Here is a 57,671-nt window from a genome sequence, read left to right as displayed (position 1 = left end):
CCAGTTGTGCTTCTCCCTGTCCGTGGCCTCGCGCATGGTGGTGCACAGCTACCGCCCGGTCCTGGAGCCGCTGGGGCTGACCCATCCGCAGTACCTGGTGATGCTGGCCCTGTGGGACCGCCACCCGCGCACGGTCAAGGACCTCGGCGAGGACCTCATGCAGGACTCGGCCACTCTCTCCCCGCTGCTCAAGCGCCTGGAGGCCCGGGGGCTCATCACCCGGGAGCGGGACCCGGGCAACGAGCGCGCCCTGGCCGTGACCGTCACACCCGAGGGGGCGGCGCTGAGGGAGCGGGCCGTGCAGGTCCCGGAGGAGATGATGCAGCGGCTGCGGGTCACCGCGGAGCAGGTGCAGCGGCTCAACGAGGAGATGCACCTGTTGATCGTCACCTCGAAGGAGAACGCGCAGGACGGCACCCGTGCCTGAGGTCCTCACCCGTGAGGAGTGGACCCGCAGGGAACGGGCCCACCGGCACCGGGTCTCCCGCTGGACCGAACCGTTCCTGGACCGCCGTTCCCGCGGGGAGAAGCACCCCGTGGAGGACTTCCTCTTCACCTACTACACGCTCTCCCCCGCGCAGTTCACCCGCTGGCACCCGGGCCCCGGGGTCGTCCTGCTGGACGCCCCCGAGCGTGCTGACTGGAAGTTCTACCGCCCCGCGACCGCCGCAGAGCCCACGGCGCCGGGCGCGCGGGAGGGCGCGAGCGGCGTCGTCGTGGATGCGCGCGCGTTCCTGGCCAAGCGGGAGACGGCCGTGAGGTTCACGCGCGAGATCCTGGCGAACACCGCGGCGAAGCCCGGCACGTTCGACTGCTTCGGGCTGCACGAGTGGGCCATGGCGTACCGCGCGGAGGAGAACGGCGTGCGCCACGAGAACGCGGCGCTGCGCCTGGGCGCGAGCGGCACGGACGCCGTGGTGCAGAGCCACCGGATCCGCTGCTCGCACTTCGACGCGTACCGCTTCTTCCAGCCGCAGGCCGTGGAGCGCAACGAGCTGCGGCCCACGCGCGTGACCCAGCGCACCATGGAGCAGCCCGGGTGCCTGCACGCGAGCATGGACCTCTACAAGTGGGCGTACAAGCTGCTGCCCGCGGTGGACTCGGAGCTGCTCGCGGACTGCTTCGAGCTCGCGTGGGACGTGCGCGTCACGGACATGGAGGCCTCCCCGTACGACCTCGCGGACCGGGGCTACGAGCCCGTGCGGATCGAGACGCCCGAGGGCAAGGCCGAGTACGTGCGGCGCCAGCGCGCGTTCGCCGCGCGCGGCACGCAGCTGCGGCAGCGTCTGGTCGCCGCCACGGACCGCATCCTGGAGGCCGCCGCGTGAGCTGGCAGCAGGTTCCCGGCGCCGCCGCGGTGGCCCGCGCGCTCGCGGCACCGTCCAGCGCGGCCCCGGTGTGGGTCGGGGACACCGCCCTGGTGCTCACCCGGGACGCCGCCGGGACCGTGCGGGCCCTGCGCAATGCGTGCCCGCACCAGGGCGCCACGGTGTGCCGGGCCGCGGAGCACGGGGCGGATGTGCTGGAGTGTCCCAACCACTACTGGGTCTTCGACCTCGCGGGGACGTTCCAGGGCTCGCGACTGGCCCTGGACCTGGGACGCACCGCACCGCCCGACCCCGCCAAGAACCTGCCGGAGCTCCCGTGCCGGGAGGTGGCCGGACTTCTCGAGGTGGACGTGTGAGTCCCGGCCAGGCTCAGTCCCGCGCCACGTAGCGGTGCTCCGGGCGGCCCCGGCTGCCGTAGCGCAGCTCGAGCTGCACCGCGCCCCGCTGCACCATCTGGGAGAGGTAGCGCTGGGCGGTGGCCCGGGAGATCCCCACCGCGCGGGCCACGTCCATCACGGTGACCTCGCCGCCGTCCGCAACGGCATCCGCCACCGCGGACTCGGTGGCCGAGGCCGCGGTGCCCGCCGGGGCGTCGTCGGAACCCGTCATGGCACGACGGGCGCGGTCGATCGCGGACTGGCTCAGGGGCCCGGGGGCGTCCAGCTGGCGCCGGTAGCGCGCGTAGGCCCGCAGCTTGGCCTTGAGCACCTCGGGCTCGAAGGGCTTGAGCAGGTACGCGAGCGCCCCGCGCCGGGACGCCGCCGCCACGGTCGCGCGCTCCGAAGCGGCCGAGAGCACGAAAGCATCCACGTCCACGGCGCGCAGCACGTCCAGCCCGGAGCCCTGGGGGAAGTAGACGTCCACGAGCATGAGGTCCGGGCGGTGCTCCTCGACGGCGGCCGCCACCGCGCGCAGGTCGTGCACCGGGGGCAGCGCCTCGAAGCCGGGCACGGCGTTCACGTAGCCCACGTGGAGGGCAGCCACGTGGAAGTCGTCGTCGATGATCAGGACTCTGAGGTCGCTCACGGGCTCTCCTCCGGGAAGTGGGGTGCGGTGTCAGCGGTGATGAGGACCCCGGGCAGGCGTGCCGCGAAGACCGCCCCGAGCCCGTCCTCCGCGCCGCCGGGGTCCGCGAGCCACACGTCCCCGCCCATGGTGCGGGCGAGCCTGCGGGACAGGCTGAGCCCCACGCCGTGGCCGTGCACCCCGGACTCGGCGCCCGCGCGGGTGCTCACGCCGGAGGCGAAGATGTCCAGGCCGGGGGCCACCCCGGCGCCGGAGTCCGCCACGGCGAGGTGCAGCGTGGAGCCCTCGCTGAGCAGGTCCACCTCCACCCACCGCTCGTCCTGCCGGGCGGGGGCGGAGTCGATGACCGCGGCCACCGCGTTGTCCACGAGGTTGCCGAGGATCGCGGTGACGTCCTGCGCCTCCACGAGCTGGCCCTCCAGCGCCGTCTCCAGACCCACCCGCAGCTGCACGCCGCGCTCGTGGGCCTGCACGCCCTTGGCGCCGATGAACGCGCGCAGGAACGGCTCCTCGACCGCGGTGACGTTCTCCACCGGGTCCCGCACGGGCCCCGAGGCCATGATCTCCGCGACGTACTGCCGGGCGCGCTCGTGCTCTCCGTTGCCCAGCAGCCCGGAGAAGGTGTGCAGCCGGTTGGCGAACTCGTGGCGCTGGGCGCGCAGGGCATCGGTGATGGCCTGCATGGCGCTGAGCCGGCTGCGCAGGTCCTCCAGGGCCGTGAGGTCCCGCAGCATGACCACCTGCCCCAGGTCCACGCCGTCCCGGTGCACGCTCTGCACCTGCGCGCGGATCGTGCGGTGGGAGGTGTCCAGGCGCACCACGGACTCCTCCGGGGCGCCCCCGCTGCGCTGGCGGGTGATCGCGTCCGTCAGGGCGGGGTCGAAGCCCACCTCGGTGTACGGGCGGCCGACGACGTCCGCGGCCTCGGTGCGCCGCGGCAGCTCGAGCAGCACGCGGGCGGCCTTGTTGCGGATGCTGATCCGCCCGTCCGGGCCGATGCCGATCACCCCGTCCTCCACGCCGTAGAGCACGGCCTCCTGGTCCCGCACCAGCTGCGCCATCTCCTCGGGCTCCAGCCCCAGGGTGGTGCGGCGCAGCCACCGGACCAGCAGGGCCGCGGCCCCCGCGGCGAGCGCCATGGCCAGTGCCGCGATGATGAGGATGGACACGACCGCCTGCTGCAGCTGCCCGGTGACGGTGGCCACGGGCACGCCCACGCTGACCTCGCCGACCACGCGCTCGCCCTGGCGCACGGGGACCTTCGCCCGCACGGACTCCCCCAGGGTCCCGGCGTCGCGGGACACGGACTCGCGCCCGCCGAGGGCGTCCGGGGCAGTGCTGACCGGCTGCCCGAGGGAGCCGGGGTTGGGGTGGGACATCCTGATGCCCTGGTCGTTGGTGACCACCACGAACAGTGCACCGGTACCCTGGCGCACAGCCTCCCCGCGCTGCTGCACCGACCCCTTCACGAGGGTCCCGGCGTCCAGGTGCTGGGCGCCGGACTCGCGCGCCACCGCGCTCACGAGCACCGGGTCCGCGGCGAGGGTGCGTCCGATGCCCAGGGCCTCCTGCTCCGACTGGTCGTACACGCGCTCGACCGTGAGCACGAGCACCGCCGCGAGGCACAGCACCACGATCCCGGCCACGATGCCGAGCAGCACCACCATCATGCGGGTGGTGAACGTCCCCGCAGGGGTGCGCGCCGTGCTCATGCGCTCATCCTAGGGTGCGCCACACCACTGAGCAGAATGAGCACAAACGTGTCAATGAGCACAACCCCCGGCAATGAGCACAACGGGGACGTGACCGGGCTCTCACTCGTACGGTGTGATCAGCCGCACGTTCGCCGTGCACCCATCCCACCCACAGACCCCAGGAGAGACTCATGCTGGTCGTACTCGGGTTCCTGATGATCGCCACGTTCATGGGCCTCATCATGACCAAGCGGCTCACACCGCTGCTCGCCCTCATCATCGTGCCCACCGTGTTCGGCCTCTTCGCGGGCGCCGGGCTGGGCATCGGGGACATGGTCATGGACTCCGTCAAGGACATGTCCTCCACCGCCGCGCTGCTGATGTTCGCGATCATCTACTTCGGCCTGATGATCGACGTGGGCCTGTTCGACAAGCTCGTGAACCTCATCGTGCGCGCCACCGGCCACGATCCCGCCAAGGTGGTGGTGGGCACCATGATCCTCACCGCCCTGGTCTCCCTGGACGGGGACGGCTCCACCACGTACATCGTGGTCACCGCGGCCATGCTGCCCGTGTACCAGCGCCTGGGCCTGAGCCCCGTGGTGCTCACGTGCATCGCCGGTCTGACCAACGGTGCCCTGAACATCGTCCCGTGGGGCGGACCCACCGCCCGCGCCGCCGCCGCGCTGCACGTGGAGGCCACGGACATCTTCCTGCCCATGCTGCCCTCCCTGGCCGCGGGCCTGGTGGTCATCTTCGTCTTCGCCGTGCTGCTGGGCCGCTCCGAACGACGCCGCCTGGCCACTGCCGATCCCGCCCGCTGGGGCCGCGGCGCGGCCGTGGGCGCCGGTGCCCCCGGCACGGGCACGTCCCGCTCGAACACCCCGCTGCTGACCGGCGAGGGCCTCACCGACACCGCCCTGGACCCCAACCGCGAGTCCCTGCGCCCCCGCCTGTTCTGGTTCAACCTGGCCATGACCGTGGCCGTGATGGTGCTGCTCGTGGCGGACGTGGCGCCCCTGCCGTACCTGTTCATGGTGGCCAGCGCGATCGCCCTGGTGGTGAACTTCCCCAAGATGTCGGACCAGGGCAAGATGCTCGCGTCCCACTCCTCCTCCGTGATCGCGGTGGTGTCCATGGTGATGGCCGCGGCCGTGCTCACCGGCATCCTCTCCGGCACGGGCATGGTGGAGGCCATGTCCAAGTGGCTCGTGGAGGTCATCCCCTCCTCGATGGGCCCGTACATGGCGGTGCTGACCGGGCTGATCAGCATCCCGGCCACGTTCTTCATGAGCAACGACGCCTTCTACTTCGGCATCCTGCCGGTGCTCACCGAGACCGGCGCGCACTACGGGATCCCCGCGGTGGACATGGCCCGCGCGTCCATCACGGGCCAGCCGGTGCACATGCAGTCCCCGCTGGTGCCGGCCATCCTGCTGCTCGTGTCCCTCGCCGGGGTGCAGCTGGGCGACCACCACAAGAAGGTGCTGTGGCGCGCCCTGGTGGTCTCGCTCGTCATGCTGGTCGTGGCCGTGGTGGTGGGTGCGGTGACCATCGGCTGAGCGCGCCTCCCCCACCGCTTCGAGCGGGTCCACCTCCGGGTGGGCCCGCTCGTCCCGTGCGTACAGTGGCCCCATGAACCCTGCGGCCCGCCGTCCGTCACACCGCCCACCCCGCACGTCACCGGGTGACGACGCCGCGGAGCCCCGGCTCGCACCGTGCCGGCCCCGCGCGGTGGAGGTCTTCTCCGGGGACGTCCGCGCGGAGGACGCGCTGGAGGGCCTCACGGTCGACGACGCCGCATGGGCCGGTCTGGACCTGCACGGCCTCACGCTGCTGGACTGCGACGTGCGCGGCGCGGACCTGGACGGCACGGTGCTGCAGGGCGCACGGCTGCGCGACACCGCGGTGCAGGTCGCCCATGCCCCCACCCTGGACGCCCCGGACTCCTCCTGGTCCACGGTCACGCTGCACGACAGCCGTGCGGGCGCGGCCGTGCTGCACGGCAGCACCTGGTCCTCCGTGCTGGTGGTCGGGTGCCGGATCGACTTCCTCAACCTGCGCGACGCCTCCCTCCAGGACGTCGTCTTCGAACGGTGCACGTTCCGGGACGTGGACCTGGTCAGCGCCCGGGCGCAGCGTGTGGCCTTCCGCGAGTGCAGCGCGCAGTCCCTCGACGTCCGATCGGCGCAGCTGCAGGCAGTGGACCTGCGCGGCCTGGAGTTCCACCAGCTGGACGGCCTGGAGTCCCTGCGGGGGAGCGTCGTCCACGAGGCCCAGCTGCAGGTTCTCGCTCCCCTGCTCGCACGGCACCTGGGGATCACGGTCCGCTGATGCCGGGGCGGGGCGCGGGCACCCACTAGAGTGGGGTGCGCAAGCTCGCGGAGCGTCGTCGTCGCCCGGGGATCCGCCCCGGATGCGCCCGGCGTGAGACGGCACCGGCTCCGCGCGGCGCACACCCCACCGCAGCAAGGAGCGTTCCATGGCCCGAATCGTCGTCGACGTCATGCCCAAGCCGGAGATCCTCGACCCGCAGGGCAAGGCGATTGCCAACGAGCTGCCCCGGATCGGGCTCAGCGGCTTCACCGAGGTCCGCCAGGGCCGCCGCTTCGAGCTCACCGTGGACGGCGAGGCCACGGAGCAGGTGCTCGCGCAGGCCCGCGAGGCTGCGGAGAAGCTGCTCTCCAACCCGGTGATCGAGGACGTGGTCAACGTCAGCGCACTGCCCGAGGAGCACTGAGCGTGGCCCAGGACCTGAGCCCCGAGCAGACGCCCCTGGTGGCGGACCTCTCCCAGCCCGCCCCGGACTCCCGCCTCGCGGACGTGCGCGTAGGCGTGGTGACCTTCCCCGGCACCCTGGACGACCGCGACGCCGCCCGCGCCGTGGAGATCGCCGGCGGCACCGCCGTGCCACTGTGGTACGCGGACGAGGACCTGCAGGGCGTGGACGCCGTGGTCCTGCCCGGCGGCTTCTCCTACGGCGACTACCTCCGGGCGGGTGCGATCGCACGCTTCGCCCCGCTCATGGACCGGATCGTGGACGCCGCGAGCGCGGACGGCGCCATGCCCGTGCTCGGGATCTGCAACGGCTTCCAGGTGCTCACCGAGGCGCACCTGCTGCCCGGGTCCATGATCAAGAACGAGCAGCTGAAGTTCATCTGCCGGGACCAGCGCCTGCGCGTGGAGACCACGGACACCGCCTGGACCGGGCGCTTCACCCCGGGCCAGGAGATCGTGGTGCCGCTGAAGAACCAGGACGGGCAGTACGTGGCGGACCAGCGCACCCTGGACGAGCTCGAGGCCGAGCACCGGGTGGCGTTCCGCTACACGGGCGGCAACCCCAACGGCTCCCGCAACGACATCGCCGGGATCACCAACGCGCGGGGCAACGTGGTGGGGCTCATGCCGCACCCCGAGCACGCCGTGGAACCCGGTTTCGGCGCGGACCTCTCCGGCGCCGGGACCGTGGGCATGCGCGAGGGCACGGACGGGCTGGACGTGTTCCTCTCCGTCCTGGAGCACCTGACCCGCTGAGGCGCCGCGCCGCGCGGGAGGCCCCGTGCGGCGTCGTCCGCTCCGGCTCGCACGCGCAGCCCCGCCACGCTCCCGCCCGCCGGGCACCGGCGCGACCGCACCACACCTCCCACCCCGTTCACGTAAGGGACCCGCAGACGTCATGAGTGAAACGCACTTCAACCTGGACACCGTCGAGCACGCCGCCGCCACCCCGGACACCGAGCTGCCCTGGGCGGAACTGGGGCTCAGCGAGTCCGAGTTCGAGCGGATCCAGGAGATCCTGGGCCGCCGCCCCACCGCCGCCGAGCTCGCCATGTACTCCGTGATGTGGTCCGAGCACTGCTCCTACAAGTCCTCCAAGGTGCACCTGAAGCAGTTCGGGGACAAGGTGACGGAGGAGATGCGCCGGAACCTCATGGTGGGCATCGGGGAGAACGCCGGTGTCACGGACATCGGGGACGGCTGGGCCGTGACGTTCAAGATCGAGTCCCACAACCACCCCTCCTACGTGGAGCCGTACCAGGGTGCGGCCACGGGCGTGGGCGGGATCGTGCGGGACATCATCTCCATGGGCGCCCGCCCCGTGGCCGTGATGGACCCGCTGCGCTTCGGCGCGATCGACCACCCGGACACCCAGCGCGTGGTGCACGGGATCGTGGCCGGCGTGGGCGGCTACGGCAACTCGCTGGGGCTGCCGAACATCGGAGGCGAGGTGGAGTTCGACCCCTGCTACCAGGGCAACCCGCTGGTCAACGCGCTGGCCGTGGGCGTGATGCGCCACGAGGACATCCGCCTGGCCAACGCCTCCGGCACGGGCAACAGGGTGGTGCTCTTCGGGGCGCGCACCGGCGGTGACGGCATCGGCGGTGCGTCCGTGCTGGCCTCCGAGTCCTTCGACGACTCCAAGCCCTCCAAGCGCCCCGCGGTGCAGGTGGGTGACCCGTTCGCGGAGAAGGTGCTCATCGAGTGCTGCCTGGAGCTGTTCGCCAACTCCCTGGTGGAGGGCATCCAGGACCTCGGGGCGGCGGGGATCTCCTGCGCCACCTCCGAGCTGGCCTCCAACGGGGACGGCGGGATGCGGGTGAACCTGGACGAGGTGCTGCTGCGGGACCCCTCGCTGACCCCGGGTGAAATCCTCATGTCCGAGTCCCAGGAGCGGATGATGGCCGTGGTCACCCCGGAGAAGGTCGAGGCCTTCGAGGCGGTCATGGCCAAGTGGGACGTGGAGTACTCGTGGATCGGCGAGGTCACGGACACCGGCAGGCTGGTGATCGACTACCGGGGCGAGGTGATCGTGGACGTGGATCCGCGCACCGTGGCCCACGACGGCCCCGTCTACGAGCGTCCCTACGCCCGCCCGGAGTCCCAGGACGCGCTGCAGTCGGCCCACTTCACGGGGTCCCCGGAGGACGCCGTGCGCCCCTCCGGGGCGGAGCTCGGCCCGGCGCTGCTCGAGCTGATGGCCTCCCCCAACCTGTGCTCCAAGGAGTGGGTCACCAGCCAGTACGACCGCTACGTGCAGGGCAACACGGCCATGGCCATGCCCGACGACGCCGGCGTGGTCCGCGTGGACGAGCGCAGCAACCTGGGCGTGGCCCTGTCCACCGATTCCAACGGGCGCTACACCCGCCTGGACCCGTACCACGGCGCGCAGCTCGCGCTCGCCCAGGCGTACCGCAACGTGGCCACCGCGGGCGCCCGCCCCGTGGCGGTCTCCGACTGCCTGAACTTCGGCTCCCCCGAGGACCCGGACGTGATGTGGCAGTTCGCGGAGGCCGTGCGCGGTCTCGCGGACGGCTGCCAGGCCATCGGTGTGCCCGTCACGGGCGGCAACGTGTCCCTCTACAACCAGACCGGCGGCGTGGCCATCAACCCCACCCCGGTGGTGGCCATGATGGGCGTGTTCGACGACGTCACGCGCCGCACCCCCTCGGGCTGGCGCGAGGACGGCCAGGCGATCTACCTCATGGGCGAGACCGCGGACGAGCTGGACGGCTCCGAGTGGGCGCGCATCCGCGGCCACCTGGGCGGCACACCCCCGCGCGTGGACCTGGAGCGTGAGCGCGTGCTCGCGGACATGCTGATCAACATGTCCCGGGACGGCATGATCGACGCCGCGCACGACGTCGCCGAGGGCGGGCTCGCCGCCACGCTCGCCGAGATGGCCCTGCGCTTCGGCGTGGGTGCCCGGATCGGCCTCGGCGAGGTGGCCGAGCGGGACGGCCTGGACCTGTTCACGCTGCTGTTCTCGGAGACCCAGGCGCGCGCCGTCGTGGCCGTGCCACGCTCCGAGGAGGTGCGCTTCCGGGACATGTGCACCGTGCGCAACTACCCGTTCGCGAGGATCGGCGTGGTGGACACCGAGAGCGGCTCCCTGGACTTCCAGGGCGAGTTCGCGGTGGGCCTGAAGGAGCTGCGCAGCGCCCACGAGTCCACGCTGCCTCGCCACTTCGGCTGAGGACAGGGAGACCACCGCAAGACGACAGGACGAGAGACCACGGAAGGGCCGCACCATGCCGGAGCCACTGTCGCAACCGAAACCCCCGCAGCCGTTGCACGCCGATCACCTGGAGCTGCGTCCGTTCACGCGTGACGAGCTGGAGACAGCCGCGGACGCCCCCACCATGACCCACTTCGCGTGGGGCTTCTCCTCCGCGGAGAACACGGTCTGGGCGCGCAGTGCGATCGAGGCCGGGGAGCGCTTCGTCACGGAGTCCGAGCACACGCGCCTGGCCGTGGTGGAGCGCGCCTCGGGGCAGGCGGCGGGCACCGCCGGCTTCACGGGCCCCGTCATGGACGGGGAGTTCGAGATGGAGAGTTCCCTGGTGCCGGGGACGCACCGCCGGGGCCCGGCCGGTGAGGCGTTGGACGCCCTCGTGGAGCGGGCCTTCGAAGTCCCGGGCGTCCGGGCCGTGCGCGCCGCCGTGCCCGAGGACATGGCACCCGCCCACCGGCTGCTGGTGGGCCGCGGCTTCGTGCGGCGCCACTGCGCGGATTCTGAGATCTCGTACCGTCTGCCCCGCCCCTGACGAGACGCTGCCATGAATCCCTGGATACCCTTCGACCTGCTCCCGGCGGACACCGCCCCGGAGTGGATCCGGCTGGCGCTGGTCGCACTGGACCTGCTGCTGAAGCTCGTGGCGCTGGGTTGGATCCCCCACCAGAGGCGGCCCTCCGTGGCGCTCGCGTGGCTGCTGGGCATCTTCCTGGTGCCGTACGCGGGCATCGTGCTGTTCGTGGTGATCGGCTCCAGCCGCCTGCCCCGGGCCCGGATGGCCAAGCAGGCCCGGATGAACCACGTGATCCAGGAGAACACCCCCGAGGGCGTGACCCCGGGCCCAGAGTTCGACCGGTACCCGGAGTGGGTGCGCACCACCGCGGAGCTCAACCAGAACCTCGGGGCGCTTCCCATGGTGGGCGGCAACGACTTCGAGATCCTCCCGGACAACCACCTCGCCATGGCCCGGATGGCCGCGGAGGTGGACGCCGCCACGGACTACGTGCACTTCGAGTTCTACATCGTGGCCGTGGACCACGTCTCCCGGGACCTGCTCAACGCCCTGATCCGTGCCCACGAGCGCGGTGTGCGGGTGCGCATCCTCATCGACCACGTGGGGTCCCTGGGCTACCCCGGCTACGCGGAGCTGGTGCGCGAGTTCGACCGCTCCGGGGTGCCGTGGCGGCGGATGCTCCCCGTCCGGCCGTGGCGCGGTGAGTGGCAGCGCCCGGACCTGCGCAACCACCGCAAGATCCTGGTGGTGGACGGGCAGGTGGCCTACACCGGGTCGCAGAACATCATCCACCGCTCGTACAACAAGGCGAAGAACGTGCGGAAGGGCCGGCAGTGGAAGGACCTCATGATCCGGGGCACCGGCGCCGTGGTCACGGAGCTCAACGCGGTGTTCGTCTCGGACTGGTACTCGGAGACCGACGACCTGCTGCTGGACGAGTCCCCCGCCGCCCTCGAGCAGGCCTCCGGGCCCATGTTCGCGCAGGTGGTGCCCTCCGGGCCCGGGTTCGAGACCGAGAACAACCTGCGGCTGTTCAACCACCTGATCTACAACGCCAACCACCGCGTGGTGATCTCCAGCCCGTACTTCGTGCCGGACGAGTCCCTGCTGCACGCGCTCACCACGGAGGCCCAGGCGGGGGTGCGGATCCAACTGTTCGTGGGTGAGACCTCGGACCAGTTCCTCGCGCAGCACGCCCAGAACTCCTACTACTCGGAGCTCGCGCGCGCCGGGGTGGAGATCCACCGCTACAGCTCCCCCACGGTGCTGCACGCCAAGTTCGTGCTGGTGGACGACATCGTCTCGGTGATCGGCTCCTCCAACATGGACGAGCGCTCGTTCGCCCTGGACCTCGAGGTCTCCGTGATGATCGTGGACCACGGGTTCCGCGAGCGGATGGAGCGGATCGTGGAGCAGTTCACCGCGCACTCCACGCGCCTGGACCTCGACGCCTGGGAGAAGCGGTCCCTGGGACGCAAGTTCGTGGAGAACGTCTGCCGCCTCACTTCCGGCCTGCTCTGAGCGCTTCCGACGACGACGCCGCACGGCCGGGTGGGCACCGTCCGTCCCCTCGGCGTCGCCCGACTCCGTGCTGTCCACACGGAGTCGGGCGGCCCGGGTGCGGCATGGGGGGCGGGCCGCGCTGGGGGTGTGCCCGCGTGCGCGTTGTGCGCCCGGGTGCACGAACGCCGTCGCCGGCCCGTGAGATCGGGGCGGCGACGGCGTCGTCGTGCGCGGTGGGTCCAGGACCCGGTGCGGGGTCAGTCCGCCACGAGCACCGCGCGGCCGTTGAGCGTGCGGTTGCGCAGGCCGTCCAGGGACGCGTTGACCTGCTCGGCGCTGAGCGGGACCTCCATGATGGGCGGCCGGGGCAGCTCCACGTCCTGGGCGAGCTTCACGAGCTCTTTGAGCTCCGGGAGGCTGCCCACGAAGTTGCCGCGGATGTTCAGCAGGTTGAACGCCGCGAGCGCGGTGGGGAACGAGTACTGACCACCGAACAGCCCCACGCTCACCAGGGTGCCGCCGTTGGCCATGGCGAACAGCGCGGCGCTGGAGGTGTCCCCGTTGTTGACCAGGTCAATTGCCGCGGCGATCTTCTCCCCGCCGGCCGCGACGATGTCCTTGACCAGGTTCTCCCCGCCCACGGTGACGGTCGCGGAGGCGCCCACCGCGGTGGCGTTGCGCAGCGCGGCCTCGCTCATGTCCACGGCCACGATGTTCTCGTGGCCCAGGGCCTTGAGGACGGCGATGGTCATGAGTCCCACGCCGCCGGCGCCGATCACGGCCACGGGCTTGTCCGCGGGAACCGGCATGATCTTCTGCACCGCGGAGTACGAGGTCAGCCCGGAGCACGCGAGCGTGGCACCGAAGGACGGGTCGATGTCGCCCAGCGGGATCAGGTAGCGCTCTCCCGGGACGTGAACCTCCTCGGCGTAGCCGCCGTCCAGCTGCACCGAGAGGTTGCGCTTCTTCCCGCTGCAGTAGTTCTCCCGGTCCTCCTGGCACGCCTGGCACTCGCCGCACCCGATCCACGGGTAGACGATGTACTTGGTGTCACCGGGTTGCACGGTGGCGTCCGGACCGGTGGCCACCACCTCCCCCACGATCTCGTGGCCGAGCACCACGGGGTACTGGGCCCCCGCGGCGGTGAGCTCGTGGCGTCCGGCGTCGCCGAGGTCGAAGTACCCGTCCTGGCAGTGGACGTCCGAGTGGCACACTCCCGAGTTCGTGACCCGGACCAGGACGTCCGTGCCCTCCAGCGCGGGACGCTCGATGTCCATCTCCTCCGCCGGGGCACCGGGCTCTGCGTGACCGAAGACCTTCATGGCTGACTCCTTTGCAGCGTGTTCGGATGTGCACTTCACATGTGGGCTGCACTGTCACTGTAGGCCGCGTCACACCGGGAGAACACCGGCTCGCGGGACCATTTCAACTCGGGAGTAACATCTGCGCCCGGCGGCCCAGACCCCGCCCCTGCGCACCGCGACGCCGCGGGGCTGGCGCGGCCGACGAGACGGACGGGACCCGGCGGCGGCGTCCGCCGGTGTGGCGCACGGGGGTCGGGTGCCGCGAGACCTAGTGTGAGCCGCATGACATCACTCACCATGGACGAGCACGGCCGCCCGGAACCGCCCCAGCACGGGGACGAGACCACCACCCTGTTCGGGTTCCTGGACTTCCTGCGCGCGACGATCCGCTGGAAGACGGAGGGACTGAGCACGGAACAGCTGCACAGCACTCCGCTGCCCACCACCATGACGCTGGGCGGGATGGTCAAACACCTCGCCTACGTGGAGGACCACTGGTTCTGCCACGTGCTCAGCGGGGGTGAACCGTGCTCACCGTGGGATGCCGTGGAGTGGCAGCAGGACCCCGACTGGGACTGGAACTCGGCCCCCGACGACGACGCGACGCAGCTGCGGGCCCTCTGGGCCTCCGCCGTGGAGACGTCCCGGCAGCGGTGGGTCCTCTTCGCCGCGGAGCACGCCAACCCGCTGGACGCCCCGGTGGAACGGCCCGTCGGCGGAGGCACGAGCGCGCGCTGGGTGATCACCCACATGATCGAGGAGTACGCCCGCCACTGCGGCCACGCGGACCTGTTGCGCGAGGCGCTCGACGGGGTCACGGGGGAATGAGGGGAAGCATCCCTGCCCCTGGTGCCGACGGGAACGTCTAGGGGGACGCCGCCTGCCGTGCCGCCCGCACATCCCGGCGGATGTTCACGCCGATCTGCAGGAGGGCGACGAGGAACACGAGCCCGCCCAGCCGCGGCGAGTGAGAGACGTTGACCGGCCCGATGCCCAGGTCGCTGCCCGTCAGGCTGATCCCTAGAAGGAGGATGGCAACCCAGCCGACACAGGTTTGGGCGCGGTCCCACTTCCGGGCAGTGCTCCGCTTCGTGATGTTCTCCCGTCGGGGCGCTCGCGATGTTGCTATGACTCGCCTCTGGTGGCCGGGGTCCGCTGTCTGGAGATCGAAGCCATCACGGCCCCGCGCTCAGCCGTCCCGCTCCAGCAATCCCTGGTACCGCTCGGTCACAAGCTTGGAGAACAACAGCACCAGCAGTGCCGAGACGACGCTGACCAGCACGAGCCCCACGGACCACGGCACCCACACGGAGAAGAGCGCGGCAATCACCAGCACGAACACGACGGCGGAGCAGATCTGGGTGGCCACCCGGCTCCGGGTCAGGGCCAGGAACGCGGCGTCCACGAGCGTGTCCACCATCATGAGCACCACTAGGACCACGCACGTGGCCAGGAACTGCGCCAGCAGGGTGAGCGGCCCGGTGGCCTGGTGCTCCCCGAAGACCTGCCACAGCACGTGGGGAGCCATTACCGCCAGCGGGGCTCCCGCCAGCACCAGGCACAGCTCCGCCAGCGCGCCCCATTCCTTGGCCTTGCTGCTCATGATGCACTCCTGAGCTTGGTGGGGAACGCGCGCTCGTACTCCGCCGCGAGGTGGTCGTATACGGGCTGCATGGCCTCCACGCTCACACACCACGGCCGGCACCTCAAGGGACGCACGGCGCAACCGCCCCGACCACGACGCACGGGGACGTGAGCCCGGGACGCGCCGCAGCGGCGTCGTGCGGCCCCGGCGTGGCTGCCGCACCCAGCGCGCAACGGGGAATGACCGCGTGTGACTTCCGGAACTGCCCCCACCCGCCCGAACTCCTAGGATTGGCAGGTGATGACTCCCACCACGCCTCCCCAGCGAGACCGCGCGGCCGCGCCCGGCTCCGCCGGCTCCCCGCGCGCTACAACCGCCCCCACCGCACCGCACGGGGTCGACGACGCCGCCCCGGCACCCGCAGGTGCGTGGGCACCCACCCTGGGAGCGGCGTCGAACCCGGACCTGAAACTCGCGATGGCCGCCTCCGGGACCGTGCTGAGTGTGTTCACCGTGGGGCACATGGCCGGGAACATGCAGGTCTACCTGGGCCGGGAGCGGTACAACCGGTACGCGCTGCTGCTGCGCCACGCGGGCGCGCCGGTCCTGCCCACGAACACGCTGCTGTGGGCGGCGCGCATCGGGCTGCTCACGAGCGCCGGCGTGCACGTTCTCGCGGGAACCGAGCTCACGCTGCGCAGCATGCGCCGGGAGGGTCGCACCGTGGCGAGCACCGTCCGGCAGGTCACCCGGCAGATCGCCACGGGGGTGGACCGGCGCCCCCACCTCGCGCTGCCCGGGCGACCCGGGGGCGTGCCCGAGCAGTCAGCCGGAATGCCGACGAGCAGACCGCAGGTCTACCGCCGCGCGCCGCTCGACGGCGCCTTCCTCCCGGGCCGCTTCGAGGCCGACGCACCCCGTCGTCGCCCCCGGGGACGACGCCGCTCGGTCCCCCGGGTCATCGCCCGCTCCATGCGCTCCACGGGTGCGGTGCTCGGCCTGTTCGTGACCTACCACGTGCTGGACCTGACCACGGGCACCCGCCCGGCGGCGGCGCGCTCCTTCGAGCACGGGGACGCCTACGGGAACCTGGTGGGCAGCCTCTCCCGGCCCGTGGTGGCGGTGTTCTACACGGCCTCCATGGCCGCGCTGGCCGGGCACATGGTCCACGGGCTCCGCACGGCCGCGCTGGACACCGGGCTGTCGGGGACCGCGGAACGCGTGCGCCAGGTGGACGTGGCCGCGAAGGCCGCGGGCGCCGTCGTTGCCGTGGGCAACGCAAGTATTCCCCTGGCCGTATTCTTAAAGGTGGTGCGCTGATGCTGCTGACCGTTCATGTGTGGCGCCAGCCGGACGCCGACACCCCCGGGGGCTTCGAGACCGTCCACCCCGTCCAGGCGCGCGAGGACATGAGCGTCCTCGAGCTGCTGGACTCCGTCAACGAGACGCTTGAGCGCCAGGGTGAAGAGCCGGTGAGCTTCGACGACGGCTGTCGCGAGGGCATCTGCGGCAAGTGCGGCGTGACCGTGGACGGTGTCCCGCACGGCCCGGACCGCAACAGGGCCTCGTGCATGCAGTCCCTGAACGCATACCGGGACGGGGACGAGATCTTCGTCGAGCCCATGCGCGCGGGGGCGCTGCCGGTCAAGAAGGACCTGGCCGTGGACAAGAAGTCCCTGCGTCGGGTGTCCAAGGAGGCCAAGTTCCCGCTGGCCATGAAGGCCCTGAACACAGCAGGTTGCATCAGCTGCGGGGCGTGCATCGCCGCGTGCCCCAACGGCTCCGGGCAGCTGTTCGTGGGGACCATGCTCAAGCACCTGCCGCCGCTGGCCAAGACCCCCGAGGAGCGCGACGAGCGCGCCGCCAAGGTGCTCGACGCCGCGGACCAGGAGTTCGGGCCGTGCTCCCTGCTGGGCGACTGCACGGAGGTGTGCCCGGCGGGGCTGCCGCTGGAGAACCTCACGTCGGTGGCCCGGGAGAACCTGCACCGTAGCTTCCCGGACCGGTACCCGGCGCCCGGGGACCCGCAGGACTGACGCGGCACTCCGGGGCACCCGGGCATGCCGCACGCGTGCGTTGCTGGTGCGGCTTGCTCCGGCGCGCGCTGGTGGTAACGCCCGCTCAGGCCCGCTGTGGTGGTGCCACCCGCTCAGGAGAGCCGCAGCACCGCGGCCGCGCGCCGCCACCCCTGGGGCTCACGCCCGGGAACGTCCTCCTCGGGCACCACGGTGTAGAGCCGCTGCGCGTCCGCCAGGAACGCCTCGTTGGCCATCGCGGACACCAGCGGGTCCACCACCTCCGCGGGGTCCCGGTCCTCGGCGGTGCCCGCGACCAGCGGCCCCATGAACGCCACGTCCCCCTGCACGGAGAGGGTCGAGTGCGCCACGGGGCAGCCCCACTCGTCCACCTCGAAGCGCAGGTGGTCCCCCATGGGGGCGTCGAACATCCCGGCGTCCCCGGGCAAGTCCAGCCCGCGGTCCAGCTCCTGGACGTCACCGCTCAGCAGCACCTCGGTGGCGAGCACCTCCCGGCCCGCCGCCCGTGCCGCAGCCCGGACCCCCTCCGCCTGCCCGGGGCCGCACACGAGCACCGCACCGTGACCGCGCCCACCGGGCAGGGCGCCGTCCCACGCCCGCACCTCGCGCGGCGAAGCGTCCTGCGCGACCGCGTTCCACCCCGCCGCCCAGGCCTCCAGATCCGACTGCCACTGCTGCACCACGGCCACTCCCTCCACTCGTCGTCCGCCCTCGAGTATCCCACCGCCGCGGGGCCCGGGCGATCCGGCTCCGGCGCACTCTCTATGCTTGGCCCGACAGGTTGTCACGCCGCGGCGTGCGCGCCACGACATTCACCCACCCCTCGAGGAGATGCTCTCGTGTCCGCCAAGAAAACCCTCCAAGTCGCCCTGGCCTTCATCGGCCTCATGGTGGGCGCCGGCTTCGCCACGGGCCAGGAAGTCATCCAGTACTTCGTCTCGTTCGGCCTCTGGGGGCTCGCGGGAGCCGTCATGGCGGGCATCCTGATGATCACGGCGGGAGCGGTGATCATCAACATCGGCAGCTACTTCCTGGCCGACGAGCACCTGAGGGTGTTCCGCTCCGTCTCCGCCCCCGTGGTCTCCCGCTTCCTGGACATCTCCGTGTCCCTCACCCTGCTGGCCATGGGCATCGTGATGCTCGCCGGCGCGGGCTCCACCCTGGAGCAGCAGTTCGGGCTCCCGGCGTGGATCGGCTCCGCGATCATGGTGGCCATCGTGATGCTCACCGGTCTGCTGGACGTCAACAAGGTCACCAACATCATCTCCGGCGTGACCCCGGTGATCTTCGTGGCCGTGATCGTGGCGTTCGTCTACACCCTCATGCAGCTGCCCGTGGACCTCAACGCCATGAGCAATCTGGCCGTGCAGGCCGACTCCCCCGTGAGCCCGTGGTGGCTCTCCGCGATCAACTACACCTGCATGGCGCTGATGCTGGGCGTGTCCATGTCCCTGATGATCGGCGGCAACACCCTGGACCCGCGCGACGCCGGGCGCGGCGGCCTGCTGGGCGGCGTGGTCTACACGATCCTGCTGGTGATGAACGCGTTCGCGCTGCTCGTGAACTTCAACGCCGTGGGGGACGCGGACGTCCCCATGCTCAAGCTCTTCGAGAGCATGCACCCGGTGGCCTCCCTGGCCATGGTGCTCGTGACCTTCCTGATGATCTACAACACCACCATCAGCATGTTCTACGCGCTGGGCCGCCGCATGACAGTCAACCACCGCAAGCGCTACGTCCCCGTGTTCCTGGGCATCTGCGCCCTGGGCTACGTGATCAGCCTGGTGGGCTTCGGCACGCTGATGAGCGTGGTCTACCCGGTGATCGGCTACGTGGGCATGATCCTGGTGGTCGTCATGTTCGTGTGGTGGTTCCGCAACCGCAAGGCCATCGGTGTCGAGGCCGGGCGCCGTACCCGCATCCGCGCCCTCATGACCAAGCGCGGTGACGAGAGCAAGGAGTTCACCGAGTACAACGAGAACCAGCTGCGCGACGCCACCGAGGAGTCCCCCGCGGACAACGAGGCCCTCACCGGCGCCATGGAGGTCCAGGTCAAGCGCGAGCTCGGCGAGGACAAGTCCTCCTCCTGACGACGCCGCCGGGTCGCCCCGGCAGGCCACCCCGCCCGCGCTGCCGGGCAGGGTACGAGGAAACCCCCGGCAGCGGCCGGGGGTTTCCTCGTGAACGGGAGCGGGCGGCGTCGTGATCCGGTGCGGAAGGATCCGCCGCGCACCCGCGGGAGGGCTCAGCCGCGGGCGGCGTTCTTCTCCTGCGTGCGCTGCTCCCAGAAGATCGGCAGGGTCACGGTGTCCGTGCCGTCCCACGCGGACAGGCCGTGGAGGCCGGGGACGTCGCCCGCCTTGAACACGGGCTCCACGCCGGCCTTGCGCTGGTCCATGTAGTTCTGCAGCACCTTGGCCGCGACCCCCGCGAGCATGACCAGCGCAATCAGGTTCAGCGTGGCCATGAACGCCATGAACAGGTCCGCGAGCGACCACACGAGGTCCAGGGCCAGCACCGCGCCCATGAACACGCACACCAGCACGGCGAAGCGGTAGACGCCCATGGTCACGCGGGAGCGCGTCATGAAGCGGATGTTGGACTCGCCGTAGTAGTAGTTGCCGATCACCGAGGACCAGCCGAAGAGGAAGATCGCCACGGTCAGGAAGTGCACGGCCCAGTCGCCGAGCTGCATGCCCAGCGCGGTCTGCGTGAGGGACGCGCCCTGGCGCTGGTCACCGTAGGTGGGGTTGGACAGCAGCACGATGAACGCGGTGATGGAGCACACCAGCATGGTGTCGAAGAAGACGCCCAGGGACTGCACGAAGCCCTGCTTGGCCGGGTGGGAGATGGACGCGGTGGCGCCGGCGTTCGGGGCGGAGCCCATGCCGGCCTCGTTGGAGAACAGTCCGCGCTTCATGCCCTGGATGATCACGCCGATCAGACCGCCCGTGATGAACTCGCGGATGCCGAAGGCCCCCTGAATGATCATGCCGAACATGGCGGGGATCTCGGTGATGTTCAGGACCACCACGAGCAGCCCCAGCACCAGGTACAGCACGGCCATCACGGGCACGAGGATCTGGGTCACCGCGGAGATGGAGCGGATGCCGCCGAAGATCACCAGGGCGGTGATGACCACCAGCGCCAGGCCCAGCACCACGCGCAGCCACATGTTCTGGCCCTCGGTGACGTCCACGCTGAAGGAGCCGGCCACGGCGTCCACGATCGAGTTGGACTGCACGGAGTTGAACACGAAGCCGTAGGTCACGGTGATGATGACCGCGAAGAGCACGCCCATCCAGCGCTTGTTGAGCCCGCGCTCCATGTAGTACGCCGGGCCGCCCACGTAGCCGTCCGACGTCTTGACCTTGTAGAGCTGGCCCAGCAGGGACTCCACGAACGCGCTGGCCGCGCCGATCGCGGCGATGATCCACATCCAGAACACCGCACCCGGGCCGCCCAGAGTGATGGCGATGGCCACACCGGCGATGTTGCCCGTGCCCACGCGGGCCGCGGCGGAGACCGTGAACGCACGGAACGAGGAGATGCCCTTGCGCCCGTCCTCCTCACCGGCCGGATCGGTGAGCACCCGGAACATCTCGGGGATGCCGCGCAGCTGGATGGCCTTGGTGCGGACGGTCAGGTACAGGCCCACGCCGATGAGGACGGCGAAGACGACGTACCAGACGTACTCGCCCACCGTTCCGACGAGTTCGGTCAGTGCTTCCATGGAAAACTCCGGGATCTTCGGGGATGCCCGGGCCGTGGGACTGTTCCAGTCGCGCGAGGGCCCGGGTAGGAAAAGAATGTGTGCTGCCACACCAATTCAGCACAGATTATCCGATTCCCACCCGGGCCGAGACCATCCGGGGTCGCTGCGAGGGGTCAGTCCTCCACGACGCGCACGGCGCCCTTGTCGGCGCTCGTGACCATGGAGGCGTACGCCTTCAGCGCCTTGGACACCCTGCGCTCACGCGGCTTGGTGGGCTTCCACGGGGCGTCCCCCTTTTCCTGGCGACGGCGCGCGAGCTCGGCGTCGTCCACGTTGACGCGCAGCACGCGGTTCTCCACGTCGATCTCGATCTCGTCACCGTGCTCGATGAGACCCACGGCACCACCGGCCGCTGCCTCCGGGGAGATGTGGCCGATCGAGAGCCCGGACGTGCCACCGGAGAAGCGGCCGTCCGTGATCAGCGCGCACTTCTTGCCCAGTCCCAGGCCCTTGAGGTAGCTGGTGGGGTAGAGCATCTCCTGCATGCCGGGGCCGCCCTTGGGGCCCTCGTACGCAATGACGACGATGTCCCCCTCCTTCACGTTCTTGGAGAGGATCTCGTGCACGGCCTCGTCCTGGGACTCCACCACGAACGCCCGGCCCGTGAAGTGGAACAGCTCCGGGTCGATGCCCGCCGTCTTGATGACGGCGCCGTCCTCGGCGATGTTGCCGAAGAGCACGCACAGCCCGCCCTCCTTCGTGTAGGCGTGCTCCACGGAGCGGATGCAGCCCTCGGCGGCGTCCACGTCGTGGTCCTCGTACTCGTTGGCCTGCGAGAACGCCTGGGTGGTGCGCACGCCGCCCGGTGCCGCCAGGAAGAACTCCTTGGCGGCGTCGGATGCCTTGCCCGAGCGGATGTCCCACTCGTCCAGCCACTCGCCCATGGTCTGCGAGTGCACGGTGTGGACGTCTTCGTTCAGCAGCCCGCCGCGGCGCAGCTCCCCCAGGATCGCGGGGATGCCGCCGGCGCGGTGCACGTGCTCGATGTGGAACGTCGTGGAGTTCGGCGCCACCTTGGCCAGGCACGGGACCTGGCGGGAGAGTGCGTCGATGTCCGAGAGGTTGAAGTCCACCTCCGCCTCCTGCGCGGCGGCGAGGATGTGCAGCACGGTGTTGGTGGAGCCGCCCATCGCGATGTCCAGAGCCATGGCGTTCTCGAACGCGGCCTTCGTGGCGATGTTGCGCGGCAGCACGGACTCGTCGTCCTGCTCGTAGTACTTCTTGGCGGACTCCACCGCACGGCGGCCGGCCTCCAGAAACAGCCGCTTGCGGTTGACATGGGTGGCCAGCGTGGTGCCGTTGCCGGGCAGGGAGAGTCCCAGTGCCTCGGTGAGGCAGTTCATGGAGTTGGCGGTGAACATCCCGGAGCACGAGCCGCACGTGGGGCACGCGTTCTCCTCGATCTGCGCGAGCTGCGCGTCCGTGACGGACTCGTCCACGGCCAGGGACATGGCATCCACCAGGTCCACGCGGTGCTCCACCACGCCCTCCACACCCTCCCCGGACTCCATGGGCCCACCGGAGACGAACACCACGGGGATGTTCAGCCGCAGTGCGGCCATGAGCATGCCCGGGGTGATCTTGTCACAGTTGGAGATGCACACCAGGGCGTCCGCGCAGTGGGCGTTGACCATGTACTCCACGGAGTCGGCGATGATGTCCCGGGAGGGCAGGGAGTACAGCATGCCGTCGTGGCCCATGGCGATGCCGTCGTCCACGGCGATGGTGTTGAACTCCTTGGCCACGCCTCCGGCCTCCTGGACCGCGGACGCCACCAGCTCACCCATGTTCTTGAGGTGCACGTGGCCCGGGACGAACTGCGTGAACGAGTTCGCGATCGCCACGATCGGCTTTCCGAAGTCCTCGCTCCCCATGCCGGTGGCACGCCAGAGGGCACGCGCTCCCGCCATGTTGCGGCCGGTGGTGGACGTTGCTGAACGCAGCTGCGGCACTGTGGTTCCTTCCCGAAAGACAGTGCCGGGACGGGGCGTCACTCTAGACCCCGCCCCGGCACACGTGTTGCGTACCAGCCTACGCGCGGCCCCGCAGCGGGTTTCACATCTCGGGCACGCATCTCACATAGCGGACTCAATACAAGGAGGCTACGAAGGCGCCGCGCCTGCGGAAGCGTCAGAGCGGCGTCGTACCCCCCCGGACCCTGCCGACGTCGCCCGGGGCGGGTCGTGCGGGTCGTGCGGGTCGTGCGGGTCGTGCGGGTCGTGCGGGTCGTGCGGGTCGACGGAACCTACACCCCAACCGGCAACCGCGCCATCACCGTCCACCCGACCTGCTCCGGCACACATCACGAGCAGTGCCTCAACACCCAGGTCGCCGCCACGCTGAACGGACCCTCTTTGCTTTCTCGATGCCGGTCCCGGTGCTCGGCACGCCTCTGGACCCCCTCGGCCCGGGCAGCTGGACCCAGATCGCCAAAGACGTCGGGTGGATTGCCGACACCGGTTACATCGCGTACGCCGCGACCACCCCGACGAGGAAGGCCCGAGGCGCTGTGCTGGGTGGGGGAACGTCATTCTGTACGAAATTGCTTGTCTGACCGGGAAGAATGGGACTTGCCCAAGATTCCGTTCCACCGCGATGAGAAGGCATCTCGCAGATGCCACTTTCCCTCCCCCGCTCTGCCTTGTCAGCTTCCTTGGATGAGCCCCCCTCTCGTGGGTTCCGCGGGGCTGGCGCCGGTGATGAAACTTGCGGCCGAGGCGGGCCTGCATTCACTGGCCGGTCGGCAGCTGACGGTGCCCACGAACAAGGCCGCCAACGCCGGTGCGAAAGCCGCTGCCCTGGTGGCCGGCAGGTGCGCCGACGCCGACAGCTTCCACAACATGGCCATCTCACGCCGGGCGGCGATGAGGCGGCTCTCCAACGCCTGTCATGCGCCCTCGACGCTGGGCTGATTCCTGCGCTTCTTCACCGTAGACCTGGTCTCAAAACCTGATCGATCGTTGCCCACCTGCCTGGGAACGGTTCACAGTGCCTGCAGGACGACGCGGACGCAGTCGCGGATGGTCGATGACCGTCTGTGGGAGCTGATCGCTCCGCTGATCCCTCCCCAGCCACCGCCTCGAGGGCCCGGTGGTAGCCCCAGGATCGAGGACCGGGCGGCCCTGGAGGGGATCCTGTTCGTACTCCACACCGGGTGCCGTTGACGGGACCTGCCCGTGGAACTGGGGTGCAGATCCGGTCACACCGCCTGGCGCCGGCTGCGCGCGTGGCAGGAGGCCGGGGTGTGGGAGAAGCTGCACCGGGCCGTGCTCGAGGAGCTCTCCAAGCAGGAGATCCTCGCCTGGTCCCGGGCCAGCATCGACGCGGTGTCCGTACGGGCCAAGGGGGGCGAGCTAACCGGCCCGAACCCCACCGACCGAGGGAAGCCGGGGACGAAGTACCACCTGCTCACCAACGCGACCGGCCTCCCCCTGCACGTACTGGCCTCAGCAGCCAACACGCACCACAGCAAGCTCTTTGAGCCGCTGCTGGAGACCAATCCGGCAGTGCGCGTTCGCCGTGGTCGCCCAGGGCAGCCTCGCCGCCGGCCGGAGAAGCTGCACGCGGACAAGGGTTACGACTACCCGAGGTGCCGCCGCTACCTGCATCGGCGGGGCATCAAGGTTCGGATCGCCCGGCGCGGCACCGAGGCCAAGACCCATCCGGGCCGGCACGCTGGGTCGTGGAGCGCACCATTTCTTGGGTGCTGCGGTTCAAGCGCCTCGGGCTTCGCTACGACCGCACCGAGGCAACTTTGCTCCCGCTGCCCCCTGCTCGCCGTCACGCTCATCACCCTCCGCCGACCGCGCCAGGCGACCGAGTTACGAGACCAACTCTTAATGCGCATCCGCCAGCTCGACGCGGTCGCCTCCCGCTTCCTGGCCGGGCTGACTCAGCGGGCCCCACTGCTGAGTGACTCGACCGATACCGGCCCGGCTCCACGATTCGTGTTCGTTGACGTGGACGACGCCATCATCGAGGTCCACGGTTACCAGAAGCAGGGCTCGGGTCACGGGCACTCTGGGGTGCCCGGCCTGAACGCACTGTTGACCACCGCCAGCACCACTGACACGGCACCGGTGATCCCAGGCCAACGCCAATCTGAGGGACAGTGCCTGGGTCCACCTGCCTTCTGGGCATGTCGGATCCAGCTTCGCTCGGCCGGCCTGTGCGGTGATGGCTTACAACCTCATCCGCACCGCGAGAATCCTTGCCGCTGGCCCGTTCACACGAGCCCGCACCAGCACCGCGCAACCTGAGGCACCCCAGTGGATCATGACCGGCAGCGAGGCGGACTAGCCGCTTCCACCCAAAACCGGTTCAATGCCCCTTCAGGAATCAGGTCCCCGACTACATCGCCCTCCGGTGGACCACAGCTGAGACCACGTGCTTCCCGGAACGCATCGTAGGCTCCTCACCCACTGCCAGTGGGCGAGGAGCCTACGATGCGTCCTCTCCCTCGGAGACACTTGATCTTCTCCATGGGAGGTAGCTTCCGGGCAGGAAGACGGTGGCAGGCCGGGGTCAGGTGCGGACCGAGACATCCTTCTTGGTCTTGACGATCTCCAGGGCGCGTTTGAGGTATCTGCCGAACACGGGGTAGTTCTCGCTCATCGGGAAATGGCCGATCTCCTTCATCTCGATGAACTCCGCGTTGCGGATCTGCGAGGCCGTCCGCTCACCGTCTTCGGGAGTGGTGAGGTAGTCGTACTCTCCGGTCATCAGCACCACCGCGCACTGATCGGTGTCGATTTCCCCGAGCTTGCCGCGCAGGTCGTGGTCGGCCGAGTAGAAGTGCAAATCCCCCTTGAAAGACTCCGACCCCTGGGAGTAGTAGAACCAGGTCTTCCACCGGTCCTCATCCGGGGACTGCGGAGCCATCAGGTCCCAGGTACCGGAGGCACAGACCTGGGCGGCATTGGCGTGCGGGTGCTGCCACCAGTCCAGGTAGAAGCCCGGGGAGTAGTCCGCCCCCTCGACCGGGATGACCGCATCGAAGCGGTCCGGGCGCCGGTAGGCCAGCTGCAGGGCGATGTTGCCGCCGAAGGAGGAGCCCATGAAGATCGGCTTCTCCAGTTCCAGGGCATCACACAGGGCGATGATGAAGTTGGCGAAATGATCGGCGGTGAGCTTGTACTCCTCGGTCCACCAGGCGGTGTTCTCCGGCGGGTCGGACTTCCCGTGCCGGGGGAGGTCGTAGGCGATGACCCGGTAGTTGGCGGTGATCTCTTCGTCCTCGAGTAGATCCCGCCACTGGTGGTTGTGGCAGCCGGCGGTGTGCTGGCAGACCAGCGGCTGGCCGGTGCCGTTTTCGAGGTAGAAGACCTTGTACTCCAACCCGTCGACCTCCACGGTGACGTAGTGGCCGGTGACAGGTGAGATTACAGCCATGAGAGTTCTCCTTTTTCCAGGCGGGGCAGAGGGATCAGACGGGGACGCCGACGGTGCGCAGCAGTTCGATCTGGCGGGTGAGGCAGCGCAGGTTCTGCATCAGCACCAGCACATCGCCTTCCAGGGACATGTCGCGCTGGAAGGACGCCGCCCAAATTCCGTGGAACATCGGGGCCGGCATCTCGGTGCCGAACTCCCGCCACGTGCCCGCACTGGCGCGGATGGCGAACTGGTACGGTGCGTCGAGAGGTCCGGGGTCGACGCTGATTTCAGCGACCTTCCCCGCGTTCATTCGCACTACGAAGGAGTGCTCGTCCATGTCCAGCAGATAGGAGCAGGTGAAGTACTTCCCGTGCGCCAGAAGCTCGGGGTCCTGGTCGTTGGCCGCCGTGAAGGCGTCAACCCACTGCTCGGTCGAAGTAGTGGAGGTGGTGGCAGTCATGTTGTGGTCCTTCCCGCCTGACGTGCTCTGTCCGTGGCGATTGCCTCTTTCATTAGAGCGTGACCTGCGTCACGAATCCAATACTCCTCTCCAATGAAGCGATAGGCCACAGCTATTGGCCAGCCAACGGGGTGGTCACTAGCATTGGGCCATGCAGCCCTCCTTTGAGCTGCGGGTTCTGCGCTACTTCGTTACTGTTGCGGAAGAGTTGCACTTCGGACGCGCCGCCACCCGGCTCCACATCACCCAGCCGTCGCTGAGCGTGCAGATCCGCAATCTCGAACGCTCCCTCGACACGCCTTTACTCAACCGGACCAGCCGGGCGGTGACTCTGACCCCGGCCGGGGAGGTCCTGTTGGTCCATGCCCGGGGCCTGCTGGAGGCCGCTGAGGCGGCCGCTTCCTTGACCCGGCAGGCAGCCCGGGAACCGGGCCGGAAACTGGTGGTGGGCTTCCAAGCCAACGCCGCCGCCGAACTCACCCGGGCCGTCTTAGCGGCCTACCGCCACGAGAATCCAGCGGTCCAGGTGGAAATGCGCTCCTACCACTTCAGCGACCCCACCGCGGGGTTGGCCGATGGCAGCGCCGACGTTGCCTTTGTGCGCCCGCCCTTGCCGCAGTTCAAGGATCTGCGAATGGCCCCCCTCTTCACGGAGCCCCGGGTGCTGGTGGTCTCAGAGGCCTCGGAGTTCGCTACCCGGTCCTCGGTCCGGGTAGAAGAACTACTCGAGGAGCCCTTCGTGGCCCGCAACGCTCCGGATCTGTGGCGAGACTTCTGGCTTGCCGTCGACGCCCGTCACAGCCACCCCCCGGTCATCGGCTCCGAGGCCAGCACCGTCGACGAGTGTTTCGAGGCCATCCTCAGTCAGCAGGGCGTCGCTTTCACGCAAGCCTCCACCCAACGTTTCTACAGTCGCCCCGGCCTGGCTTTCGTCCCCGTGGCCGACCTGTCTCCCTCCACGGTCAGTGTGGCCTGGCGCCAGGACAACGAACACGGGGCGGCGCGCGCCTTCGTCGAAGCCGCCCAGCTCACCGCCCTGAGCACCACACTCCCCCGGTCGGCACAGCCGATCTAAGCAGTCCGTCTGAAGCGGGGCCCATCCGCCGCGCGTCACCGCGAGCCGCGGATGGCTGCGGGCCATGACCACCGTGATGCTCACCCCCGTCCTGACATCCGTTACTGCGGTAGGTCCTCGCTCCTACGCGAAAACAGTCGCGGCGTGCAGTTCCTCCACACTGCGTGGCGGCCCATGAGTGAGGAGGCGCTGGAAGGTGTCCGGACCGAAGATCTCGTCGAGTGCCAGGTGGGCGGCGCCAATGATTCCACCTTCTCCGGCGCTGTTCAGGTGAGCGGGGCCCAGGACCAGGTCCCGCGTGGCCAGGGGCAGGGAGCATTGATAGACGGTCTCACGGATGCTTGCCAGCAATTGTCCGCCGCTCGAAACGACACCTCCACCCATCAAGATGATGGATGGGTTGAAGAAGTTGACGAGCGTCGACAGGACCGAGCCGATGGTCCTACCGCTGTGGGTGAGGGCTTCCACGGAGAAGTGATCTCCATCGCGGGCTGCGATGATGACGTCTTGGGCTGTGATGGTCCCGGTCTCGGTGAATCGTTGCTGGAGGATGGGGCTACGGCCGTTCTGGGCGGCGCGCAGCCCCTGCAGCCTCAGGGCTCCGCCGCCGGCGATGGCTTCGAGGCAGCCGTACTTGCCGCAACGACAGGCCACGTTCTCCGCCCCCGCCACGGGAACGTGCCCGATGTCTCCGGCACTGCCTTGGGCACCGCGGTGCAACCGCCCGGTCGAGACGAGCCCCGCTCCGATGCCAGTGCCGATCTTCACGTAGATGAAGTCCTGACCCCGGAGTTCCCGCCTGGATCTGAGTTCGGCGAGGGCCAGCACATTGACCTCGTTGTCGACCCATACCGGTGCCTGGAACGTGGCCGTGAGTCGTTCTCGCACGGGGTAGTTGTCCCATCCGGGCATGATCGGCGGTTCGCTGGGCCGCCCGGTGGCGTATTCGACGGGGCCGGGCAGTCCTACGCCGACGCCCCAGACGTCCCCTTCCGAGAGATCAGTCTCCGCCAGCAGGTCCTTGAGCACCTTTTCTGCTCGGGAGAGCACGGACTCGGGTCCGGCTGCGATCTCATGAACTGCGCCGCCCAGGGCCAGCACGTTGCCGGCCAGATCCGTGGCGCCGACCGTGAATGAGGTGGCTCCGAGCTCAAGGCCGAGGATGAGTCCGGCTGAGGCGTTGAAGCGCAGGAGGCGAGGGTTTCGCCCACCGGTCGACTCCCCGTACTCGCCCTCCATTACCAGGCCCGACTCCTGCAGGACGGTGAGGCGCTGAGTGAGAGCGGTACGGCCGAGACCGGTCTTGGCCGCCAGTTCTGGGCGGGTTTGGGGCCCTTGCCTGCGGATGATGTCAAGGGTGAGAGCGGCGCTGTGGGCAAGGTTGGCGTCCATGCCGGACAGAAGAGCGGGAGTGGGCATAGTCCTATCCAACATCTTTTCCGTCGAAACGTGCACCGAACACCCTTGACTTCTGTGTATGAACGGCAATAGTCTGCGTGTGAAGAACATAACACGTGAGTTCCCTCACATCCCAAGGAGCAGACAGTGAAGTTGGCGTACCACTCGATCACGTGGGGCGGAGTCATCGGCGACCCGACCGGCGTCACCAGCATCAAGGACCTCTACTACCGCTCGGCCGGGACGGTGACGGACTCGTTCGCCCCCATCCAGCAGGCCGGGTACTCCGGGGTGGAAATGTTCGAGGGCAACCTCCACGACTTCTCCTCCCACCTGGGAGATCTCCAGTCCAGGCTCTCCGACCACGAACTCGAGCTGGTCAGCGTCTACACCGGCGGGAGTTTCATCTACGCGGACGCACTCGAGGACGAGCTGCACAAGGTCCGTTCCACGGCCGAACTCGCCGCGGCGGCCGGGGCCGGTCACCTCGTCCTGGGTGGTGGCGCCATCCGAGCGGCCGGCACCCGTGCGGACGACTACAAGCGGCTTGGTGGTGCGCTGGACACCGTGGCGCAGATCGCCGCCAGCAACGGCCTGCGCGCATGCTTCCACCCCCATCTGGGCACGATCGTGCAGTCCCCCGAGCAGTTGGAGACCGTTTTCGCCGAGACCGGCATCGGCTTCTGCCCCGACACCGCCCACCTGGCCGCTGGCGGTGGGAACCCGGCCGAAGCCGTGCGCAAATATTCCGACCGCCTGACGCTGGTGCATCTCAAGGACTACGACTCCACCAGCGGTCGTTTCCTGCCGCTGGGGGATGGGGAGCTGAACTTTCGGGGCGTTCTCGACGCCGTCCAGGAGGCACACTACGACGACTGGGTGGTCGTGGAACTGGACTACTACGACGGGGATCCTGCGGAAGCCGCTCGCCGCAGCCGCCAGTACCTGAGAGACCTGGGACTGTGAACCGCCGAGCCCGTCTGGCGGCAGCAGCCAGCTTGGTGACCCTGTCGGTCTCCTTGACAGCATGTGCCTCCAGCACCGCAAACAGCACATGCCTGCTGCCCGACTACGCCCCGGCCCAGGAAGCCCTGCAAAAGATGGAGGGCGAGGTCCTCAGCAAGGGACCCCAGGGGGAGGAACCGGTCTCCGCCGACACCTTGGGCCTGACCGGCACCGAGGTCGAGGAGGTCAAGGGCAAAAAGGCGACCGCGGCCATCGTCATGCACTACACCGGCGACGACTGGACGGCTGCACAGCTAAACGGGCTGAGAACACGGTTCGCCGAACTCGGCATCGAGGTCATCGGCGTCACCGACGCCGGTCAGGACCCGAGCAAGCAGGTCTCGGACATCGAAAACATGATCGCGCGCCAGCCCGACATCATGGTCTCGATCCCCACGGATGCTGTGGCCACGGCGGGAGCCTATCGCCGGGCAGCCGAAGCGGGGATCGATCTGGTGTTCATGGACAACGTTCCGACCGGCTTCGTGCCGGGCGAGGACTACATCTCCGCGGTCTCCGCCGACAACTACGGCAACGGGGTCGTCTCAGCCCACCTGATGGCCCAGGCGCTGCAGGGCAAGGGGAACATCGGGGTTATCAAGTATGGGGTCGACTTCTTCGTGACTAATCAGCGTTACGAGGGGTTCACCGAGACCATCCGGAACGAATACCCCGGCATCAACATCATCGCCGAGCGGGGCATCTCCGGCGACGACCTAGCCGGAGAAGCCCAGAACACCGCGAACGCGATGCTCCTGAGGCACCAGGACGACATCGACGGCCTCTGGGGTGTCTGGGACGTGCCCACAGAGGGGATCATGGCCGCCGCCCGTACGGCGGAACGCGATGACATCAAGATCACCACCGAGGATCTGGGCTTGAACGTGGCGATCGCCACGGCCCAGAACACTGCGGTGGCCGGGCTGGGCGCTCAACGCCCCTACGACCAAGGTGTGGCCGAAGCCACCCTGGCCGCTTACGGACTGCTCGAAAAAGACGCACCGCCCTATGTAGCCCTCGGTGCCCTGCCTGTGCACCACGGCAATCTGCTGGAGGCCTGGCAGGACATCTACCACCAGGACGTTCCCGAGCCCCTCCGGGAGTCCTACGTCGAGTGCACCCCGCCCACGAACTGACATCTGAGCCAGCCCAAGAAATGGAGCAATGACAATGCAAGAACTGAAGATCGCCATCATCGGAGCCGGATTCATGGCCAAGGCGCACTCCGTGGCCTACGCGACCATGCCGATGTTCTTCTGGCCCGCCCCGGCCCGCCCGGTGCGAGAACTGCTGATCGACGTCAACGAGGCGTCTGCAGCCGACGCCGCAGCCCGCTACGGGTGGAACCGTTCGGGCACGGACTGGCGTGCGGCCGTCGAAGACCCGAGCATCGACGTGATCGACATCGCCACCCCGAACCACCTGCACGCGGAGATCGCCATCGCCGCTCTGCAGGCCGGCAAGCACGTGATCTCCGAGAAGCCTCTGGCCCGGGGTGCCGAGGAGGCCAAGGCCGTGTATGAGGCGGCGCTGGCCTCGGACCGCACCACCATGGTCGCGTTCAACTACCGCCGTACCCCCGCGATCACCTATGCCAAGAAGCTCATCGACGAAGGACGCATCGGCACGATCCTCAACTTCCGCGGCACGTACCTCCAGGACTGGTCGGCCAGCCCGGACTCCCCGCTGTCCTGGCGTTTCCGCAAGGACATCGCCGGCAGCGGTGCCCTGGGTGACATCGGCACCCACGTTGTCGACATCGCCCGGTACCTGGTGGGCGAGATCTCTGCGGTCAGTGCCCAGGCCCGCACCTGGATCCCGGAACGCCCCGTACCCAGCGGCACCGTCGACAAGCTCGGCGCCGGTGGTGACGCCAATGCCCCGAAGGAGACTGTCGATGTCGACGACGAGGTCATGACCATGCTCCGCTTCGACAACGAGGCGATCGGCAGCATCGAAGCCACCCGCAACGGCTGGGGTCGGAATAACTTCCTGACCTTCGAGATTCACGGCACCGAAGGCTCCATCACCTTCGACTATGAGAAGCGGGACCAGCTGCAGGTGATCTTCGCCTCCGACGATCCCGCCGAACGAGGCTTTCGGACGATCTATACCGGTCCCGCCCACCCGCACGGGGAAGCGCTGTGGCCCATCCCCGCCCTGGGCATCGGATACGGCGAAACCAAGATCATCGAAGCCCACGACCTCTTCCACGCCATCATCAACGGCACCCCAGCCAGCCCTGACTTCGCCGATGGCTACCAGATCGAAAAGATCGCCGACGCAATCCTGGAGTCCTCAGACAGCGGGCAATGGGTGACCGTGGAAGGGCTGCAGTAACCATGTCCGGCACAACCGTGGCCCCCTCACCCGCGACCGGGACCGTCGCCGTGTCCATGCAGGGCATCGAAAAGGCCTTCGGCGCCAATCGGGTGTTGCAGGGAGTGGACTTCGAAGTGCTCGCCGGTGAGGTCCACACCCTTGCTGGGGAGAACGGAGCCGGCAAGTCCACACTCATGAAGATCTTGCAAGGCGTCTATAGCGCCGACGCCGGGGAGGTCGCCGTGGGCGGGCGGCCCGTGACCATCACCTCCCCGATCGCTGCCCGTGAGGCGGGGGTGGGCATGGTCTTCCAGGAGTTCAGCCTGGTTCCCACCCTGAGCGTTGCCCAGAACGTCTTCCTCAACCGTGAACCCCGCACTGCCCTGGGGCTGATCGACGAGGAGGCCATGGAGCGCGAGACGGAGAAGATCTTCGAGACCTTCCAGCTGCCGATCAACCCCAAGGATTCCGTCGATCGGTTGAGCACGGCGTACTGGCAACTGACCGAGATCGCCAAGGCCATCTCCCAGGACGCCCGGGTGCTCATCCTCGATGAGCCCACCGCGAGTTTGTCGAAGAAGGAATCGGAGATTCTCTTCGCACTGATCAACCGGTTGACCTCCCAAGGGATCGGCATCGTCTACATCTCCCACCGTATGGAGGAGATCTACCGGGTCACCGACCGCATCACGGTCATGCGCGACGGGGCCGTGGTGCTGACGGACCACGCCGTCAACATCACCCCGGAGGACCTCGTCGAAGCCATCATCGGGCGTCGACTGGAGAACGCGCTGGCCTATGAGACCCACGGCGTGGATCGTTCCGGGACTCCGCGGCTGGAGGTGAAGGGCCTGTCCACCGATCACGGCTTGGAGGACATCTCCTTCACTGTTCACCCTGGGGAGGTCCTCGGGTTGGCCGGGCTGATGGGCTCAGGCCGTACCGAGCTCGCGCGCGCTCTTTTCGGCATCGACAAGCACCGCAGCGGCGAGATCTTTGTCGACGGTGAGCCTGTCTCCGTCACGACCCCGGTCTCGGCCATGGAAGCCGGATTCGCTCTCGTGCCCGAAGACCGCCGTGAACAAGGACTGGTGCTTTCGCACAGCATCCGCGACAATCTCCTGCTGCCACTGCTGGGCCGATTCCGCCGGGGCCCGCTCATGGACGAACGGCGCTCACGACAGTTCGTGACCGAGGTGCTGAAGAAGTTCGAGGTGAAAGGGGCGGCCCCCGCCCTCGAGATCCGAATGCTGTCCGGCGGCAACCAGCAGAAAGTCGTTCTGGGCCGCTGGGTCTCCACCGAACCCAAGATCCTCATCCTGGACGAGCCGACAGCTGGCATCGACATTGGTACCAAGGGTGAAGTTATCGAGCTGATCCGAGGACTGTCTCAAACCGGCACCTCCGTGGTGCTGATCTCCTCGGAACTGACCGAGCTACTGGCCGTCAGCGACCGCATCCTGGTCCTGCGCAAGGGCCACCTCCAATCCACCCTGGACCGCTCCGAGATCGAAGATGAAGAGTCGCTCCAATTGACCATTCAGGGAGTCTGACCATGTCCACCCCTACCTCCACTTCAGCCCCCACCCAGGCGGACACCACTGCCCGCAGGAGCTCGGTGGATTGGCGCAACTACATCATCTACATCGGCCTGGTCCTGGTGTACGGGATCTGCGTCCTCTTCCTGCACAGCTCAGGCTTCGCCACCACCGAAAATCTGCTGAACATCTTTCGCCAGACAGCCATGATTGCCTTCATGGCGGTGGCCGTCACGTTCGTAATCGCCTCCGCGGAGATCGACCTCTCCGTCGGGGCCGTCGCCGGGCTGGCCAGTGTCACGGCAGCCATGGGTGTAGCCACTGGCGGCCCGGTCACCGGTGCCCTGGCCGGCATCGGCACCGGCGTGCTCGTCGGGCTGGTCAATGGCAGCCTGGTGGCCTTTGCCCGGATTCCCTCATTCCTGGTCACTCTGGGCATGATGGGCATCGCCTTGGGCGTGGCCATGTGGATCACCGGTTCCGCCCCTCAGCCCATCCTCTCCCCCGGGTTCAACGCCTTCTTCGGCGGTGGATCGATCGGCCCGATCCCGGCCCTGCTCATCTGGGTCGTCATCGCCACCATCATCGGTGCGATTGTCATGCATCGCACCGCCTACGGCCGTCGAGTGCTGGCCACCGGCGGCAACGAGCAGGCCGCCATCTACAGCGGCGTGCGCACGCGCCGAATCATCTTCAGTGTCCTCATGGCCTCAGCCATTGCCGCCTCGATCGCGGGCATGCTCTACGCCGGCCGCCTGGAATCCGGCCGCTACCAGTGGGGCAGCGGAGACGAACTGTCGGTCATCGCGGCGGTCATTCTCGGCGGCACCAGCCTGTTTGGCGGCCGTGGGGCCGTCGTCGGATCCGTGATCGGGGCGCTGCTGATCGGCGTGATCAACAACGGTCTGGTGCTGGCGGGCCTGGACACCAGCCAACAAAACATCGTTCGCGGCGTGATCATCATCCTCGCCGTGGCCCTGGCTCGAAGGAAGTAGCGCAGTGCGTGCAGGAATCATCGGCGGGGGCATGATCGCCCGCGTCCACGCTCACGCCGTGCGTGCCTCGGGGCACGAGGTGCTGGCCGCAGCCGGCCGAGACTCGGCATCCGGTCAACGCGCAGGGCAGCAGACGGGGGCCAGAGAAGTGCACTCCACTCCCCTGGATCTCATCGAAGATCCCCGCGTCGAGGTGGTGCACATCTGCTCACCCAACGACACCCACCCCGATCTCGTACGTGCCGCCCTGGGGGCCGGCAAACACGTGATCTGCGAAAAGCCGCTGGCCACCGGCCGGGCCGACGCGCAGGCGATGGTCGATCACTGGCGGGCCACCGATCTGGTGGCCACCGTCCCATTCGGCTACCGCTTCTACTCCTCCATCCGAGAGCTGCGGGCCCGTTTGTCCTCGGGGGAAGAGACACCGCACCTGGTGCGGGGCAACTACCTGCAGGACTGGCTGTCGCGTCCCACGGACATGAACTGGCGGGTGGACTCCGCCCAGGGTGGTCGGTCCCGCGCCTTCGCCGACATCGGTGTCCACTGGTGCGACCTCCTGGAGTTCATCACCGGACAACGCATCACGTCCCTCACCGCCGACCTGTCCACCGTCTACGACACCCGAGGGGCGAGCCCAGAGTCGGTGAGCACCGAGGACGCGGCCGTGCTCGTCTTCCGGCTCGACGGAGGCGCCTTGGGCAGCGCCACGATCTCGCAGGCGGCACCGGGGCACAAGAACGACCTGCGCCTCGCCGTGGATACCCCCGTGCACTCCTACGAATTCCACCAGGAGGAACCGAACACCCTGTGGATCGGGGCGCGGCAGCAGACCCGCATCTGGAATCGAGCTGACGAGGACGCCTCGCCCTTGTCGACCGCCTACGACCAGTCCCCGGGAGGACATCCCCAGGGGTGGCGCGATGCCTTCACCTCCTTCGTCGCCGACACGTACCGTGCCGCCCAGGGCGAGGAGGTCGATGGGCTGCCGACCTTCGACGACGGCCTGCGCGCAGCCGTTCTCACCGACGCCGTCCTCGCCTCCGCCTCCTCCGGCCGGTGGGTGGACATCAAATAATGCACCCTCTGCCCCGAAACACTCCCTTGCCCACCGGCTCGCTTCCGGAGCGCGACGGATTCGTCGGCGAATTCGAAAAGGAACCCATCATGACTCACGAAAAATCCCACCCCGTCACCCTGTTCACCGGCCAGTGGGCCGACCTGCCCTTCGAGGAGGTGGCCCGGCTAGCCGCTGAATGGGGTTACGACGGGCTGGAGATCGCCTGTTCAGGCGATCACCTCGACGTGTGGCGGGCCGCCCAGGACGACGCCTACCTGGCCTCCCGCACCGACATCCTGAAGAAGTACGGGCTGGGGGTGTGGGCGATCTCCAACCACCTCACCGGCCAGGCCGTGTGCGATGACCCCATCGACTTCCGCCACCAGGCCATCGTCGGCTCCCGCATCTGGGGCGACGGTGAGGCCGAGGGTGTGCGGGCCCGTGCTGCCGAGGAGCTCCGGCTCACCGCGAAGGTCGCCCGCAAACTCGGGGTTGATACCGTGGTGGGCTTCACCGGGTCGTCGATCTGGCAGTACGTGGCGATGTTCCCCCCGGTGCCGGCCTCGGTGATCGAGGCCGGCTATGAGGACTTCGCCGCCCGGTGGAATCCGATCCTCAATGTCTTCGACGGCGAGGGGGTGCGCTTCGCCCACGAGGTCCACCCCTCGGAGATCGCCTACGACTACTGGACCAGCGTCCGGGCATTGGAAGCGATCGAGCACCGGTCGGCGTTCGGCTTCAACTGGGACCCCAGCCACATGATGTGGCAGGGCATCGACCCTGTCGGCTTCATCATCGAGTTCGCCGACCGGATCTACCACGTCGACTGCAAGGACACCCGCCTGCGTCCGTCCACCGGCCGGGCCGGGATCCTGGGCTCGCATCTCCCCTGGGGTGATCCGCGGCGCGGGTGGGACTTCGTCTCCACCGGGCATGGGGACGTGCCCTGGGAGGACGCCTTCCGGGCGTTGCGCGCTATCGGTTACACCGGGCCGGTTTCCATCGAGTGGGAGGACGCCGGAATGGACCGCTTGCACGGTGCCCCCGAAGCGCTGCGCCATGTCCGGTCCCTGCTCTGGAAGACCCCTGAGTCCTCATTCGACGCCGCCTTCAGCCACCAGAACTGACCCTGGCCGGCCGACACCGGCCGCCACAACGCAACATAGGAGGAAAAAATCATGGAGATCATCCAGGACCACACCGGCCGCCCGGCCCAGCATGGACGGGCATTCGTCAACGGTGTCCGTTTGCACTACGCCATCGCCGGCCAGGGAGAACCGCTGTTCCTGCTGCACGGAGTGCCAAAGACGTCCTACCACTGGCGCCGTGTCGTTCCGCTGCTGACGCCGTACTACACGGTCATCACCCCGGACCTGCGCGGGCTAGGAGATTCGGAGCATCCTCAGGACGGCTTCGACATGAAGAACATGGCCGAGGACATCGCCCAGCTGGCCACTCACCTCGGATACGAGACCTTCAACCTCGTCGGAGAGGATTGGGGGGCCTCGACCGCTTACCAGGTCGCGGCCCAGTACCCCGATCGCGTGAAGAAGCTCGTGTACCAGGAGATGATCCTCCCCGGCTTCGGTCTGGAGGACTATTCGTTCCTCACCCGTGAAAACGTCAGCACCTACGTGTGGCTCTGGCACATCAACTTCTACAGCGTCCCCCACTTCCCCGAATTCCTCATCAGCGGCAAAGAGCGAGAGTACTTCAACTACTTCATCAAGCACGAGACCCACAACCCCCAGGCCATCACCCCCGACGCCCTGGACGAGTACGTCCGCTGCTACTCGTCACCGGGCGGGCTGCGCAGCATGCTCGAGATCTACCGCGCAACCCTCGACGACGCGGACCAGAACTGTGAGGCAGCGAAGACCAAGCTCACGATGCCTGTCCTCGCGGTCGGCAGCGAGTACTTCATCGGGGCCGACACCGAGCGACAGATGCGCGAGGTCGCCGAGGACGTGCGCGGAGTCATTCTCCCGTGGGGCCACCAGCTGGCGGAGGAAGACCCCGAAGCGCTGGCATCCGCCTACCTGGACTTCTTCGGCCGCAAATAGCAGCATCCCGAGGCCCCGGGCGACCGAGCGCCCGGGGCCTCGGGTGCACCGCTTCCGGATACGGGACCCGGTCAGCCGAGACCATCAGCAACGCCAGGACTGAAAGGAACGACGAACAATGTCATCAACCCCAGGAAATTCCGGTGCATTCTTCCGCGTGGCACAAAGCGAGAGCGGCTCCTGGTGCTTCATCGATCCGGACGGCAAGCCGTTTTTCTCGCTGGCCCTCAACCACATTGACGACACCGACCTCCGCTATCCGCACAACGTGGAGATCTTCGAACGCAAGTACGGCTCACGCCAAGCATGGACCGAGGGAGTTGTCCGCGACCTCCAGGACCTGAACTTCAACACCATCGGATGGACATCCCAGTACATCAGCGGGGGATGGGGCGAGACGCTGGACTGGTTCGGCGACCCAGTCGACCTCGGCCACTCCCATCCCTGGCCCGATCAGCACCTTCTCGACGCCGGCATGCCCTATGTGGTGCAGATCCGGGTGCAGGAGATCGAGGACTGGAACGGCCACCCGGCGTACCGAGACGTGTACGGCGAGGACTTCCACAAGTACGCAGACTGGATCGCCCGGCGCATGGTGTCGGATCACAAGGGCAGCGCGAACCTGGTTGGCTACTTCCTCGTCGACATCCCCGGATGGTTGCCCCATGCCTCCGGACGATTCTGGCCCGGATTCGAAGGACTGAGCCAGGACGAGCACGACCAGAAGCTGTTTGACGTGGCTACTCAGTACTATCGGACAATCACCGAGGCAATTCGGCGCTATGACCCAGACCACTTGATTCTTGGGGACCGGTACAACGGCAACAAGGGCATTCCTGAAGCGGTCCTGCGCGCTATGGTGCCGTTCGTCGACGTCCTCTCTGTCCAGTACTTCACTGGGAAATCCGCTGAAGAGTATGCAACCATGATCGAAGACCTCCGCGGCTGGCACGAGCTGACGGGCAAGCCAGTGGTCATCGCGGACATCGGCAACTGGGTTCCCACAGACATGAATCCTCACCGCACGAGTGACATGGACACCCAAGCCGAACGCGGCGCGGACTACGCCAGCGGTCTAGCACGGGCCGTTGCAGAGCCCTGGATTATCGGTTGGCATTGGTGCGGCTATATCGAGAACCTCGGACGCGGGTGGGGCATCAAGGACCCCCACGACGAGTTCTATACCGACATGACAGACCAGATCCGCGAAGCGAATGCGAGAGCACAAGCGGAGGCGACTCCACGCATGTGATCCTTTCCGCCGCAGAGCCCCGCTGCGGGACCCGATCGGCAAACTGGTCCGTCCACGGGGCACCATGGGTGGAGGCTAATTTGTTGTAGCTCATGAGGTTGTGGTCACTGGGGTGGGCATGAAGAAACGGGCCTCTTCTGGTCGGGCTGGAGGTGTCTAGCTGCAGTAGGGCGTGACATTGTTGTCTCGGGTCGGGGTGCGTGACGCCGTGGGCTGATCGACGCAGGCGGTATGGGGCTCTTCAGAGATGACTGTGGGCGCGCCGGTGGTGTGGTGCAGCTGGGGATAGACGTCGAGGTCCCCGATGATGAGCGGACTCTCAACCCTGCTCCCACCAAGGACGGGACTGCCTCGAAACGCCTACACGCCACCGAGGAAGTCGTCCCTGCCCGCCACCGCCTGGGCGAGATGGGTATCCTCTCTGTCGTCGGAGAGTTCGTCCAGGTCCTAGATCGCCCGTTGCTGGGAGATCTTGGACTTGCGGAAGTCCAGGACAATCCCTGAGTCCGCGCCCTGCGGGAGGGAATTTTCCTTCTGCGCCACGAAGGAATCCGTGACGCACAGCAGAACCACCAATGTCATGAACGCCGCAATCCATGTCGCGATTATGTTCGTCGGCGATCACCCTTCACTCAACGTCGAGGACCAACCCCGCAATACCGCACTCGTGTCCTATGTGGCCCACGTCGCTATCTATAAGTGGCTGCCCCGCTGTCTCCGGTCAGTTCCACTTGGCCGGTGCTGCTCTGAGTGGCAAAAACAGATCAGCGGCTCCCGTGCCCCCACCCTTGCGGGACGGCACCCAGCAGCGGAATGCGATGCCCGTCGAGTGGTGGGAGGTCCGCCAGGTACTGGCGGTTGGAGGTGTGCAGACGATCGGGCTCTGCGGGCCAGCTGCCCAGGACCACCCCGGCCACGTTGACCCCGCGGCGTTGCAGAGCTTCCAAGCTGAGCAGGGTGTGGTTGAGGGTACCCAGGTCCGGGCGAGCCACCAGCACTGTGCTCACCGGTGCCGGGCCAACGGTGTCAGGGATGCTCCCACGTGCTTGTCCCACACCAGCCCGGCCCACGGGGGCTGGCCCCTGGTTCACCGGCCACTGGTGTGCCGCTCCGTGCGGAGCCATTCCCTGCAGACCCACTGCCAGGTCCGCGATGGTGTGCCGATCCCCGTCCAGTTCCACGAGCACGCCCCCGCTGCCCTCCACGAGCACGAGGTCGTGGGACTTCTGTAGTTCCACGATTTTCGCCACGTGGGCCGTGATCGGCAGCAGCTCCACCCTGTCGATGGCCGCGGCGGGAGGGGGTGCCATGGGTTCGCTCAGCCGCTGTCCCTCCGCGATGGTGAGTGCCCCGGAAGGCACACCGGCAGCGCGGACCAGCCGAGCACCGTCCTGCACGTCCCCCGGGTCGTCACCGCGCATGCCGGTCTGCTGCGGCTTGTAGACAGCGATCCGCCGCCGGCCCGCGTACCACCCAGCCACTGCCAGGGCTGCTGTGGCGTAGGTCTTGCCGACGTCGGTGTCCGTGCCGGTCACCAGGACGGTGGAGCCGAGTGACGAGAAGATGCCGCGCAGAGGATTGGTCATGGGGGTCTCCTGCCCGTCCGTGGGGTGGGTGATGAGCGCCCGCCGGGCCGGTGCCCACGTGTGCTCACTGATGCAGCAGCCGGAGACGTGATCCCATGGGTCACCGGTGCGATCGGGCGGGCGTGCCCGTGACCCCAGAACGCTCACGGCGTGGCCGATTCGTCTCCTGCCACGCCCGCCAGCACTTCCCGGACGTGATGCAGCGCTCGCGACAATTCCTGTAATTCCATGTTTCCCGGTGCTGTGATGCGTAGGCGGCTGATGCCGTCCGGCACCGACGGCGGGCGGAAGCATCCCACCGCAACACCTCTGCCCCGTAGCTCCTCCGCGGCCCGGAGTGCGGCTTCAGGAGTGGCCACCTGCACCGACTGCACCGCCGCCCTGGCCTGCAGGATGCCCAGGGTCGAGGCCACGAAGCGCGCCCGCTCGTGCAGCCGGTCCACCAGCTCGGGGGTCTCACCAATGATCCGCGCGGCCTCGGTCGCGGCCGCCGCGGGCGCCGGCGCCAGGGCCGTGTCGAAGATGAACGGGCGAGCCGTGTTGACCAGGTGCTCCCGCAGGGCTGGTGAGCCGAGCACCGCCCCGCCCTGCGCACCGAGCGCCTTGGACAGTGTGAGGGCCACCGCCACGTGGGGGGATCCTGCGAGACCGTGTTCGTGCACGAGCCCCCGCCCGCGGCCGGCCACGCCGATGCCGTGTGCCTCGTCCACAATCAGGAGGGCATTCCACGCCCGGCATATCTCCGCGAGCTCCTGTAGTGGCGCGTGGTCTCCCCACACCGAGTAGACCGATTCCACCACCACGATGGCGCGTGCCTCCGAGCGCTCGGCCAGCAGCCGCGCCACGTGGGCCACGTCCGAGTGCCGCGCGATCCGCACCGGGGAACGTGACAGCCGCGCCCCGTCCACCAGCGACGCGTGCGCGTGGGCATCCGAGACGATGAGCGTGTCCGCATCTCCCAGTGCCGTGAGCACCCCCGTGTTGGCGGCGTAGCCGCTCGAGAACACCAGCGCCGCGGGCTGGCCGGTAAGCGCGCACAGCTCCCGCTCCAGCCGCTCGTGGATCCCCAATGTCCCCGTGACGAGGCGCGAGGCGCGCGATCCCGTGCCGTGGGCGTCCAGCGCCTCGCGCGCCGCCGTGACCACGCGCGGATCCCGCGACAGCCCCAGGTAGTCGTTCGAGGCGAGGTCCACGCACGCCCCGGACAGCGCCCGCAGCCGACGCCGCAGTCCAGCCTCATCGCGCCGCTGCCGCCGGTCGCGGAGCCAGTCGTCGAGGGGGCCCGCAGCGGTCGGAGCGGAGACGTCCGGGTGCTCCGGAACTGGCGCGTTGCCCCCTGACGCGGCCATGCGGAACTCCGCGATCGAGTGGGCGGGTGCGGGCGCCGTCGTGAACGCGTCCGGGCGGTGGGCCGTCATGCGCCCGCCCCGTGCGGCGTGGCACCCCGGCCCGTGCTCGTGAGCTCCACCTCCTGCGCTGCCCGGAGCAGGGCGTAGGCAATGGTGCGGACCTCCTCATCGGAGCACACGTACGGCGGCATGGTGTAGAGCAGCCTCCCGAAGGGGCGGAACCACACCCCCTGATCCAGCGCCGCGCACGTGAGCGGTACCGGGTCCGGTGCCTCGTGGAACTCGACGACGCCCACCCCACCGATCACCCGCACGTCCTTGACCACCGAAAGGTCAGCCGCGACAGGAAGAATCTCGTTCAGGGCCGCAGAAAGCCGTGCCACGTTCTCTGACCATGTCTCGCAGAGCATGCGCACCGACTGGAGGGCCACGGCGCATGCCAGCGGGTTGGCCATGAACGTGGGCCCGTGCATGAGCGCGCGCTGCTCGGACCCGGTGATCACCTCCCCCACGGCCGCGGAGACGAGCACCGCGGCTAGGGACACATACCCGCCGGTCAGGGCCTTGCCCACGCACATCACGTCCGGGACCACGTCCGCCCACTCACTGGCGAACCACTTCCCGGTGCGTCCGAAGCCCGTGGCGATCTCATCCACGATGAACACCAGGTCCAGCTCGTCCGCCAGCTCTCGCAGCACCCGCAGGCACCGCGGGTCGTACGTGCGCATCCCGCCCGCGCCCTGCAGCACGGGTTCCACGATGATCCCGGCGAGCTCGTCCCGGTGGGCGCGGGCGACGTTGCGCACGTCCGCGATCCACGCCTCAACGGCCGCGTCGTCGGCGTCCCAGTCCACGGCCCCGGTCGACGACGGCGCTCCCGCACCCTGCGCGCCGCTCCCACCTGGCCCCTCGGTGTCCCCGGAAGGCACGAAACCAGCGGTGTCCGAGGCCGCGGCACCGAAGTTCTCCGGGGACCGCAACCCCTCGGGATCCTCGTACCCGGATCTAAGCCGGGGGTGCGCCGCCGGGGGCGGTGCCACGAACAGCTGCTCCGCCACTAACCCGGAGAACTCGGCGTGCATCCCGCCCTCGGGATCGCACACGCTCATGGCCCCGGTGGTGTCCCCGTGGTAGCCGCCGCGCACCGTGAGGATGCGCCGCCGCTCCGGTCGCCCGAGGGCCGCCTGGTACTGCACCGCGAGCTTCAGGGCGACCTCCACGCTCACGGAGCCCGAGTCTGCGAAGAACACGTGCTGCAGCTCGGGCGGCGTGACCTCCACCAGCAGCTCGGCGAGTTCCACCGCGGGGCGGTGTGTGAGCCCTCCGAACATCACGTGGGAGAACGCGGTGACCTGGTCCACGATCGCGCGGTCCAGCTCCGGGTTCCGGTACCCGTGCACGGCGCACCACCACGAGGCCATGCCGTCGATCGCCTCGATCCGATCACCCTCCGGGCTCACGAGCGTGAGGGTCACGCCCTCCGCCGCCTCCACGGTGTACGGCGCGGGGCCGTCCAGCGCGGCGTACGGGTGCCACAGCAACCCGCGGTCCCGCGCGGCGAGACTTTCGCCCGACGGCATGTTTGCCATGGCGCCGGACTCAGGCATTCGGCGCCACCGACGTGCCCGCACCACGACGCCGCAAGGTCGGGCTCAGCTCCACCCTCACCCTGGTGTCGTCCTCGTCCTGCTCGGGGCCGTCGCCCGAGCCCAGCAGCGCCGCGAGGGCCGGGGACATGCCGGCGCCGGTCGGCGCGGACGACGCCGCCGCGCTACGGGTGCGGGCTGGACCGCCAGCATTTCGAGAACCATCCTCGGGGGCACTGCCGACCGCCTCGGCAGGCCCGCTCCGGGACACGTCCGCAGGGGCACGCCCACCGTCCGGCGCAGAACCGTCACCTGACGATGAACCGGCGGCCGATCCGCACGCGGACCCGCACGGCGTCGTCGTCCGCTCCCCCGTACCCTGCTCCGCACCGCTGCCCTGCACGTCGGCCGGGCCGACGTGACGGTCCCGGGACGGGTCCGGACCGGCGCCGAGAACGGTGAACCCGGCGTCGGCGATCATGGCCAGGTCCGCCTCGGCGGCCTGGCCCTCGGACGTGAGGTAGTCGCCCAGGAACAGCGAGTTGACCACGTGCAGCGCGAGGGGCTGCAGCGAGCGCAGGTGCATCTCACGCCCGCCGGCCATCCGGATCTCCTTGTCCGGGCACACGAAGCGAACCACGGCGAGAATCTTGAGGCACTTCTGCGGGCTGAGCTGCCAGGTGCCGGCCAAGGGCGTGCCCTCGAACGGCATGAGGAAGTTGACGGGCACGGAGTCCGAGCCCAGATCCCGCAGCGCGAACACCGCCTCGACGAGCTGCTCGTCCGTCTCGCGCATGCCCACGATCAGCCCCGAGCACGGGGAGAGGCCCGCGTCCTTGGCACGCTCCACGGTGTCCACGCGGTCCTGGTAGGTGTGGGTGGAGCAGATGGACTCGTAGTGGGACTCGGCGGTGTTGAGGTTGTGGTTGTAGGCGTTGACACCCGCGCTGCTGAGGGACTCCGCCTGGCCGTCCTTGAGCAGGCCGAGGCACGCGCAGACCTCCACATCCGGGTGCTGCTCCTTCAGCGCCTCGACCGTGCGGGTCACGTTGCCCACCTCACGGTTGGACGGGCCGCGACCGCTCGCCACGAGGCACACGCGGCTGGCCCCGCCCTTGATGCCGTACTCGGCCTGCTCCACGGCCTGCTCGGGGCTCAGCCACGAGTACTTGAGGATGTCCGTTCCGGCATTCAAGCGCTGCGAGCAGTAGCCGCAGTCCTCCGCGCACAGTCCGGACTTGAGGTTGACCAGGTAGTTCACCTTCACGGTCATGCCGAAGTGCTCACGGCGCAGGCGTGCCGCGGCGGCCACGAGATCCAGCATGCCGGGATCGTCGGTGCGCAGCAGGTCGAGGGCTTCATCCGGGGTCACGGGGGTGCCGGCGAGAACGCGGTCGGCCAGCTCTGCGGGGTTCTTGAACATTGTTCAATTATTGAACGGTGTTCAGGAAAGTCAATTCGTGACGGGGCACGAGCACGCACCGGGCCGCACCCCGGCGCCCTCTCTGCTCGTGGCCGGTCTGACCTCGCAGAACGGTCCATCGCGGGCACACCGGGCGCCCGAGACTCCCCAGCGCCCGCAGGGCCCCGAACCACGGCGCCCGCACAGCACACAGCCCACACACCACTACTCGGTAGAGTTTCCGCGGAGCCCGCACCCGGGCACGAGAGCAGGGAGGAGCACCGTGGCACTGGACCGCAGCCAGGTGGTGGATGCCGCGTGGCACATCCTGCAGACGTACGGTCTCGGCGACCTCTCCATGCGCCGCCTGGCTCGTGAGCTGGGTGTTCAGCCGGGAGCGCTCTACTGGCACGTGGCCAACAAGCAGGAGCTGCTCGCGGTCCTCGCCCAGCGCATGGTCGCCCCGCTCGAGACCCCCGCGGTCCGCCCCGCGCACACCGCGGACGACGACGCCGCCGCGCTCCTGCTGATCGCCCGGTTCCGTTCTGCGGTGCTCACCGTGCGGGACGGCGCGGACGTGGTGAGTGTGGCGCACGCACTGGACCCCTTGGGGATGCAACCCGTCCCGCTGCTCATCACGGCGCTGACCGGCCGGGGCAGAAACCCGGAGGCCGCCGAGATGCTCGCCCTCACACTCACCCGCTTCACCCTGGGCTCCGTGACCGCCCAGCAGACCCGCGAGTCGATGGACCTCCCTACCGCCACCATGGACGCCGAGTTCGAGGCGGGCGTGCGCGCGATCCTGGCGTAGCGGCGTCGTCGTGCGCTGTGCGAGGCGGAGCCCGACCGGCGGGACGCTGTGAGGTGGAGCAAATGCAGCCTCGCGCCCGCGAATCTGCACCTGCTCCGTTACTGCAGGCATTGAGTGGCGGGCGTGCGTGTGGTCCTAGTGCAGCGGCGTCGTCGCCCTCTGTCGTGTGCGAGCCGGACGGGGCAGAATGCCCGCATGACCACGGCCCCTTTCACCCTGCGAGCGCCTGCGCCCGAGGACGCACCGAGGATCGCGGAGGTTCATGTGCAGTCCTGGCGGGAGACCTACACGGGATTGGTTCCGGAGCGCTTCTTCGGGGACGCCGCTCGGCAGGCCCGGCTGAGGCTGTGGACCACTCTGCTCGCTGACCCGGCCGGACGCGACCGGATCCGGGTGGCCGAGGTGGACGGGGCGATCGTGGGCTTCGCCGGCGTGGGTCGACCCGAGGAGACGGAGCCGTCGCGGGATCTGGCCCTGCACATGCTCTACGTGCTCAAGGCACACCACGGCAGTGGGGCAGGGCCGGCACTGTTCGACGTCGTTCTCGGCGAGGAACCTGCGCAGCTGTGGGTGGCCGAGGCCAACCCCCGCGCGATCCACTTCTACGAGCGCAACGGCTTCCGCGCGGACGGAGCCACTCTCACGGATCCCGCCCTGGAGGACCTCCGCGAGATCCGCATGGTGCGCTGAGGCGCGCCCCGGGCGCGGAGGGGTCCGATGAACGAGGCGCTGTGAGGTGGAGCACATGCAGCCCCGCGCCCGCGAATCTGCACCTGCTCCGCTATTGCAGACGTTGAGAGGTGGGCGTGCGCGCAGTCCTGGCTCAGCGGCGTCGCCGACACCCGTGGGCACCAGAACGGCGAGCGCCCCCTCGGGGATGACATGAGCCGACACCGCGCGGCGATGTGCCGGGCCGTCGGCCGGCCCCGTGCCACACTGACCGTGATCGGCATCACATCCAGTCAGCACGAGGAGCGAACATGAGCACAGCGGGCACCCCCGCCCCGGCGGTCGACATGGACCCCAACGACAACCCGGAGACCCGCAGCGGTCTGAAACGGGTGGTGGCGGCGTCCATGGCGGGCACGGTGGTGGAGTGGTACGAGTTCTTCCTCTTCGCCACGGCATCCACGCTCGTGTTCGGCCCGCTGTTCTTCGTGGACACCGGCAACCCGCTGGACGGGATCATCAAGGCGTTCCTGATCTACGCGGTGGGCTTCATCGCGCGGCCGCTGGGCGGGATCGTGTTCGGGCACTTCGGGGACAAGTTCGGCCGCAAGCACCTGCTGCAGCTGGCGATCATCCTGGTGGGTGCCACTACGTTCCTCATGGGCTGCCTGCCCACGTTCCACCAGGTGGGCTACTGGGCTCCCGCGCTGCTGGTGGTGCTGCGCTTCGCGCAGGGCTTCGCGGTGGGCGGCGAGTGGGGCGGAGCGGTGCTGCTGGTCGCGGAGCACTCCCCCAACAAGGAACGGGGATTCTGGGCCAGCTGGCCGCAGGCCGCCGTGCCGCTGGGCAACCTGCTGGCCACCATCGTGCTGCTGTTCCTCTCCCGCACGCTCAGCGACGAACAGTTCCTCTCCTGGGGCTGGCGCGTGGGCTTCTGGCTGTCCGTGGTGATCGTGGCGATCGGCTACTACATCCGCACCCGCGTGAGCGATGCCGCGATCTTCACGCAGACGCAGGAGGAGCTGATCGAGGAGAAGGGTGCCTCCTACGGCGTGGCCGAGGTGTTCCGCCGCTACCCGCGCGGCGTCTTCGGCGCCATGGGCATCCGGTTCGCGGAGAACATCCTGTACTACATCGTGGTCACGTTCTCCATCACGTACCTGTCCACCCAGCTGAAGATGAACACGTCCAACATCCTGCTCCTGCTGCTGGTCGCGCACGTGGTGCACGTGATCGTGGTGCCGCTCATGGGCCGGTTCACGGACCGGATCGGACGCCGCCCCGTCTACGCCGCGGGTGCGGTGCTCGCGATCGGCTGGGCGTTCGTGGCGTTCCCCATGTTCAACACCCGCAACGATTGGATCATCCTGGCCGCGATCGTGCTGGGCCTGGTGATCCACGCGTTCATGTACGCCGGCCAGCCCGCCATCATGGCCGAGATGTTCCCCACCCGCATGCGCTACTCGGGCGTCTCCCTGGGATACCAGGTGACCTCGATCGTCGCGGGGTCCCTGGCGCCCATCATCGCCACGTCCCTGCTGCGCCGCTTCGACTCGTGGGTCCCCATCTCCATCTACATCACCGTCGCGTGCCTCATCACGCTGTTCGCGGTGCTCACCCTGCGGGAGACCAGGGGCATCTCGCTGCACGCGATCGACGCCGAGGACCGACGCCGCCTGGACGCCGAACGCGCCACCGCCTGACACCCACGGCACGGCCGACGACGCCGCACGGCCCGGCCCCGCGCCGTCGTCACCCCGTGTGCCGGTCCCGTGCGCGGAGGACCCCCCCGGGCCCTCCGCGCACGGCAGACGCGGCAACCCGCCATGGGCCGCACACCCCCTTTTCCAGCGCGCACCGAGCACGGTGCCGACACGCACGACGAGAGGACACACCACATGAGCACCATCACCTGGATCGGTCTGGGCCACATGGGCGCGCCGATGTCCGCCAACCTGGTGGCCGCGGGCCACGACGTCCGGGGCTTCGACCTCAGTGAGGCCGCGATGGCCGCCGCGCGGGAGGGCGGCGTGCAGACCTTCTCCACCATGGGGGAGGCCCTCGACGGCGCGGAGGTGGTCATCACCATGCTCCCCAAGGGCGAGCACTCCCGCGCCGTGTACCTCGGGGAGGACGGCGTGCTCGCCCTGGCCCCGAAGGACGCGCTGCTCGTGGACAGCTCGACCATCGACGTGGCCACCGCGGAGCAGCTGCACCGCGCCGCGTCGGAGGCCGGTTTCGCGTTCGTGGACGCGCCGGTCTCGGGCGGGATCAGCGGCGCCGCCGCCGGCACTCTGACCTTCATGATCGGCGGGGAGGAGCAGCACGCCCGCCGCGCGGAGGAGGTCGTGCAGCCCATGGCGGGCCGCGTGGTCCACACGGGAGCCGCCGGCACCGGGCAGGCCGCGAAGATCGTGAACAACATGATGCTGTTCATCTGCCTGGAGGCGTGCTCGGAGGGCTCCGTGCTGGCGGACCAGCTGGGCCTGGACCCCAGGGTCTTCTGGGAGATCGCCTCGGTCTCATCCGGCGACTCGTGGGCGCTGCAGACCTGGTACCCCGTGCCGGGAATGACGGACTCGGCGGCGGCAAACCACAACTTCGACGCCACGTTCTCGGCCACGCTCGCCGCCAAGGACATCGGTCTGGCCCTGGCCGCCGGTGAGCAGACGGACGTGAACCTGCCCGCCGCGCGCCTGGTGGCCGAGCGCTTCCAGGAGCTCATCGACGAGGGGCTCGCGGACAAGGACTGCAGCCTGATCGCCAAGTACGCCGCCCCGGACGGCGCCATCCCCGGCTGGGACCCGGACAAGGCCTGAGCCCCGCCGTAGAAACGCAGAACGGCCCCGCGCGATCCTCGGATCCCGCGGGGCCGTTGCCTGCTCGGCGTCAGACGCCCGCGCCCACCACGAGCATGGTGGCCCCGAAGACCAGACCGGAGACGATGAGCACCACGGTGGTGTAGCTGAGGATGTCCCGGATCCTCAGCCCGGCGATCGCCAGCAGGGGCAGGGCCCAGAACGGCTGGATCATGTTGGTCCACTGGTCCCCGTACGCCACGGACATGATGATCACGGACGGGTCCACGCCCAGGCGGGCGGCGGCGTCGAGCAGGATGGGCGCCTGGATGGCCACCTGACCGCCGCCGGACGGGACGAAGAAGTTGACCAGGCCCGCGGAGAGGAAGGCGAGCAGCCCCAGGGTCTGCGGGGTGGCGACCGCCACGATGGAGTCGGAGAGCACCTGGATCAGCCCGGTGGCGGTCATGATGCCCATGATCCCGGCGTACAGCGGGAACTGCAGCAGGATGTCCCCCACGTTCGCGGCGGCGTTCTTCACCAGGGCCATGACCTCGAACGCGTTGCGGGACAGCAGGAAGATCAGGGCCAGGAACATCCAGTTCACGATGTCCAGGGTGACGCTGCCGCCCCCGGTGAAGTGGGTGACCAGGTAGGCCACGAGGGCGAGGCCCACGAACAGGGTGGGGATGCGCGAGGCGTCCAGCCGGTCGGCGGGGGCCTCGATCGCGGGCTCGGGGATCTGCTGCTCCGACTGGGCGAGCGCCTCGGCGGTCATGGTGTGGGACCCCGGCACGGCGCGCGGGGCCACGAGCCACAGGGCCAGCGAGACCAGGACCACGGTGACCGCTGCGGCCGTCATGTTCCACCACGAGAACGTGGTCTCGGAGATGGGGATCACGTGGCCCACCTGCTTCTCGATGAACGAGCCGGGAGTCGCGGCGGTCAGCGGACCGGATCCGGAGTAGCCCATGTGCCACACGACCATGCCGGAGAAACCGGCGGCCACGAGCATGGGGAAGCTCACGGGCGTGCCGCGCCGGGAGAACTCGGCGGCCACCTCACGCGCGAGCAGGCCACCCACCACCAGGCCGAAGCCCCACGTGATGAGGCACGCCACCGCGGCCACCACGAACACGAACACGTAGGCGGCCAGCGCGCTCCGCGGGACAGCCGCGAGCCGTCCCAGCAGGGCCCGCACGGGCCGGGTGCTCGCGAGGGCGTGGCCCAGCAGGAGCACGAGCGCCATCTGGGTCATGAACTCGAGCAGCCCCGAGAGCCCCTTGCCCCAGCCCTCGACCACGGTCACGGGGCTCGCGTCGGTGAGCAGCAACGCCATGACGCCCACCGCCGCGGTCAGCACGATCGCGAAGATCAGCGCGGAGGGGATGAACCGTTCCACCACATAGTTGACGGGGCGCATGGCGCGGGCCAGGACCGGTTCGGGGGAGGCCGTTCGGGCCGGGGAGTGCTGGGGGGAGCTCATGGGGGTTCCTCAGGGGTGGTTTGGATCAGGTACCGCCCCGATCCTAGGGAAAGTGACATGCGTTACATGCTGTGCGGGCAGTGTGACGGTCCCGCGCGTCTCCTCGCCTCGTGCGTCTCCGCGGCCCCGCCCATCTCCCCGCCTCGTGCCACGTGCTCACGACGGCGCGGCGCGGGCCCACGCGGCCCCGCTCCCGGCCCGTCCGCTCACGCCCGATCGCGCGCCGTGACCTCCGGGTGCCGGGCGTCGGGCTCTCGCGGCGCTGTGGCCCGGTGGTGGCCGAGGAACAGCAGCACGATGAGGGCCACGTCCACCACGTCCCCGCCGTAGTACATGAGCTGCGCTCCGACCTCCGCGTCCGCGGGCGCCACTCCCGCGGGCGGGTGCGCGAACAACCACTTGGCCAGGATGGAGTGGGCGGCGATGAACACCACCAGGACGGCCGCACGCACGCGGAAGGACGAACGGTGCGGATCCGGGTCCGGCCCGGCGATCGAGGCGGTGAACACGTACCCGGCCAGGAAGATGTGCGTGTGCACCACCGCGTGGCCGAGCGCTGAGGCGTGCATCCAGTGGAGCAGCCCAGTGGTGTAGAGCAGCCACAGCCCGCCCACGTTGAGCACGGCGGCCACCGCGGGGTGCATCACGCACCGGATCCACGGGAAGCGCAGCGCCCGCGTGACCCTCCGGGCCCCGGCCGTGGGCAGACCGCGCAGCAGCACCCGCACCGGGGCGCCCAGCACCAGGAGCAGCGGCCCGATCATCCCCACCAGCAGGTGCCCCACCATGTGCATCGTGAAGCTCGCGTGACCGGCGTGGGCCACGGGCCCCACCAGCCCGGCACCCACGCACGCCAGTCCCGCGAGGAAGCTGACCGGGCGCCAGGGGGCCACGCCGCGTCGCCCGCGCCCGGCCCACAGACGCCAGCAGTACGCCACTGCGGCGAGCAGCACGAGCGCGAGGACCAACCACTCGAAGAGCGGCCACGGGGCGGCCACTGCGGCGTCCGCGTGCCCAGCGGCACCGCCACCGTGCTGCCCGTGGTCCCCGTGCCCCTGCTCCCCCGCGCCCACCGCAGCCGCGAGAAGCCCCGGGGGCGCGGAGAGCGTCCGGAACCCGGGGAGGATCAGAGTCCCCGAGCCCATCACGCCGCCCGGTACGCCCGGGCGCCGCGCCGTATCACCAGGTACCCCACGAGCATGAGAACCACGGCCGTACCGTTCCACACCAGGTCGTACGGCAGCAGGTCCACGCCGTAGCGGATCTGGTGGATGCCCAGCAGCTTGTGGTCCACGATCCCGTCGAAGAGCTGGAAAGAGCCGGCGCCCAGGATCACCGCACCCACCCAGTGGAGCCAGCGCACCCCGCCACGACGGCGCACGTCGGCCAGCATGAACAGACCCCACACCGTGATGAACCATGCGAAGGCATGGAAGAAGCCGTCGGTCACGAGAGCGACCTCGTGCGTGGAGAGATCGTAGAAGTGGTGCCACTGCAGGCCCAGGTGGAAGATGAACAGGTCGATCATGGCCGCCGCAATCCCGCAGCCGAACAGGAACCCGGACAGCGCGGCCCGCTTCCGGGTGCGGGTGATGTCCGGGGTCGACGCCGCCCGGTCGGCCGTCCTCTCGCCCCTCACCGATCCTGCGGACGGCGCAGCGGGTGTGGATTCCGGATGTGCCATGTTCCCTCCCGGGTCGCGCGGTGGCCCGGGGTCGGACGCAGCGCGCGTGTCCCGAGCGTGAACCGCACCGCCGCCCGCCCTCGGACTGCTTGCCGTCATCAGCCTACTGATGTGTGCGCTCCGTGGCACGGGTCCCGCACCCGTAGCGGCCGACATGACGTGTCCGCCCGGACCTGCGGGGCCACCACCCCGCCCGGACCCGACCCTCCGCCCACGCCCCGGGCCACGAGAACGGGGTGCCCCGCTCTGGTGAGCGGGACACCCCGTAGGTCACGCGGCGCCGCTCAGCGGCACCGCCCGTCTCAGCGGCTCAGCAGCAGCGCCTCGCCCTGACCGCCGCCGCCGCACAGCGAGACCGCGGCCTTGCCGGAGCCGCGGCGCGCGAGCTCCATGGCCGTGTGCAGCGCCAGGCGGGCGCCGGAGGCCCCGATGGGGTGGCCCAGGGCGATCGCACCGCCGTGGATGTTGACCTTGTCCATGTCCACGCCGAGGTCCCGGACGGACTGCACGGAGACCGCGGCAAACGCCTCGTTGATCTCGATGAGGTCCAGCTCGTCCGCGGTCCACCCGGCACGGGACAGCGCGTGCTCGATCGCGCGCGAGGGCTGGGAGTGCAGGGACGTGTCCGGCCCGGCCACCTGCCCGGGCTTCCCCACCACGGCGAGCCAGTCCAGGCCGTGCTCCTGCGCGTAGCCGCGCGTGGTCAGCACCATGGCAGCCGCGCCGTCGGAGATCGGGGAGGAGTTGCCCGCGGTGATGGTGCCGTCCTTGGTGAAGGCGGCCCGGAGCTTACCGAGCCCCTCGGCCGTGGAGTCCGGGCGCACGCCCTGGTCCTCGGACACCGTCACCGGATCGCCCTTGCGCTGCGGGATCTCGATCGGCGCGATCTCGTCCGCGAACACACCGTTCTGCTGCGCCCTGCCCGCGAGCTGGTGGCTGCGGGCGGCCACCTCGTCCTGCTCCTCGCGGGAGATGGAGCGGTCCGTGTTGCCGGTCTCGGTCAGCTCGCCCATGGGGATCTGCAGCTCCACGTCCACCAGACCGTCGTGCGACAGGGAGTCGGCGAGGGTCATGTCCCCGTAGGACTTCCCCTTGCGAGCGCCCAGCGCCAGGTGCGGGGCGTTGGTCATGGACTCCATGCCCCCGGCCACGACGACGTCCGCCTCGCCCGCGCGGATCATCCGGGCCGCCTCGGTCACGGCCACCAGCCCGGACAGGCACACCTTGTTCAGGCTCATGGCGGGCACGGTCATGGGGAGCCCCGCGGCCACGGCGGCCTGCTTGGCGGGGTTCTGCCCGCCGCCGGCCTGCACCACGTTGCCCATGTAGACGTAGTCCACGTCCTCCGGTGCCACACCCGCGCGCTGGAGGGCGTGCTTGATGGCGTGCGCGCCCAGGTCCACGGCGCTCTGGGACGCGAGGGCCCCCAGCAGCTTGCCCTGCGGGGTACGCGCCCCGCTGACGATCACGATGTCGTTGGCGTTCTCTGTCACTGTTCCTCCTGAACGGGTACGGAATCGGGGGTCACGTCCACGAGATCCACCCGGTAGTTCGCTTCGGTCTTCTCGGCCACCTCTGCCTCGGTCACGCCGGGGGCCAGGGTGCGCAGCACCAGTCCGGCCTCCTCCACGTCGAACACGCACAGGTCCGTGATGATGCGGTCCACCACGCCCACACCGGTGAGCGGGAGGTCGCACTCGTGCTTGAGCTTCGCGGAGCCGTCCTTGGCCACGTGCTCGGTGAGCACCAGCACGCGAGGGGTTCCGGCCACGAGGTCCATGGCGCCGCCCATGCCCTTGACCATCTTGCCCGGGATCATCCAGTTGGCCAGGTCCCCGGTCTCGGAGACCTGCATGGCGCCCAGGATGGCCATCTTCACGTGCCCGCCGCGGATCATCCCGAAGGACGTGGCGGAGTCGAAGATCGCTGCCCCCGGCTGCAGGGTGATGGTCTGCTTGCCGGCGTTGATGAGGTCCGGATCCTCGTCCCCCTCGTACGGGAACGGACCCATGCCCAGCACGCCGTTCTCGGACTGCAGCACCACGCTCACGCCCGGCGGCAGGTTGTTGGCCACGAGCGTGGGGATGCCGATCCCCAGGTTCACGTAGTCGCCGTCGGCCAGTTCCGACGCCGCGATGGCCGCCATCTCGTCGCGTGTCCAGCTCATGCCGCTCCTCCTTCGACGCCGCCCGCGCCCGGCCGCGGCCGGGTGGTGCGCTGCTCGATCTCCTTGGGCGCCCCCGAGTACTGCACCACGTGCTGCACATACACCCCCGGGGTCACGATGTGGTCCGGGTCCAGCTCACCGGGGGCCACGATCTCCTCGACCTCCGCGAAGGTGACCTTCCCGGACGCCGCGCACACCGGGTTGAAGTTCCGGGACGTGCGCCGGTACACCAGGTTGCCGTCGGTGTCCCCGCGCCACGCGTGCACCAGGGCCACGTCCGCCACGATCCCGCGCTCCTGCACGTACGTGCGGCCGTCGAACTCCGCGGTGGGCTTGCCCTCCGCCACGGGTGTGCCCACACCGGTGGCCGTGTAGAACGCGGGGATCCCCGCACCGCCGGCGCGCAGCCGTTCCGCGAGCGTGCCCTGGGGGTTGAACTCCACCTCGAGCTCACCCTCCAGGAACTGGCGCGCGAACTCCCTGTTCTCCCCCACGTACGAGGCCAGCACCCGGGAGACCTGACGGTTCTCGAGCAGCACGCCCAGGCCCTTGCCGTCCACGCCCATGTTGTTGGAGACCACCGTGAGGTCCGTGACCCCGCTGTCCCGCACCGCCTCGATGAGGTCCCGCGGGATCCCGGAGAGTCCGAAACCGCCCACCGCGAGCGTCATCCCGTCCCGCAGGGTCTCCGCCAGCAGCCCGGCGACGTCCTCTCTGACCTTGGACATGCCCACCCTTTCGCGTTGCCTGCACATGTGATCCGCATCTCAGCGTAGACGGTCCGCGTCCCGGCTGCCGAAAGCGTGGCACGGCAGGCGCGCGGGCGGCGTCGTCTCAGGAGGCGGTCCAGCCGCCGTCCATCGCGTAGGAGGAGCCCGTGACCATCCCGGCGGACGGGCCCGCGAGGAACGCGATCAGCTCCGCAACCTCCTCGGGCTCCACGAGGCGCTTGATGGCCGACTCGGTGAGCATGATCTTCTCGACCACCTGCTCCTCCGGGATGCCGTGCGTGGCCGCCTGGTCCTTGATCTGCTTGTCCACCAGCGGGGTGCGCACGTAGCTGGGGTTCACGCAGTTGCTCGTGACGCCGTGCGGCGCGCCCTCCAGGGCCACCGCCTTGGACAGCCCCTCCAGGCCGTGCTTGGCGGCCACGTACGCGGCCTTGTACGGCGAGGCCCGCAGCCCGTGCACCGAGGACACGTTGACGATCCGGCCCCAGCCCTGCTCGTACATGTGCGGCAGGGCCGCGCGGATCAGCAGGAACGGGGACTCCAGCATGAGCGTGAGGATCCGGTGCAGGTCCGCAGGATCGACGTCCTGGACGGGCGAGACCTTCTGGATGCCCGCGTTGTTGACCAGCACGTCCACGTCCAGGCGCAGCCGCGCCAGCGCGGCGGTGTCCGTGAGGTCCACAGCCCAGGCTTCACCGCCCACCTCGTCCGCGAGACGCGCGGCGGCGTCGTGGTCGATGTCCGCGACCACCACGTGCGCACCGCGCGCGGCGAGCGCCCGGACGGCCGCCGCACCGATGCCGCTGGCACCTCCGGTGACGAGTGCCTTCTTCTCCTGCAGGGACTGTTCGGTCATGCGCGGACTCCTCGGGGACGGCGGCCTGGTTCCCGGACGGTGGCCCGGGTCACTCCAGGGTACGCAGGCCCGTGATTCGCCCGGCCACCCGTGCGTGAGGTTGGATGGGCGGACACCCGGTGAGGGGTGCCCATCCAGAGCGGCTCAGAGATCTGGCTCGATCACGCCGCAGCAACCGGATCACACCCGGTGCTAATGCCAGAACCGATGGAAAGGATCAGCACAGCCATGCCCTTGAACACCGATCGCATCCAGACCACCCACGTGGGGTCCCTCCCCCGCACGCCGCAGTTGCTCGAGGCCAACAACCGCTTCCAGGCCGGGGAGATCGACCTGGCGCAGTTGGGTGAGGCGCTGGACACCGGGGTGATCGACGTCGTGCGCAAGCAGTGGGAGATCGGCCTGGACATCGTCAATGACGGCGAGTACGGCCACACCACGTCCGGCGCCGTGGATTACGGGGCCTGGTGGAACTACTCGTTCCACCGCCTGGGCGGGCTGACCCCCACGGACGAGGACCGCTGGCAGACGGCGGAGACGCTGCGCTCGTCGCCGGGCAACATCGTGCTCACGAGCTTCCCGGACCGCCGCGACCGCTCCAAGTTCCGGGAGGCCTACGAGGATCCCACGGCCGGGGTCCTGGCCCACCGCGCAAGCGTGTCCCAGCCGAAGATCACGGGCCCGCTGACCTACACGGGTCAGGAAGCCGTGGCCGGTGACATCCGCCGGATCAAGGAGGCCATGGCCGAGACCGGGGCCACGCAGGGGTTCGTGGCAGCGCTGTCCCCCGGCTCGTGCGCGCGCGTGAAGAACGAGTACTACGCGAGCGACGAGGAACTGGTCTACGCGTGCGCGGACGCGATGCGCGAGGAGTACAAGGCCATCACGGACGCCGGGTTGATCGTGCAGATCGACGACCCCTCGATCGCCGAGTCCTGGGACCAGATCAACCCCGAGCCCACAGTGGAGGACTACCTGGCCTTCACCCAGCTGCGCGTGGACGCCCTGAACTACGCGCTGCGCGACCTGCCCGAGGAGCAGATCCGCTTCCACCTGTGCTGGGGTTCGTGGCACGGCCCGCACACCACCGACCTCGAGTTCAAGTACCTCGTGGACCTCATGCTCACCATCCGCGCGCAGGGCTACAGCTTCGAGGCGTCCAGCCCGCGCCACGGCCACGAGTGGAAGGTGTGGACGGACCACCAGCTGCCCGAGGGCAAGGTGGTCTAC

The 57,671-nt window shown here is 69.1% G+C and carries 52 protein-coding genes, 2 pseudogenes and 1 riboswitch (2 of these 55 running past the window's edge); of the genes and pseudogenes, 32 read left to right on the top strand and 22 right to left on the bottom strand.

Features of this window, described 5'->3' with window-relative positions; genetic code table 11:
* The 3 genes in view from DNL27_RS02055 to DNL27_RS02045 are tightly spaced (each overlapping or abutting the next) and all read left to right on the top strand, a layout consistent with a single transcriptional unit that may run on beyond the window.
* Positions 1-427, top strand: partial view of a MarR family winged helix-turn-helix transcriptional regulator gene (locus DNL27_RS02055; protein WP_012397354.1) — the 3' portion only. It extends 89 nt beyond the left edge of the window; only the last 427 of its 516 coding nucleotides appear in the window; its start codon lies off the left edge, out of view; its stop codon occupies positions 425-427.
* The gene (locus tag DNL27_RS02050) at positions 420-1,328 is read left to right on the top strand and encodes a 3-methyladenine DNA glycosylase (protein ID WP_112234567.1); all 909 of its coding nucleotides are present in this window, start codon (positions 420-422) and stop codon (positions 1,326-1,328) included. The genes DNL27_RS02055 and DNL27_RS02050 overlap by 8 nt, the downstream gene beginning before the upstream one ends.
* On the top strand, positions 1,325-1,684 hold the full coding sequence (locus DNL27_RS02045) for a Rieske 2Fe-2S domain-containing protein (protein WP_112234566.1): 360 nt from the start codon (positions 1,325-1,327) through the stop codon (positions 1,682-1,684). Before DNL27_RS02050 ends, DNL27_RS02045 begins: the two co-directional genes overlap by 4 nt.
* Before the next feature lie 13 nt (positions 1,685-1,697).
* Here the strand turns inward: DNL27_RS02045 and DNL27_RS02040 are convergent, their stop codons facing one another.
* Complete coding sequence (locus tag DNL27_RS02040) at positions 1,698-2,354, bottom strand: response regulator (RefSeq protein WP_112234565.1); 657 nt, start codon at positions 2,352-2,354, stop codon at positions 1,698-1,700.
* The gene (locus DNL27_RS02035; protein ID WP_112234564.1) at positions 2,351-4,066 is read right to left on the bottom strand and encodes an ATP-binding protein; all 1,716 of its coding nucleotides are present in this window, start codon (positions 4,064-4,066) and stop codon (positions 2,351-2,353) included. The genes DNL27_RS02040 and DNL27_RS02035 overlap by 4 nt, the downstream gene beginning before the upstream one ends.
* A gap of 173 nt (positions 4,067-4,239) precedes the next feature.
* On the opposite strand from DNL27_RS02035, the gene DNL27_RS02030 reads away from it, so the two are divergent.
* From DNL27_RS02030 to cls, 7 genes are all read left to right on the top strand, one after another.
* Complete coding sequence (locus tag DNL27_RS02030) at positions 4,240-5,610, top strand: CitMHS family transporter (RefSeq protein ID WP_112234563.1); 1,371 nt, start codon at positions 4,240-4,242, stop codon at positions 5,608-5,610.
* A gap of 73 nt (positions 5,611-5,683) precedes the next feature.
* Positions 5,684-6,382, top strand: a complete 699-nt coding sequence (locus DNL27_RS02025) for a pentapeptide repeat-containing protein (protein WP_012397348.1) — start codon at positions 5,684-5,686, stop codon at positions 6,380-6,382.
* 148 nt (positions 6,383-6,530) lie between these two features.
* Entirely contained in the window at positions 6,531-6,788 is a 258-nt protein-coding gene (gene purS / locus DNL27_RS02020) for a phosphoribosylformylglycinamidine synthase subunit PurS (protein WP_012397347.1), read from the top strand.
* A gap of 2 nt (positions 6,789-6,790) precedes the next feature.
* Positions 6,791-7,582 (top strand): phosphoribosylformylglycinamidine synthase subunit PurQ, encoded by a 792-nt coding sequence (gene purQ, locus DNL27_RS02015; RefSeq protein ID WP_112234562.1) that lies wholly within the window; start codon positions 6,791-6,793, stop codon positions 7,580-7,582.
* Between the two features lie 142 nt (positions 7,583-7,724).
* Entirely contained in the window at positions 7,725-10,022 is a 2,298-nt protein-coding gene (gene purL, locus DNL27_RS02010) for a phosphoribosylformylglycinamidine synthase subunit PurL (RefSeq protein ID WP_112234561.1), read from the top strand.
* A gap of 55 nt (positions 10,023-10,077) precedes the next feature.
* A complete protein-coding gene (locus DNL27_RS02005; RefSeq protein ID WP_112234560.1) occupies positions 10,078-10,593 on the top strand; it encodes a GNAT family N-acetyltransferase in 516 nt (171 codons plus the stop codon).
* 12 nt (positions 10,594-10,605) lie between these two features.
* A complete protein-coding gene (cls, locus tag DNL27_RS02000) occupies positions 10,606-12,096 on the top strand; it encodes a cardiolipin synthase (RefSeq protein WP_112234559.1) in 1,491 nt (496 codons plus the stop codon).
* A gap of 239 nt (positions 12,097-12,335) precedes the next feature.
* On the opposite strand, the gene DNL27_RS01995 is transcribed toward cls, so the two are convergent.
* On the bottom strand, positions 12,336-13,400 hold the full coding sequence (locus tag DNL27_RS01995) for an alcohol dehydrogenase (protein WP_012397342.1): 1,065 nt from the start codon (positions 13,398-13,400) through the stop codon (positions 12,336-12,338).
* Positions 13,401-13,664: 264 nt separating this feature from the next.
* On the opposite strand from DNL27_RS01995, the gene DNL27_RS01990 reads away from it, so the two are divergent.
* Positions 13,665-14,210, top strand: coding sequence for a DinB family protein (locus tag DNL27_RS01990; RefSeq protein WP_204360318.1), 546 nt, complete (start codon positions 13,665-13,667; stop codon positions 14,208-14,210).
* A 361-nt stretch (positions 14,211-14,571) separates the two neighbouring features.
* Here DNL27_RS01990 and DNL27_RS01985 read toward each other — a convergent pair whose 3' ends face one another.
* Positions 14,572-14,985, bottom strand: a complete 414-nt coding sequence (locus tag DNL27_RS01985; RefSeq protein ID WP_012397336.1) for a hypothetical protein — start codon at positions 14,983-14,985, stop codon at positions 14,572-14,574.
* 282 nt (positions 14,986-15,267) lie between these two features.
* Here DNL27_RS01985 and DNL27_RS01980 point away from each other — a divergent pair, with 282 nt between their 5' ends.
* A complete protein-coding gene (locus tag DNL27_RS01980; protein ID WP_112234557.1) occupies positions 15,268-16,287 on the top strand; it encodes a hypothetical protein in 1,020 nt (339 codons plus the stop codon).
* Positions 16,287-17,003, top strand: coding sequence for a succinate dehydrogenase/fumarate reductase iron-sulfur subunit (locus tag DNL27_RS01975; protein WP_112234556.1), 717 nt, complete (start codon positions 16,287-16,289; stop codon positions 17,001-17,003). Before DNL27_RS01980 ends, DNL27_RS01975 begins: the two co-directional genes overlap by 1 nt.
* A gap of 113 nt (positions 17,004-17,116) precedes the next feature.
* Here DNL27_RS01975 and DNL27_RS12540 read toward each other — a convergent pair whose 3' ends face one another.
* Complete coding sequence (locus tag DNL27_RS12540) at positions 17,117-17,686, bottom strand: hypothetical protein (RefSeq protein WP_126341227.1); 570 nt, start codon at positions 17,684-17,686, stop codon at positions 17,117-17,119.
* Between the two features lie 156 nt (positions 17,687-17,842).
* On the opposite strand from DNL27_RS12540, the gene DNL27_RS01965 reads away from it, so the two are divergent.
* Positions 17,843-19,093, top strand: coding sequence for a hypothetical protein (locus tag DNL27_RS01965; RefSeq protein ID WP_112234555.1), 1,251 nt, complete (start codon positions 17,843-17,845; stop codon positions 19,091-19,093).
* Between the two features lie 155 nt (positions 19,094-19,248).
* Here the strand turns inward: DNL27_RS01965 and DNL27_RS01960 are convergent, their stop codons facing one another.
* A complete protein-coding gene (locus DNL27_RS01960) occupies positions 19,249-20,736 on the bottom strand; it encodes a sodium:alanine symporter family protein (RefSeq protein WP_058955714.1) in 1,488 nt (495 codons plus the stop codon).
* Positions 20,737-20,891: 155 nt separating this feature from the next.
* Positions 20,892-22,730 (bottom strand): dihydroxy-acid dehydratase, encoded by a 1,839-nt coding sequence (gene ilvD / locus DNL27_RS01955; RefSeq protein WP_112234554.1) that lies wholly within the window; start codon positions 22,728-22,730, stop codon positions 20,892-20,894.
* A 705-nt stretch (positions 22,731-23,435) separates the two neighbouring features.
* On the opposite strand from ilvD, the gene DNL27_RS01950 reads away from it, so the two are divergent.
* The 3 genes and pseudogenes from DNL27_RS01950 to DNL27_RS12335 form a co-directional block, all read left to right on the top strand.
* Positions 23,436-23,690 (top strand): hypothetical protein, encoded by a 255-nt coding sequence (locus DNL27_RS01950; RefSeq protein WP_012397329.1) that lies wholly within the window; start codon positions 23,436-23,438, stop codon positions 23,688-23,690.
* Between the two features lie 108 nt (positions 23,691-23,798).
* Positions 23,799-24,544, top strand: a pseudogene (locus DNL27_RS01945) (IS5 family transposase); the annotation flags it as partial.
* A gap of 79 nt (positions 24,545-24,623) precedes the next feature.
* Positions 24,624-24,902: pseudogene (locus DNL27_RS12335) on the top strand (IS1380 family transposase); the annotation flags it as partial.
* Positions 24,903-25,302: 400 nt separating this feature from the next.
* On the opposite strand, the gene DNL27_RS01940 reads toward DNL27_RS12335, so the two are convergent.
* Together DNL27_RS01940 and DNL27_RS01935 are read right to left on the bottom strand one after the other, a co-directional pair.
* On the bottom strand, positions 25,303-26,169 hold the full coding sequence (locus DNL27_RS01940; protein ID WP_112234553.1) for an alpha/beta fold hydrolase: 867 nt from the start codon (positions 26,167-26,169) through the stop codon (positions 25,303-25,305).
* Between the two features lie 34 nt (positions 26,170-26,203).
* Positions 26,204-26,611, bottom strand: a complete 408-nt coding sequence (locus DNL27_RS01935) for a hypothetical protein (protein ID WP_112234552.1) — start codon at positions 26,609-26,611, stop codon at positions 26,204-26,206.
* A gap of 151 nt (positions 26,612-26,762) precedes the next feature.
* Between DNL27_RS01935 and DNL27_RS01930 the strand changes: the two genes are divergently transcribed.
* Positions 26,763-27,686, top strand: coding sequence for a LysR family transcriptional regulator (locus DNL27_RS01930; protein WP_112234551.1), 924 nt, complete (start codon positions 26,763-26,765; stop codon positions 27,684-27,686).
* 123 nt (positions 27,687-27,809) lie between these two features.
* On the opposite strand, the gene DNL27_RS01925 is transcribed toward DNL27_RS01930, so the two are convergent.
* Positions 27,810-29,078, bottom strand: coding sequence for an ROK family transcriptional regulator (locus DNL27_RS01925; RefSeq protein ID WP_162627088.1), 1,269 nt, complete (start codon positions 29,076-29,078; stop codon positions 27,810-27,812).
* Between the two features lie 153 nt (positions 29,079-29,231).
* On the opposite strand from DNL27_RS01925, the gene DNL27_RS01920 reads away from it, so the two are divergent.
* From DNL27_RS01920 to DNL27_RS01880, 9 genes are all read left to right on the top strand, one after another.
* On the top strand, positions 29,232-30,050 hold the full coding sequence (locus tag DNL27_RS01920; RefSeq protein ID WP_112234549.1) for a sugar phosphate isomerase/epimerase: 819 nt from the start codon (positions 29,232-29,234) through the stop codon (positions 30,048-30,050).
* Positions 30,051-30,085: 35 nt separating this feature from the next.
* Complete coding sequence (locus DNL27_RS01915) at positions 30,086-31,225, top strand: substrate-binding domain-containing protein (protein ID WP_239494416.1); 1,140 nt, start codon at positions 30,086-30,088, stop codon at positions 31,223-31,225.
* Between the two features lie 28 nt (positions 31,226-31,253).
* The gene (locus tag DNL27_RS01910) at positions 31,254-32,429 is read left to right on the top strand and encodes a Gfo/Idh/MocA family protein (protein WP_239494415.1); all 1,176 of its coding nucleotides are present in this window, start codon (positions 31,254-31,256) and stop codon (positions 32,427-32,429) included.
* A gap of 2 nt (positions 32,430-32,431) precedes the next feature.
* A complete protein-coding gene (locus DNL27_RS01905; RefSeq protein ID WP_239494414.1) occupies positions 32,432-33,964 on the top strand; it encodes a sugar ABC transporter ATP-binding protein in 1,533 nt (510 codons plus the stop codon).
* Between the two features lie 2 nt (positions 33,965-33,966).
* On the top strand, positions 33,967-34,944 hold the full coding sequence (locus DNL27_RS01900; RefSeq protein ID WP_112234546.1) for an ABC transporter permease: 978 nt from the start codon (positions 33,967-33,969) through the stop codon (positions 34,942-34,944).
* Between the two features lie 31 nt (positions 34,945-34,975).
* Positions 34,976-36,019, top strand: coding sequence for a Gfo/Idh/MocA family protein (locus tag DNL27_RS01895; protein ID WP_112234545.1), 1,044 nt, complete (start codon positions 34,976-34,978; stop codon positions 36,017-36,019).
* Positions 36,020-36,108: 89 nt separating this feature from the next.
* Positions 36,109-37,128 (top strand): sugar phosphate isomerase/epimerase, encoded by a 1,020-nt coding sequence (locus tag DNL27_RS01890; RefSeq protein WP_112234544.1) that lies wholly within the window; start codon positions 36,109-36,111, stop codon positions 37,126-37,128.
* 51 nt (positions 37,129-37,179) lie between these two features.
* Entirely contained in the window at positions 37,180-38,064 is an 885-nt protein-coding gene (locus DNL27_RS01885) for an alpha/beta fold hydrolase (RefSeq protein WP_112234543.1), read from the top strand.
* 118 nt (positions 38,065-38,182) lie between these two features.
* Entirely contained in the window at positions 38,183-39,316 is a 1,134-nt protein-coding gene (locus DNL27_RS01880; protein WP_112234542.1) for an agarase, read from the top strand.
* 447 nt (positions 39,317-39,763) lie between these two features.
* On the opposite strand, the gene DNL27_RS12535 is transcribed toward DNL27_RS01880, so the two are convergent.
* The 5 genes from DNL27_RS12535 to bioB form a co-directional block, all read right to left on the bottom strand.
* Positions 39,764-39,898 carry a hypothetical protein gene (locus tag DNL27_RS12535; protein ID WP_255416986.1) on the bottom strand — a complete coding sequence of 45 codons (135 nt, stop codon included), beginning with the start codon at positions 39,896-39,898 and terminating at the stop codon, positions 39,764-39,766.
* A gap of 182 nt (positions 39,899-40,080) precedes the next feature.
* Positions 40,081-40,902, bottom strand: a complete 822-nt coding sequence (bioD, locus tag DNL27_RS01875; protein WP_112234541.1) for an ATP-dependent dethiobiotin synthetase BioD — start codon at positions 40,900-40,902, stop codon at positions 40,081-40,083.
* 143 nt (positions 40,903-41,045) lie between these two features.
* Positions 41,046-42,251 carry an 8-amino-7-oxononanoate synthase gene (locus DNL27_RS01870; protein WP_204360341.1) on the bottom strand — a complete coding sequence of 402 codons (1,206 nt, stop codon included), beginning with the start codon at positions 42,249-42,251 and terminating at the stop codon, positions 41,046-41,048.
* Positions 42,252-42,316: 65 nt separating this feature from the next.
* Complete coding sequence (locus tag DNL27_RS01865; protein WP_370447106.1) at positions 42,317-43,840, bottom strand: aminotransferase class III-fold pyridoxal phosphate-dependent enzyme; 1,524 nt, start codon at positions 43,838-43,840, stop codon at positions 42,317-42,319.
* Positions 43,841-43,850: 10 nt separating this feature from the next.
* Positions 43,851-45,260, bottom strand: a complete 1,410-nt coding sequence (bioB, locus tag DNL27_RS01860) for a biotin synthase BioB (protein WP_112234539.1) — start codon at positions 45,258-45,260, stop codon at positions 43,851-43,853.
* 262 nt (positions 45,261-45,522) lie between these two features.
* On the opposite strand from bioB, the gene DNL27_RS01855 reads away from it, so the two are divergent.
* From DNL27_RS01855 to mmsB, 4 genes are all read left to right on the top strand, one after another.
* Positions 45,523-46,050 carry a TetR family transcriptional regulator gene (locus tag DNL27_RS01855; protein ID WP_112234538.1) on the top strand — a complete coding sequence of 176 codons (528 nt, stop codon included), beginning with the start codon at positions 45,523-45,525 and terminating at the stop codon, positions 46,048-46,050.
* Between the two features lie 195 nt (positions 46,051-46,245).
* Positions 46,246-46,740, top strand: a complete 495-nt coding sequence (locus tag DNL27_RS01850; protein WP_112234537.1) for a GNAT family N-acetyltransferase — start codon at positions 46,246-46,248, stop codon at positions 46,738-46,740.
* 290 nt (positions 46,741-47,030) lie between these two features.
* Positions 47,031-48,422 (top strand): MFS transporter, encoded by a 1,392-nt coding sequence (locus DNL27_RS01845; protein ID WP_370447105.1) that lies wholly within the window; start codon positions 47,031-47,033, stop codon positions 48,420-48,422.
* Positions 48,423-48,617: 195 nt separating this feature from the next.
* Entirely contained in the window at positions 48,618-49,538 is a 921-nt protein-coding gene (gene mmsB, locus DNL27_RS01840; protein WP_112234536.1) for a 3-hydroxyisobutyrate dehydrogenase, read from the top strand.
* A gap of 70 nt (positions 49,539-49,608) precedes the next feature.
* On the opposite strand, the gene DNL27_RS01835 is transcribed toward mmsB, so the two are convergent.
* The 7 genes from DNL27_RS01835 to DNL27_RS01805 form a co-directional block, all read right to left on the bottom strand.
* Positions 49,609-51,003, bottom strand: a complete 1,395-nt coding sequence (locus DNL27_RS01835) for a short-chain fatty acid transporter (protein WP_112234535.1) — start codon at positions 51,001-51,003, stop codon at positions 49,609-49,611.
* Positions 51,004-51,209: 206 nt separating this feature from the next.
* Entirely contained in the window at positions 51,210-52,148 is a 939-nt protein-coding gene (locus tag DNL27_RS01830) for a cytochrome c oxidase assembly protein (protein WP_267865895.1), read from the bottom strand.
* Positions 52,148-52,687 (bottom strand): DUF2243 domain-containing protein, encoded by a 540-nt coding sequence (locus DNL27_RS01825; RefSeq protein ID WP_088610682.1) that lies wholly within the window; start codon positions 52,685-52,687, stop codon positions 52,148-52,150. Before DNL27_RS01825 ends, DNL27_RS01830 begins: the two co-directional genes overlap by 1 nt.
* A 302-nt stretch (positions 52,688-52,989) precedes the next feature.
* Positions 52,990-54,180: an acetyl-CoA C-acetyltransferase gene (locus DNL27_RS01820; protein WP_112234533.1), complete on the bottom strand. Its 1,191-nt coding sequence runs from the start codon at positions 54,178-54,180 to the stop codon at positions 52,990-52,992.
* Complete coding sequence (locus tag DNL27_RS01815; protein WP_012397309.1) at positions 54,177-54,854, bottom strand: CoA transferase subunit B; 678 nt, start codon at positions 54,852-54,854, stop codon at positions 54,177-54,179. The genes DNL27_RS01820 and DNL27_RS01815 overlap by 4 nt, the downstream gene beginning before the upstream one ends.
* Positions 54,851-55,582, bottom strand: a complete 732-nt coding sequence (locus tag DNL27_RS01810) for a CoA transferase subunit A (protein WP_012397308.1) — start codon at positions 55,580-55,582, stop codon at positions 54,851-54,853. The genes DNL27_RS01815 and DNL27_RS01810 overlap by 4 nt, the downstream gene beginning before the upstream one ends.
* A 106-nt stretch (positions 55,583-55,688) precedes the next feature.
* A complete protein-coding gene (locus DNL27_RS01805; RefSeq protein ID WP_112234532.1) occupies positions 55,689-56,441 on the bottom strand; it encodes a 3-hydroxybutyrate dehydrogenase in 753 nt (250 codons plus the stop codon).
* A gap of 127 nt (positions 56,442-56,568) precedes the next feature.
* Positions 56,569-56,655: riboswitch (SAM riboswitch) on the top strand.
* A gap of 14 nt (positions 56,656-56,669) precedes the next feature.
* Between DNL27_RS01805 and DNL27_RS01800 the strand changes: the two genes are divergently transcribed.
* Positions 56,670-57,671: the 5' portion of a cobalamin-independent methionine synthase II family protein gene (locus tag DNL27_RS01800; RefSeq protein WP_112234531.1), read on the top strand. 210 nt of this gene lie beyond the right edge of the window; only the first 1,002 of its 1,212 coding nucleotides appear in the window; the start codon lies at positions 56,670-56,672; its stop codon lies off the right edge, out of view.

This window comes from Kocuria sp. BT304 (assembly GCF_003290245.1).
Lineage (GTDB): Bacteria > Actinomycetota > Actinomycetes > Actinomycetales > Micrococcaceae > Kocuria > Kocuria rhizophila_A.
Note: the sequence above shows the minus strand (reverse complement) of the source record. Positions and strands in the feature narration are given on the sequence as shown.

Coding starts and splice junctions, on each gene's coding strand:
- DNL27_RS02035 (WP_112234564.1), bottom strand. CDS start 4,066: ATGAGCACGGCGCGCACCCCTGCGGGGACGTTCACCACCCGCATGATG.
- DNL27_RS02030 (WP_112234563.1), top strand. CDS start 4,240: ATGCTGGTCGTACTCGGGTTCCTGATGATCGCCACGTTCATGGGCCTC.
- DNL27_RS02025 (WP_012397348.1), top strand. CDS start 5,684: ATGAACCCTGCGGCCCGCCGTCCGTCACACCGCCCACCCCGCACGTCA.
- purS (WP_012397347.1), top strand. CDS start 6,531: ATGGCCCGAATCGTCGTCGACGTCATGCCCAAGCCGGAGATCCTCGAC.
- purL (WP_112234561.1), top strand. CDS start 7,725: ATGAGTGAAACGCACTTCAACCTGGACACCGTCGAGCACGCCGCCGCC.
- DNL27_RS02005 (WP_112234560.1), top strand. CDS start 10,078: ATGCCGGAGCCACTGTCGCAACCGAAACCCCCGCAGCCGTTGCACGCC.
- cls (WP_112234559.1), top strand. CDS start 10,606: ATGAATCCCTGGATACCCTTCGACCTGCTCCCGGCGGACACCGCCCCG.
- DNL27_RS01995 (WP_012397342.1), bottom strand. CDS start 13,400: ATGAAGGTCTTCGGTCACGCAGAGCCCGGTGCCCCGGCGGAGGAGATG.
- DNL27_RS01990 (WP_204360318.1), top strand. CDS start 13,665: ATGACATCACTCACCATGGACGAGCACGGCCGCCCGGAACCGCCCCAG.
- DNL27_RS01985 (WP_012397336.1), bottom strand. CDS start 14,985: ATGAGCAGCAAGGCCAAGGAATGGGGCGCGCTGGCGGAGCTGTGCCTG.
- DNL27_RS01980 (WP_112234557.1), top strand. CDS start 15,268: ATGACTCCCACCACGCCTCCCCAGCGAGACCGCGCGGCCGCGCCCGGC.
- DNL27_RS01975 (WP_112234556.1), top strand. CDS start 16,287: ATGCTGCTGACCGTTCATGTGTGGCGCCAGCCGGACGCCGACACCCCC.
- DNL27_RS01960 (WP_058955714.1), bottom strand. CDS start 20,736: ATGGAAGCACTGACCGAACTCGTCGGAACGGTGGGCGAGTACGTCTGG.
- DNL27_RS01950 (WP_012397329.1), top strand. CDS start 23,436: ATGAGCCCCCCTCTCGTGGGTTCCGCGGGGCTGGCGCCGGTGATGAAA.
- DNL27_RS01940 (WP_112234553.1), bottom strand. CDS start 26,169: ATGGCTGTAATCTCACCTGTCACCGGCCACTACGTCACCGTGGAGGTC.
- DNL27_RS01935 (WP_112234552.1), bottom strand. CDS start 26,611: ATGACTGCCACCACCTCCACTACTTCGACCGAGCAGTGGGTTGACGCC.
- DNL27_RS01930 (WP_112234551.1), top strand. CDS start 26,763: ATGCAGCCCTCCTTTGAGCTGCGGGTTCTGCGCTACTTCGTTACTGTT.
- DNL27_RS01925 (WP_162627088.1), bottom strand. CDS start 29,078: ATGGACGCCAACCTTGCCCACAGCGCCGCTCTCACCCTTGACATCATC.
- DNL27_RS01910 (WP_239494415.1), top strand. CDS start 31,254: ATGACAATGCAAGAACTGAAGATCGCCATCATCGGAGCCGGATTCATG.
- DNL27_RS01905 (WP_239494414.1), top strand. CDS start 32,432: ATGTCCGGCACAACCGTGGCCCCCTCACCCGCGACCGGGACCGTCGCC.
- DNL27_RS01900 (WP_112234546.1), top strand. CDS start 33,967: ATGTCCACCCCTACCTCCACTTCAGCCCCCACCCAGGCGGACACCACT.
- DNL27_RS01895 (WP_112234545.1), top strand. CDS start 34,976: ATGATCGCCCGCGTCCACGCTCACGCCGTGCGTGCCTCGGGGCACGAG.
- DNL27_RS01890 (WP_112234544.1), top strand. CDS start 36,109: ATGACTCACGAAAAATCCCACCCCGTCACCCTGTTCACCGGCCAGTGG.
- DNL27_RS01885 (WP_112234543.1), top strand. CDS start 37,180: ATGGAGATCATCCAGGACCACACCGGCCGCCCGGCCCAGCATGGACGG.
- DNL27_RS01880 (WP_112234542.1), top strand. CDS start 38,183: ATGTCATCAACCCCAGGAAATTCCGGTGCATTCTTCCGCGTGGCACAA.
- DNL27_RS12535 (WP_255416986.1), bottom strand. CDS start 39,898: ATGACATTGGTGGTTCTGCTGTGCGTCACGGATTCCTTCGTGGCGCAG.
- bioD (WP_112234541.1), bottom strand. CDS start 40,902: ATGACCAATCCTCTGCGCGGCATCTTCTCGTCACTCGGCTCCACCGTC.
- DNL27_RS01870 (WP_204360341.1), bottom strand. CDS start 42,251: ATGGCCGCGTCAGGGGGCAACGCGCCAGTTCCGGAGCACCCGGACGTC.
- DNL27_RS01865 (WP_370447106.1), bottom strand. CDS start 43,840: ATGGCAAACATGCCGTCGGGCGAAAGTCTCGCCGCGCGGGACCGCGGG.
- bioB (WP_112234539.1), bottom strand. CDS start 45,260: ATGTTCAAGAACCCCGCAGAGCTGGCCGACCGCGTTCTCGCCGGCACC.
- DNL27_RS01850 (WP_112234537.1), top strand. CDS start 46,246: ATGACCACGGCCCCTTTCACCCTGCGAGCGCCTGCGCCCGAGGACGCA.
- DNL27_RS01845 (WP_370447105.1), top strand. CDS start 47,031: ATGAGCACAGCGGGCACCCCCGCCCCGGCGGTCGACATGGACCCCAAC.
- mmsB (WP_112234536.1), top strand. CDS start 48,618: ATGAGCACCATCACCTGGATCGGTCTGGGCCACATGGGCGCGCCGATG.
- DNL27_RS01835 (WP_112234535.1), bottom strand. CDS start 51,003: ATGAGCTCCCCCCAGCACTCCCCGGCCCGAACGGCCTCCCCCGAACCG.
- DNL27_RS01830 (WP_267865895.1), bottom strand. CDS start 52,148: ATGGGCTCGGGGACTCTGATCCTCCCCGGGTTCCGGACGCTCTCCGCG.
- DNL27_RS01825 (WP_088610682.1), bottom strand. CDS start 52,687: ATGGCACATCCGGAATCCACACCCGCTGCGCCGTCCGCAGGATCGGTG.
- DNL27_RS01815 (WP_012397309.1), bottom strand. CDS start 54,854: ATGAGCTGGACACGCGACGAGATGGCGGCCATCGCGGCGTCGGAACTG.
- DNL27_RS01810 (WP_012397308.1), bottom strand. CDS start 55,582: ATGTCCAAGGTCAGAGAGGACGTCGCCGGGCTGCTGGCGGAGACCCTG.
- DNL27_RS01805 (WP_112234532.1), bottom strand. CDS start 56,441: ATGACCGAACAGTCCCTGCAGGAGAAGAAGGCACTCGTCACCGGAGGT.